The 57,671-nt window shown below is 55.4% G+C and carries 54 protein-coding genes (1 of these 54 running past the window's edge); 26 read left to right on the forward strand and 28 right to left on the reverse strand.

Features of this window, described 5'->3' with window-relative positions:
* The 4 genes in view from rhaB to rhaM are tightly spaced (at most 10 nt apart) and all read left to right on the forward strand, a layout consistent with a single transcriptional unit that may run on beyond the window.
* Positions 1–1,357: the 3' portion of a rhamnulokinase gene (rhaB, locus tag WFL93_RS13325; RefSeq protein WP_336778326.1), read on the forward strand. The gene continues 116 nt to the left of window position 1, outside the view; 1,357 of the gene's 1,473 nt are visible here — the last part of the coding sequence; the start codon falls outside the window, past its left edge; its stop codon occupies positions 1,355–1,357.
* On the forward strand, positions 1,350–2,606 hold the full coding sequence (locus WFL93_RS13330; RefSeq protein WP_007887917.1) for an L-rhamnose isomerase: 1,257 nt from the start codon (positions 1,350–1,352) through the stop codon (positions 2,604–2,606). The genes rhaB and WFL93_RS13330 overlap by 8 nt, the downstream gene beginning before the upstream one ends.
* A 10-nt stretch (positions 2,607–2,616) precedes the next feature.
* Positions 2,617–3,459, forward strand: coding sequence for a rhamnulose-1-phosphate aldolase (rhaD, locus tag WFL93_RS13335; RefSeq protein WP_007887913.1), 843 nt, complete (start codon positions 2,617–2,619; stop codon positions 3,457–3,459).
* A complete protein-coding gene (rhaM, locus tag WFL93_RS13340; protein ID WP_007887911.1) occupies positions 3,449–3,763 on the forward strand; it encodes an L-rhamnose mutarotase in 315 nt (104 codons plus the stop codon). The genes rhaD and rhaM overlap by 11 nt, the downstream gene beginning before the upstream one ends.
* A gap of 75 nt (positions 3,764–3,838) precedes the next feature.
* On the opposite strand, the gene WFL93_RS13345 is transcribed toward rhaM, so the two are convergent.
* Positions 3,839–4,489 carry a TetR/AcrR family transcriptional regulator gene (locus tag WFL93_RS13345; RefSeq protein WP_336778327.1) on the reverse strand — a complete coding sequence of 217 codons (651 nt, stop codon included), beginning with the start codon at positions 4,487–4,489 and terminating at the stop codon, positions 3,839–3,841.
* A 294-nt stretch (positions 4,490–4,783) separates the two neighbouring features.
* On the opposite strand from WFL93_RS13345, the gene bhsA reads away from it, so the two are divergent.
* A complete protein-coding gene (bhsA, locus tag WFL93_RS13350) occupies positions 4,784–5,041 on the forward strand; it encodes a multiple stress resistance protein BhsA (RefSeq protein WP_007887905.1) in 258 nt (85 codons plus the stop codon).
* An 85-nt stretch (positions 5,042–5,126) separates the two neighbouring features.
* Here bhsA and WFL93_RS13355 read toward each other — a convergent pair whose 3' ends face one another.
* From WFL93_RS13355 to WFL93_RS13365, 3 genes are all read right to left on the reverse strand, one after another.
* The gene (locus tag WFL93_RS13355) at positions 5,127–6,311 is read right to left on the reverse strand and encodes a sugar transporter (protein WP_049852243.1); all 1,185 of its coding nucleotides are present in this window, start codon (positions 6,309–6,311) and stop codon (positions 5,127–5,129) included.
* A gap of 356 nt (positions 6,312–6,667) precedes the next feature.
* Positions 6,668–6,925 carry a hypothetical protein gene (locus WFL93_RS13360; RefSeq protein WP_007887902.1) on the reverse strand — a complete coding sequence of 86 codons (258 nt, stop codon included), beginning with the start codon at positions 6,923–6,925 and terminating at the stop codon, positions 6,668–6,670.
* 169 nt (positions 6,926–7,094) lie between these two features.
* A complete protein-coding gene (locus tag WFL93_RS13365) occupies positions 7,095–8,351 on the reverse strand; it encodes an MFS transporter (protein WP_336778328.1) in 1,257 nt (418 codons plus the stop codon).
* Between the two features lie 94 nt (positions 8,352–8,445).
* Here WFL93_RS13365 and WFL93_RS13370 point away from each other — a divergent pair, with 94 nt between their 5' ends.
* The 4 genes from WFL93_RS13370 (at position 8,446) to WFL93_RS13385 (ending at position 13,055) form a co-directional block, all read left to right on the forward strand.
* Complete coding sequence (locus WFL93_RS13370) at positions 8,446–9,342, forward strand: LysR family transcriptional regulator (RefSeq protein WP_336778329.1); 897 nt, start codon at positions 8,446–8,448, stop codon at positions 9,340–9,342.
* Between the two features lie 134 nt (positions 9,343–9,476).
* On the forward strand, positions 9,477–10,694 hold the full coding sequence (mlc, locus tag WFL93_RS13375) for a sugar metabolism global transcriptional regulator Mlc (protein ID WP_336778330.1): 1,218 nt from the start codon (positions 9,477–9,479) through the stop codon (positions 10,692–10,694).
* A gap of 105 nt (positions 10,695–10,799) precedes the next feature.
* Entirely contained in the window at positions 10,800–11,501 is a 702-nt protein-coding gene (gene bioD / locus WFL93_RS13380; RefSeq protein ID WP_336778331.1) for a dethiobiotin synthase, read from the forward strand.
* A gap of 180 nt (positions 11,502–11,681) precedes the next feature.
* Positions 11,682–13,055, forward strand: coding sequence for a nucleobase:cation symporter-2 family protein (locus WFL93_RS13385; RefSeq protein ID WP_007887889.1), 1,374 nt, complete (start codon positions 11,682–11,684; stop codon positions 13,053–13,055).
* 144 nt (positions 13,056–13,199) lie between these two features.
* Here WFL93_RS13385 and osmV read toward each other — a convergent pair whose 3' ends face one another.
* From osmV to WFL93_RS13405, 4 genes are read right to left on the reverse strand one after another with little or no spacing between them, the layout of a single operon-like run.
* Positions 13,200–14,336, reverse strand: a complete 1,137-nt coding sequence (gene osmV / locus WFL93_RS13390) for an osmoprotectant ABC transporter ATP-binding protein OsmV (protein WP_007887886.1) — start codon at positions 14,334–14,336, stop codon at positions 13,200–13,202.
* A complete protein-coding gene (gene osmW, locus WFL93_RS13395; RefSeq protein ID WP_442955892.1) occupies positions 14,336–14,962 on the reverse strand; it encodes an osmoprotectant ABC transporter permease OsmW in 627 nt (208 codons plus the stop codon). The genes osmV and osmW overlap by 1 nt, the downstream gene beginning before the upstream one ends.
* Before the next feature lie 30 nt (positions 14,963–14,992).
* Entirely contained in the window at positions 14,993–15,919 is a 927-nt protein-coding gene (locus tag WFL93_RS13400; RefSeq protein WP_007887884.1) for a glycine betaine ABC transporter substrate-binding protein, read from the reverse strand.
* 16 nt (positions 15,920–15,935) lie between these two features.
* Complete coding sequence (locus WFL93_RS13405; protein ID WP_007887883.1) at positions 15,936–16,652, reverse strand: ABC transporter permease; 717 nt, start codon at positions 16,650–16,652, stop codon at positions 15,936–15,938.
* A gap of 384 nt (positions 16,653–17,036) precedes the next feature.
* On the opposite strand from WFL93_RS13405, the gene WFL93_RS13410 reads away from it, so the two are divergent.
* Positions 17,037–18,497: an MDR family MFS transporter gene (locus tag WFL93_RS13410; RefSeq protein ID WP_336778333.1), complete on the forward strand. Its 1,461-nt coding sequence runs from the start codon at positions 17,037–17,039 to the stop codon at positions 18,495–18,497.
* A 30-nt stretch (positions 18,498–18,527) separates the two neighbouring features.
* On the opposite strand, the gene WFL93_RS13415 is transcribed toward WFL93_RS13410, so the two are convergent.
* Both WFL93_RS13415 and WFL93_RS13420 read right to left on the reverse strand, forming a co-directional pair.
* Complete coding sequence (locus WFL93_RS13415; protein ID WP_007887881.1) at positions 18,528–18,824, reverse strand: DUF1161 domain-containing protein; 297 nt, start codon at positions 18,822–18,824, stop codon at positions 18,528–18,530.
* Between the two features lie 52 nt (positions 18,825–18,876).
* Positions 18,877–19,212: a DUF1283 family protein gene (locus WFL93_RS13420; protein ID WP_007887880.1), complete on the reverse strand. Its 336-nt coding sequence runs from the start codon at positions 19,210–19,212 to the stop codon at positions 18,877–18,879.
* A gap of 130 nt (positions 19,213–19,342) precedes the next feature.
* On the opposite strand from WFL93_RS13420, the gene WFL93_RS13425 reads away from it, so the two are divergent.
* Positions 19,343–19,672 (forward strand): YnfA family protein, encoded by a 330-nt coding sequence (locus WFL93_RS13425; RefSeq protein ID WP_007887879.1) that lies wholly within the window; start codon positions 19,343–19,345, stop codon positions 19,670–19,672.
* 126 nt (positions 19,673–19,798) lie between these two features.
* On the opposite strand, the gene ydfG is transcribed toward WFL93_RS13425, so the two are convergent.
* The gene (ydfG, locus tag WFL93_RS13430; protein ID WP_049852249.1) at positions 19,799–20,545 is read right to left on the reverse strand and encodes a bifunctional NADP-dependent 3-hydroxy acid dehydrogenase/3-hydroxypropionate dehydrogenase YdfG; all 747 of its coding nucleotides are present in this window, start codon (positions 20,543–20,545) and stop codon (positions 19,799–19,801) included.
* A 380-nt stretch (positions 20,546–20,925) separates the two neighbouring features.
* Here ydfG and guaD point away from each other — a divergent pair, with 380 nt between their 5' ends.
* The 5 genes from guaD to dcp all read left to right on the forward strand — a co-directional run bounded on the left by guaD (position 20,926) and on the right by dcp (position 28,942).
* Positions 20,926–22,254 (forward strand): guanine deaminase, encoded by a 1,329-nt coding sequence (gene guaD, locus WFL93_RS13435; protein WP_336778334.1) that lies wholly within the window; start codon positions 20,926–20,928, stop codon positions 22,252–22,254.
* Positions 22,251–23,693, forward strand: coding sequence for a xanthine dehydrogenase small subunit (gene xdhA / locus WFL93_RS13440; protein WP_336778335.1), 1,443 nt, complete (start codon positions 22,251–22,253; stop codon positions 23,691–23,693). Before guaD ends, xdhA begins: the two co-directional genes overlap by 4 nt.
* The gene (gene xdhB / locus WFL93_RS13445) at positions 23,683–26,049 is read left to right on the forward strand and encodes a xanthine dehydrogenase molybdopterin binding subunit (protein ID WP_336778336.1); all 2,367 of its coding nucleotides are present in this window, start codon (positions 23,683–23,685) and stop codon (positions 26,047–26,049) included. The genes xdhA and xdhB overlap by 11 nt, the downstream gene beginning before the upstream one ends.
* Positions 26,036–26,818, forward strand: coding sequence for a xanthine dehydrogenase accessory protein XdhC (xdhC, locus tag WFL93_RS13450; protein WP_336778337.1), 783 nt, complete (start codon positions 26,036–26,038; stop codon positions 26,816–26,818). The genes xdhB and xdhC overlap by 14 nt, the downstream gene beginning before the upstream one ends.
* Positions 26,819–26,890: 72 nt before the next feature.
* A complete protein-coding gene (gene dcp, locus WFL93_RS13455; protein WP_180823633.1) occupies positions 26,891–28,942 on the forward strand; it encodes a peptidyl-dipeptidase Dcp in 2,052 nt (683 codons plus the stop codon).
* Between the two features lie 37 nt (positions 28,943–28,979).
* Here dcp and hpxO read toward each other — a convergent pair whose 3' ends face one another.
* A complete protein-coding gene (gene hpxO, locus WFL93_RS13460) occupies positions 28,980–30,137 on the reverse strand; it encodes an FAD-dependent urate hydroxylase HpxO (protein WP_049852255.1) in 1,158 nt (385 codons plus the stop codon).
* A 250-nt stretch (positions 30,138–30,387) separates the two neighbouring features.
* On the opposite strand from hpxO, the gene WFL93_RS13465 reads away from it, so the two are divergent.
* Positions 30,388–30,627: a hypothetical protein gene (locus WFL93_RS13465; RefSeq protein WP_049852256.1), complete on the forward strand. Its 240-nt coding sequence runs from the start codon at positions 30,388–30,390 to the stop codon at positions 30,625–30,627.
* A 440-nt stretch (positions 30,628–31,067) separates the two neighbouring features.
* Here WFL93_RS13465 and WFL93_RS13470 read toward each other — a convergent pair whose 3' ends face one another.
* From WFL93_RS13470 to WFL93_RS13515, 10 genes are all read right to left on the reverse strand, one after another.
* On the reverse strand, positions 31,068–31,568 hold the full coding sequence (locus WFL93_RS13470; protein ID WP_336778338.1) for an RES family NAD+ phosphorylase: 501 nt from the start codon (positions 31,566–31,568) through the stop codon (positions 31,068–31,070).
* Entirely contained in the window at positions 31,568–32,050 is a 483-nt protein-coding gene (locus tag WFL93_RS13475; protein WP_336778339.1) for an antitoxin Xre/MbcA/ParS toxin-binding domain-containing protein, read from the reverse strand. Before WFL93_RS13475 ends, WFL93_RS13470 begins: the two co-directional genes overlap by 1 nt.
* A gap of 103 nt (positions 32,051–32,153) precedes the next feature.
* Entirely contained in the window at positions 32,154–32,483 is a 330-nt protein-coding gene (locus tag WFL93_RS13480; protein WP_049852258.1) for a DHCW motif cupin fold protein, read from the reverse strand.
* A gap of 65 nt (positions 32,484–32,548) precedes the next feature.
* Positions 32,549–34,033 (reverse strand): FGGY-family carbohydrate kinase, encoded by a 1,485-nt coding sequence (locus WFL93_RS13485; RefSeq protein WP_336778340.1) that lies wholly within the window; start codon positions 34,031–34,033, stop codon positions 32,549–32,551.
* Positions 34,034–34,093: 60 nt separating this feature from the next.
* The gene (locus WFL93_RS13490; RefSeq protein WP_336778341.1) at positions 34,094–34,933 is read right to left on the reverse strand and encodes a class I fructose-bisphosphate aldolase; all 840 of its coding nucleotides are present in this window, start codon (positions 34,931–34,933) and stop codon (positions 34,094–34,096) included.
* Positions 34,917–36,671, reverse strand: coding sequence for a glycerol-3-phosphate dehydrogenase/oxidase (locus WFL93_RS13495; protein WP_336778342.1), 1,755 nt, complete (start codon positions 36,669–36,671; stop codon positions 34,917–34,919). The genes WFL93_RS13490 and WFL93_RS13495 overlap by 17 nt, the downstream gene beginning before the upstream one ends.
* Positions 36,664–37,653, reverse strand: a complete 990-nt coding sequence (locus WFL93_RS13500) for a sugar-binding transcriptional regulator (RefSeq protein WP_007888411.1) — start codon at positions 37,651–37,653, stop codon at positions 36,664–36,666. Before WFL93_RS13500 ends, WFL93_RS13495 begins: the two co-directional genes overlap by 8 nt.
* Positions 37,654–37,666: 13 nt before the next feature.
* Positions 37,667–38,662 (reverse strand): ABC transporter permease, encoded by a 996-nt coding sequence (locus WFL93_RS13505; protein WP_007888410.1) that lies wholly within the window; start codon positions 38,660–38,662, stop codon positions 37,667–37,669.
* Complete coding sequence (locus tag WFL93_RS13510; protein ID WP_336778343.1) at positions 38,659–40,167, reverse strand: sugar ABC transporter ATP-binding protein; 1,509 nt, start codon at positions 40,165–40,167, stop codon at positions 38,659–38,661. Before WFL93_RS13510 ends, WFL93_RS13505 begins: the two co-directional genes overlap by 4 nt.
* 11 nt (positions 40,168–40,178) lie before the next feature.
* On the reverse strand, positions 40,179–41,207 hold the full coding sequence (locus WFL93_RS13515; protein WP_049852262.1) for a substrate-binding domain-containing protein: 1,029 nt from the start codon (positions 41,205–41,207) through the stop codon (positions 40,179–40,181).
* Positions 41,208–41,574: 367 nt separating this feature from the next.
* Here WFL93_RS13515 and WFL93_RS13520 point away from each other — a divergent pair, with 367 nt between their 5' ends.
* Together WFL93_RS13520 and WFL93_RS13525 are read left to right on the forward strand one after the other, a co-directional pair.
* Positions 41,575–42,837, forward strand: a complete 1,263-nt coding sequence (locus tag WFL93_RS13520; protein ID WP_336778344.1) for a DUF1479 domain-containing protein — start codon at positions 41,575–41,577, stop codon at positions 42,835–42,837.
* A 42-nt stretch (positions 42,838–42,879) separates the two neighbouring features.
* Positions 42,880–43,620, forward strand: coding sequence for a DeoR family transcriptional regulator (locus WFL93_RS13525; RefSeq protein ID WP_336778345.1), 741 nt, complete (start codon positions 42,880–42,882; stop codon positions 43,618–43,620).
* 23 nt (positions 43,621–43,643) lie between these two features.
* Here the strand turns inward: WFL93_RS13525 and WFL93_RS13530 are convergent, their stop codons facing one another.
* The 6 genes from WFL93_RS13530 to WFL93_RS13555 all read right to left on the reverse strand — a co-directional run bounded on the left by WFL93_RS13530 (position 43,644) and on the right by WFL93_RS13555 (position 50,560).
* Positions 43,644–44,891: a type II toxin-antitoxin system HipA family toxin gene (locus WFL93_RS13530; RefSeq protein WP_336778346.1), complete on the reverse strand. Its 1,248-nt coding sequence runs from the start codon at positions 44,889–44,891 to the stop codon at positions 43,644–43,646.
* A complete protein-coding gene (locus tag WFL93_RS13535; protein ID WP_180823622.1) occupies positions 44,881–45,228 on the reverse strand; it encodes a helix-turn-helix domain-containing protein in 348 nt (115 codons plus the stop codon). Before WFL93_RS13535 ends, WFL93_RS13530 begins: the two co-directional genes overlap by 11 nt.
* A 170-nt stretch (positions 45,229–45,398) precedes the next feature.
* The gene (locus tag WFL93_RS13540; protein WP_336778387.1) at positions 45,399–46,352 is read right to left on the reverse strand and encodes a sugar-binding transcriptional regulator; all 954 of its coding nucleotides are present in this window, start codon (positions 46,350–46,352) and stop codon (positions 45,399–45,401) included.
* A gap of 174 nt (positions 46,353–46,526) precedes the next feature.
* Positions 46,527–47,465, reverse strand: coding sequence for a sugar phosphate isomerase/epimerase family protein (locus WFL93_RS13545; RefSeq protein ID WP_336778347.1), 939 nt, complete (start codon positions 47,463–47,465; stop codon positions 46,527–46,529).
* 10 nt (positions 47,466–47,475) lie between these two features.
* Positions 47,476–49,002, reverse strand: a complete 1,527-nt coding sequence (locus tag WFL93_RS13550; RefSeq protein ID WP_336778348.1) for a glycerol-3-phosphate dehydrogenase — start codon at positions 49,000–49,002, stop codon at positions 47,476–47,478.
* 10 nt (positions 49,003–49,012) lie between these two features.
* A complete protein-coding gene (locus WFL93_RS13555; protein ID WP_336778349.1) occupies positions 49,013–50,560 on the reverse strand; it encodes an FGGY-family carbohydrate kinase in 1,548 nt (515 codons plus the stop codon).
* A gap of 424 nt (positions 50,561–50,984) precedes the next feature.
* Here WFL93_RS13555 and WFL93_RS13560 point away from each other — a divergent pair, with 424 nt between their 5' ends.
* From WFL93_RS13560 to WFL93_RS13590, 7 genes are all read left to right on the forward strand, one after another.
* Positions 50,985–51,638 (forward strand): DUF2291 domain-containing protein, encoded by a 654-nt coding sequence (locus tag WFL93_RS13560; RefSeq protein WP_336778350.1) that lies wholly within the window; start codon positions 50,985–50,987, stop codon positions 51,636–51,638.
* A complete protein-coding gene (locus tag WFL93_RS13565; RefSeq protein ID WP_049852269.1) occupies positions 51,635–53,173 on the forward strand; it encodes a sugar ABC transporter ATP-binding protein in 1,539 nt (512 codons plus the stop codon). The genes WFL93_RS13560 and WFL93_RS13565 overlap by 4 nt, the downstream gene beginning before the upstream one ends.
* A 22-nt stretch (positions 53,174–53,195) precedes the next feature.
* Entirely contained in the window at positions 53,196–54,251 is a 1,056-nt protein-coding gene (locus WFL93_RS13570; protein WP_336778351.1) for an ABC transporter permease, read from the forward strand.
* Between the two features lie 72 nt (positions 54,252–54,323).
* Complete coding sequence (locus tag WFL93_RS13575) at positions 54,324–55,271, forward strand: D-ribose ABC transporter substrate-binding protein (protein ID WP_007888383.1); 948 nt, start codon at positions 54,324–54,326, stop codon at positions 55,269–55,271.
* A gap of 159 nt (positions 55,272–55,430) precedes the next feature.
* On the forward strand, positions 55,431–56,291 hold the full coding sequence (locus tag WFL93_RS13580; RefSeq protein WP_007888381.1) for a DeoR/GlpR family DNA-binding transcription regulator: 861 nt from the start codon (positions 55,431–55,433) through the stop codon (positions 56,289–56,291).
* 174 nt (positions 56,292–56,465) lie between these two features.
* Positions 56,466–57,197, forward strand: a complete 732-nt coding sequence (locus tag WFL93_RS13585; RefSeq protein WP_036620629.1) for a YoaK family protein — start codon at positions 56,466–56,468, stop codon at positions 57,195–57,197.
* A gap of 201 nt (positions 57,198–57,398) precedes the next feature.
* Complete coding sequence (locus tag WFL93_RS13590) at positions 57,399–57,608, forward strand: glycine zipper 2TM domain-containing protein (protein ID WP_007888377.1); 210 nt, start codon at positions 57,399–57,401, stop codon at positions 57,606–57,608.
* Positions 57,609–57,671: the final 63 nt, after the last annotated feature.

Below are 57,671 nucleotides of genomic sequence, written 5' to 3' on the forward strand. Positions count from 1 at the left end.
GAATCAGCGGGTGCGCCGTGCCGACTATGATTGTTGGGATTTGGACCGTCTTGAGCAGGAAATTCGTCTCGGGCTGGCTCAGTTAGATGAGGACGGTATTGTGCCGGACAGCATTGGGATCGACACCTGGGGTGTTGATCTGGTTCTGCTGGATGCCAACGGGGAGCGTGTCGGTGAAGCGGTGAGCTATCGCGATAAGCGGACGGAAGGTCATATGGCTCAGGCCATCAAGGACCTGGGTAAAGGCGCAATCTATCAGCGTACCGGTATTCAGTTTTTGCCCTTCAACACCCTTTATCAACTGCGTGCGCTGCATCTGCAGCAGCCGGATTGGCAGGCGCAGGTTAAGCATGCATTGATGATTCCCGATTATCTGCATTATCGCCTTACTGGCCAGATGAATTGGGAATATACCAATGCCACTACTACCCAGTTGCTCAACATTCACAGCGGCGAATGGGATAGCGATTTGCTCGCCTGGGCTGGCGTCCCTGCAACGTGGTTGGGTAAACCGACGGCGCCGGGCAATACCGTGGGTTACTGGACCAGCGCCAGTGGCAATCAGATTCCGGTGGTGGCCGTCGCTACACATGACACGGCCAGTGCCGTGTTGGCTACGCCGTTAATGCAGGATGAAGCCGCCTATCTGAGTTCAGGCACCTGGTCGCTGATGGGTATTGAGAGTTTGCAGCCTTGTGTCAGCGCTGCCGCGCTTGACGCCAACATTACCAATGAAGGAGGCGCAGAGGGTTACCGCGTCCTGAAAAACATCATGGGCTTATGGTTATTACAACGTGTCTGCAGCGAACTGCAAATAACCGATCTTTGCACGCTCATCGCCCAGGCCGAGAAAGAGCCTCTCTGTCGCACACTGGTTAATCCCAATCACAGTCGTTTTATCAACCCAGACAGCATGGTGCAGGAGATTCAAAACGCCTGTGCCGAGCAGCACATGCCGGTTCCGCAAACCCCAGCCGCTCTGGCCCGTACCATTTTCGATAGCCTGGCATTGCTGTATCGCCAGGTGATTGGCGAACTCAGCCAACTGCGTGGTGCGCCGCTGCGTCAGCTGCATGTGGTGGGCGGAGGTAGTCAAAATCCGTTGCTAAATCAACTCTGTGCCGATGCCTGCCAGCTGCCCGTGTTGGCCGGACCCATCGAGGCTTCAACGCTCGGTAACATCGGTTGCCAGCTGATTGCCTTAGGCGAATTGCGTGACGTTAGCGATCTGCGCCGCTGCATTAGCCAAAACTTCCCGTTAGAAAAATTTGAACCGCTGAACAACGGCGCCTTCGCTGCCCATCAGGCACGCTTCGCGGCGCTGAGCCAACCTGCTAAGGAACTCGCATATGACTAAGCTGATTGAACAGGCCTTCGAACTGGCCAAACAACGCTACGCAGCAATTGGCGTAGATGTGGAACAGGTAATGGCACAACTGGATGGCATTCCTGTCTCGATGCACTGCTGGCAGGGTGATGACGTACGCGGTTTCGAAAACCCCAACGGTGAGTTGACCGGCGGTATTCAGGCTACCGGCAACTATCCGGGCCGTGCCCGCAATGCGGATGAACTGCGTGCTGACGTTGAAAAAGCGATGTCATTAATTCCGGGCGCCAAACGCCTCAACCTGCACGCAATTTATCTGGAGAGCGATACACCCGTTGAACGTGATGCGATCGAACCTAAGCATTTCAGCAACTGGGTTGAGTGGGCTAAAACGCATAAATTGGGTCTCGATTTTAATCCAAGCTGCTTCTCCCACCCGTTGAGTGCGGATGGCTTTACGTTATCGCACGCGGATAAAGGTATTCGGCAGTTCTGGATCGACCACTGTAAAGCCAGCCGCCGCATCTCCGCCCACTTTGGTGAGCAGCTTGGTAGCCCTTCCGTGATGAATATCTGGGTGCCGGATGGCATGAAGGATCTTACGGTTGATCGCCTGGCTCCCCGTCAACGTCTGGCCAGCGCACTGGATGACGTGATCAGTGAAAAACTCAATCCCGCGCATCATATTGATGCGGTAGAGAGCAAGCTGTTTGGTATCGGTGCCGAAAGTTACACCGTGGGTTCCAATGAATTCTGCCTCGGTTACGCCAGCAGCCGCCAAACCGCGTTAACGCTCGATGCGGGTCACTTCCATCCAACTGAAGTCATTTCCGACAAGATCTCTACGGCAATGCTGTATGTGCCACGCCTGCTGCTGCACGTGAGCCGTCCGGTGCGCTGGGATAGCGATCACGTGGTAATTCTCGACGATGAAACACAAGCCATTGCCACCGAGATTGCCCGCCACAAGCTGTTTGACAAAGTGCATATCGGCCTCGACTTTTTTGACGCCTCGATTAACCGCATCGCGGCCTGGGTTATCGGCACGCGCAATGCCAAAAAAGCACTGCTACGTGCACTGCTGGAGCCCACCGATCAGTTACGCAAGCTCGAGAGCGAAGGGGATTACACCGGGCGTCTGGCGATGCTGGAAGAGCAAAAATCCCTGCCGTGGCAGGCCGTTTGGGAAGCCTGGTGTCTGCGCCACGATGTCCCGGCTGATGCCAGCTGGCTGAGCGAAGTCCGTCATTACGAACAACAAACACTGCGTCAACGTTAAGGGACAAACTATGCAAAAAATTCTCTCTTCCGCTTTTGTTCAGGGAATGGTTAAAGCGACTAGCGACATGTGGTTAAAGGGCTGGGATGAGCGTAACGGCGGTAACGTCAGCCTGCGTTTATTACCGGAAGAAGTTCAGGATTTCACCACTGATTTCTACGCAGAACCGCGTTGTATCGAATTGACCAAACCTGCACCGGCGCTGGCCAATGATTGGTTCCTGGTAACCGGTTCGGGCAAATTTTTCCGCAACGTTCAGATCGATCCTGCTGATTGCCTCGCGCTGCTGCAGGTAGATGACAAAGGGTTGTCGTACAAAATCCATTGGGGATTAAGTAATGGCGGCTTGCCCACTTCTGAGTTGGCGGCGCACTTCCAGTCACATAGCGTGCGTAAGCAGATCTCAAACGGCGTTGATCGCGTCATTATGCACTGCCATGCCACCAACTTTATGGCGCTGAGCTATGTGGTGGATCTGGATTCCGCGCGTTTCACGCGTTTGCTTTGGGAAGGCAGCACCGAATGCCTGGTGGTGTTCCCGGATGGGGTAGGGATCCTGCCGTGGATGGTGCCGGGTACCGATGGTATTGGTCAGGCTACCGCCGATGCCATGGCAAATCACAGTATTGTGATGTGGCCGTTCCACGGCATATTTGGTGCGGGTCCAAATCTTGATGAGACGTTTGGACTGATCGATACCGCTGAGAAGTCATCCGAAGTGGTGGTTAAAGCGCTTTCGATGGGCGGCATTCGTCAAAGCATCACGACTGAACAGTTGATTGCGTTGGGCGAGCGTTTCAACGTTAAACCGTGGCAGGCTGCGCTGCAGGCGGAGCGCAGCGATGTTGCGTAAAGCCTTTGTGATGCAGGTACATGCTCACTGCCATGATGAGTATCTGCGTCGTCACTCACCGATTTGGCCGGAGCTGGCAGAAACGCTGAAAGCACATGGCGCGCACAACTACGCCATCTGGCTGGATGAGGAGCGTAATCTGCTGTTCGCTAGCGTGGAAATTGAATCTGAAGCGCGCTGGGATGCGGTGGCGAAAACGGAAGTGTGCCAGCGCTGGTGGGCATCGATGAAAGATTTGATGCCTTCGAATGCGGATAACAGTCCGCTGAGTGCGGCATTGAAACCGATGTTTTTCCTGCCGTAACTCTGATTTGCCTCTGCATGCAGTAAGCGAGCAGAGGCAATATTCAGGCCGGCAATGACGTCGGCCTGAATAATATTAAGCACTTAATTCACAATATCCTGCCAGAGCGGGCCATATCGCCATCTGCGTATCGACAATCTGATCAAGATCTGCACGATCGGCGCCTTCCCGAGCGCGAACCGACATTCCTTGTAATAAGCAGGCCAGATAGCGCGCTAACGTGGTGCTGTTGGCACATTGCGGCAATTCTCCGCGCTGCTGCCTTGTAACAAGAAAAGCCTTCAAGGCTGATTCCTGCGCATGGTGCTGTTGAGCAAGCATTTGCGCCACTTCTTCTGAGCCTGAAGATAACGCGCTGGACGTACAAATAAAGAAGCAGCCAGCGGGTTTGTCACATTCAGTGAAACAAGCGGCAGTCGCGCGGAAATAGGCTTCAATCGCCGTTTTCACATCCAGAGCATCATCATTCAGCACGGCATTACGCTGCGCGCTAAATGTCTCGATGTAACGCTGCATTGCCGCGCGGAATAAACCTTCTTTATTTTCAAACTCTGCGTAAAGCGTAGGGGCTTTCGCGCCGGTTGCATTGACCAAATCGGACAGCGACGTGCCTTCGTAACCATGCGCCCAGAACAGCATCAATGCCTTATCAAGAGCATCGTTGCGATCAAACACTTTCGGGCGGCCACGCGTTTTACGGTTCACCGCATCGATAATTTCTGTCATTGGGCACCTCAAACTTTAAAAACACTCAATTAAATTACCGATCACTAACTAAATATGCAAGCGCAGCCGGAAATGTGCGGGGAGCACTTTGCCCGTTTGTGCTTTTAACCTGGCAAAGCACCCGAATGGATAAGTCAAAAAGGGCGCGGAAGCCCATAATCACGCCACTTCCCATTAAAATAATGACCGTTAATAAAATGATTGACGCGGCCACCCTTTCGGCAGTAGCATTTAATTAATGGTTGTTAACTTAATCGCGACCGACCCCAATTCATCTGTGAAAGAGAGAAAATTATGAAAAGCATTAAACTGACCCTAGCCGCTGTAGCCCTGTCTTCAATCGCCTTTGGTAGCATGGCTGCCGATCTGGTGAACGAGGCTCCACTGAATCAACAACAAGTTGGCGTGATTAGCGCATCAGGCAGTACTAACCTGACATCGCTGGAGAATCAGCTAGCGGAAAAGGCCAATGCTGCCGGAGCAAAGTCTTTCCGCATCACTTCGACCTCTGGCAACAACAAGTTAAATGGCACAGCGGTAATTTATAACTAGTTGATTATTGTGCGAAGCGCGGAAACGCGCGGCGGGCGAGGCAAGTAAAAGGCTTCAGAAGATTATCCTTCTGAAGCCTTTTTTATTATCCGTTAGAACGTAACTGCGGATAGCGGCGGAAGATAGCAATGCACCAGAACAACGCGGCAAGACCAATAATGCCACCCACGTTACCAACATCTGACATATTCATATGCAGGCTAACCTGGTTGCCCAGCAAGGCACCGGCGCCAATACCGATGTTGTAAATACCCGAGAATAGCGACATGGCGACGTCGGTAGCGTCTGGCGCCAGCGCCAGTACGCGCACCTGCATTGCCAGGCCAATCATCATCATCGCCATGCCCCAGATGATGCACAACACGGTGATAGCTGCGGGACGCACCGCAGCAAACACCAGCAGCCCCATGCTGAGTGTGATCATCGCAATTGCGGCGATCAGCATTGCCGAAGGGAATTTGTTGCCCAGGGTACTGAACAATATGCTGCCGATAATCCCAGCCGATCCAAACAGCAGCAGAAGTAGGGTGGTGAAATTAGCATCAGCATTCGCGACCACTTGCATAAAAGGTTCGATGTAGCTGTAAGCGGTGTAATGCGCGGTTACCACGACTGTGACCAGGATGTACATGGCCACCAGTGCGGGTCTGCGGAACAGCATCGGCACGCTGCTCAGCGAACCGGTATGTTCGCTTGGCAGACGCGGCAAGACGCGCATTAGCAAAATCATCAGGACTAATGCCGAAAGACCAATCATGCCAAAAGTCGTGCGCCAGCCAAGATACTGACCAACGATACGACCAATCGGTACGCCCAGCACCATCGCCAGCGCCGTACCGGTTGCCAGCATACTTAATGCCTGGGTTTTCTTACCGGCAGGCGCTACGCGAATGGCCAGCGAAGCGGTAATCGACCAAAACACCGCATGTGCCAAGGCAATACCAATGCGCGAGATTACCAATGAGGTGAAATCCCACGCCACGGAGGAGAGCACATGGCTGGCGACGAAGACGATAAACAGGATTGACAGCAGCAAACGCCGCTCAATGTTGCGGGTCAGCAACATTAACGGTAGCGATAAGAGTGCCACGACCCACGCATAGATAGTCAGCATGATGCCGACATCGGCAGTCTTCATGGCATAACTGGCGGCAATATCCGACAGCAAACCGACCGGAACAAATTCGGTGGTATTGAAAACAAAAGCGGCAATAGCCAGCAGCACGACGCGCAGCCAGGCTGTTTTACGGGAGACGGTAGTAGATTGCATGGAGTTCAAATCTGTCAGACAGCGAGTGAAAGGGCCGGCGTTGCACCCAATTTAAGTGACCGGTGTCACAAATTGCCGCTATTGTGGAGCATTAATGAGCTGAGGGAAACCTTTTGTCGGGCTTTTATTACTGAATATTTTTTATCGCCGAAAGCGTGGTTAATAGCCTGAGGTTATTATTGTTTCTTGCTGCAACGTATCGACCTTAGCGCTGAGAATGGACGGCTGGATCTTACCGCTTAAAAGCTGCAGGAAGATCCAGTGAATATTAAGCTGAATTTTATCGTTATTATGAAACGCCTCAGTACTGCTTAACAAAATGTCTTCGCTGTCCGGCCATTCTCAGACCACCATTATCAGAGTCTCACCATATGTTTTAGTGCCACGCTATTCTGGGTTGTCATGTTTTTTTTTAGCCCAATCGGGCAGCAGTGCTCACATCCTAACGCGCTGGCATAAAATTTACGCGCCTGCTGAATAGCCGCGTTGGGCGTGTAGAAGGTACCCAGAAAACGCCGTGCATTATCGGAAGGTAAGAACGGGCATCCCGTTGCATGTACTACATGGTTGTCGTTATAGCCGGCATGCTTATCGACGTAATAATAGAGTTCCATCTTACGGCCTCATTGCTGTGAAATAATAAAAAGTCTAACTATTGTTGGAATGGAATGAATTATAGCGATGAATGGCCGTTTTGTTTTATCTGGGACTGGCAGAATGCCGGATGACGTGGGCCGCAGAAGAGAACGGGGCGCTAACGCCCCGCTTAAAAGATGAAAGGTATTACAGTTTTCGGCACTGCAAACGCCAGCCAACCAGCAAAGCCATTAACAATAGCAGGCTAATGAACGCGGTGACGCCGCTCCACCCATAGCTGTGCCAGAAAACCCCGCCCAGCGTACCCGCCACGCTAGAGCCAACGTAATAACTGAACAGATAGAGTGACGATGCCTGGCCTTTAGCGCGGCGCGCGCGCGGGCCAATCCAGCCGCTGGCCACCGAGTGTGCCGCAAAGAAGCCGGCGGTGAACAGCATCATGCCAGGTAAGATTAGCCACAGCGAGTTGAACGCCGTGAGCAGCAGACCAACCAGCATGATCGCGGTGGCAGCAATCATGACCGGGCCGCGCCCGAAGCGGCTGGTCATGGCACCGGCCTTCGGCGAACTCCATGACCCCGTCAAATACACCACCGAGAGTAAACCCACCACCGCCTGGCTCAAAGACCACGGCGCGCTGAGCAGACGATATCCGATGTAGTTGAATAGCGTGACGAACGCGCCCATTAGCAGGAAGCCTTCGGCAAACAGCAGCGGCAGACCTTTATCACGCCAGTGCAGGCGGAAATTGATCAATAAACTGCGCGGACGAAGCGAGGCGGGCCTAAAGTGGCGTGATGCCGGCAGAATTTTCCAGAACATCAGCGCACCCGCCAGCGCGAAGCAGCCAATCAATCCAACCGCGACACGCCAGGAGAAGAAGTCAGTGAGTACGCCGGTGAGCAGACGTCCACTCATGCCGCCAATCGAGTTACCGCTGATATACAGCCCCATTGAAAAGGCGATAACCCGCGGATGAATCTCTTCACTCAAATAGGTCATGCCAACCGCCGCGACGCCACTCAGCGATAAACCGATTAATGCGCGCATCAGCAAAATGCCTTGCCAACTGCTCATGGTCGCCGAGATTAGGGTACAAATAGCGGCCAGTAACAGAGCGGTGACCATTACCGATTTACGGCCAATCGCATCAGATAATGGACCGGTAAACAGCAATCCCAACGCCATCAAGCCGGTCGAGAGCGAGAGCGAGATGCTGCTTTGCGCCGGGGAAACGCCAAACTGCTGTGACAGCACCGGCAAAATGGGCTGCACGCAATAAAGCAGAGCGAAAGTGGCAAGGCCGGCGGAGAACAGGGCAAGCGTCACGCGCATAAACTGCGGCGATCCGCGTTCAATCCATTCTGAAGGGGTTGCAGTTGAAGCAGGCTTTACCGATATCTCGTCTTCATCGAGTATCACCGCCTGGGAAGAGCGACTCACGGAACATCCTCGGTTTGGGAAGCATAGCGTTACTGTAGGAAAGGGCGAATAGGTTGTACAATATATTAATAATCTCAAATGAGACGTTTAACATATGAATATAGAGTTACGTCATTTGCGCTATTTCATCGCGGTCGCGGAAGAGTTGCATTTTGGCCGTGCCGCGCAGCGTCTGAATATTTCACAGCCGCCGCTCAGCCAGCAGATTCAACAGCTGGAGCAGGAGATTGGCGCGCAACTGTTCACGCGCACCAATCGCAGCGTGCAAATTACGCCGGCCGGCGAACTGTTTTTGCAGGATGCGCGCACGATATTACTGCAGGTTGATCAAGCCGCTCGCCGCGCCGCGCGTGTACATAGTGGTCAGGAGGGCGAGTTGCGGATTGGTTTTACCTCTTCGGCTCCTTTTACCGGATTAGTCTCGGATGCGCTCTATCAATTTCGTCAGCGCTGGCCGGACGTGCACATTCAGATGCAGGAGAACAATACGCGTCAGCAGCTGGCGCCTCTGCATGATAACCGGCTGGATCTGGGGGTAATGCGCAATACGCCGTTACCGGCTGATCTGCAGCATCGCGTGTTGCTGCGTGAGCCGCTTTGCGCGGTGGTGCACTGGGCGCATCCCCTGGCCGATGCAGAATCGATCTCCATTCAGGCGCTGGCCAACGAACCCTTTGTGTTTTTCGATCCGCAGGGTGGAACTGCGCTGTATGGTGAAATTCTGGCACTGCTGCATCGCTATCAAATCAAACCCTTTATTACCCAGGAAGTGGGCGAAGCGATGACTATTCTTGGACTGGTGGCGACCGGTCTTGGCGTTTCGATTTTACCCGCTTCATTCCGGCGCGCGCGCCTGGCAGATGTGGTGTGGATTCCGTTACAGGAGAATGGCGCGATTTCTGAAGTTTGGCTGGTGTGGTCAGCAATGCGCGAACCCAGTGCGCAGATGACTCATATGATGTCGTTGATGCTACAAAACGCAGAGATTTGAACCACCTTGCGGGCAGCGGCATAAACTTTATGTGCGATAAATCACATTTCTAATCAAATATTTGACGCTGCCGGTCAATCTGCATCACCATAGCTGCTGTTTATTTAGAAGCGCGAAAATAATGGGAGCAGGGCGTGAATCTGTACAGTCAACCTGGCCATATTGACCAGATAAAACAGACCAACGCAGGTGTGGTTTACCGACTGATTGACCTTTACGGCCCGATTTCGCGTATTGAGCTTTCTAAACGTGCCCAGTTAGCACCCGCCAGTATTACCAAAATCGTGCGTGAAATGCTTGATGCCCATCTGGTACAGGAAACCGAATTTCAGGAGCCGGGCAGCCGTGGTCGTCCAGCGATTGGTCTCATTCTCGATACGTTAGCCTGGCACTATCTCGCCGTTCGCATTCAACCGGGACAGATTACGCTGACGCTGCGCGATCTCAGCACGCGCGCGTTGCAGGAAGATCGTTTGCCGTTACACGTCACCGCTGAAAAACCGCTGCTGCAAACGCTGCATGATGTAGTGAATGACTTCTTTATTCGCCACCAAAGCAAGCTGGAGCGTTTAACGGCCATCGCCATTACCTTACCGGGATTAATCAACGCCGCATCCGGTGTGGTGCATCGTATGCCAGGTTATGACGTGCAGGATATGCCCTTAGGCGAAACGCTGGCAGAGCGCACCGGTTTACCGGTTTTTGTGCAGCATGATATTTCTGCCTGGACGTTAGCCGAAGCGCTGTTTGGAGCATCAAGCGGTGCACAGAATGTGATTCAGATTGTGATCAATGAAACCGTTGGCGCCGGTGTGATTAGCGGAGGACAGCTGCTGCATAAAAGTGGCCGCACCCTGGTTGAAATCGGGCATACGCAAATCGATCCTTATGGCCAGCAGTGTTATTGCGGCAATAATGGCTGTCTCGAAACCGTGGCCAGCACCGGAAGTCTGTTGAATCTGACGGCGCAGCGTTTGCCATCGCAGCCAGATAGCCTATTGCATCAGGCGCCACTCACCATTGAAACGCTTTGTGCCGCTGCGCAGCAGGGCGATCGTTTGGCGCGCGACGTCATCGCCGGTGTCGGGCATCATGTTGGCCGCATGCTGGCAATGATGGTCAACATCTTTAATCCTCAACAAATACTTATCGGTTCGCCGCTCAATCTGGCGGCTGATGTCCTGTTTCCTGCGGTGAGCAGTACCATCCGTCAGCAGGCATTGCCGGCTTACAGTAGCGAGATCCAGCTGACACCAACGGCTTTCAGCGATCCTGGCACCTTCGGCGGCGCTGCACTGATAAAAGACGCGCTTTATAGCGGCCATTTATTGGTAAAACTGTTGCAGGGATAAAGACAGCCCGCCTTAAGTTTGCGCTAACGCAATCTGCCATCAAAAACATTTCCTTAAACTGCCTCCTTCGCACGTTACACATCGCTTTAATGAAGGAGGAGAAAGGTGAAAACGCTTTTTGTCACCGGTACCGACACCGCGGTGGGTAAAACCGTGGTTTCACGCGCGTTGTTGCAGTGCTTTGCCCAAGCGAATGTCTGCGCCGCAGGTTTCAAGCCTGTTGCCAGAAACGCGCAGCTCACGTCGGAAGGATTACGTAATAAAGATGCAGTGTTACTACAGCACTCTTCCGGTCTCACTCTGCCTTATCACGCCGTTAACCCTATCATTCTGGAAGAGGATGCGATTAGCACCGGCTCGTCACAGCACGTTGATTATGCAAAGCTAAGTCAGGGGTTGAAGGAGTTACAGGAGTGCGCGGCCCGCGTGGTGGTGGAAGGCACCGGCGGCTGGCGCAGTTTAATGAACAATCGGCAGCCTTTATCGCAATGGGTGCAACAAGAGCATCTGCCGGTGGTGCTGGTGGTGGGAATTAAAGAGGGTTGCATCAGCCATGCTTTACTGACCGCCGATGCCATTGCGCTTGATGGATTGCAATTAGTGGGTTGGGTCGCGAATCGTATTAATCCCGGCTTAGCGCATTACGCTGAAATCATTGCGGTTTTACGCGAAAAATTGGCTGCGCCACTGCTCGGCGAGTTGCCTTATCTTCCACGCGCCGAACAGCGCGAACTGAGCGGCTACCTGGATATTTCTTTACTGAATACGGTGTTGTCGCACGACGATAGTGCAAAGCCCGCCGCCTGATGAAACAAAATGCAGCAAATGATCAATGGCTGAACCCATGGTTTCATGGCTCGGCCATTCCTCCTCTTCAGTTAAATCCTCATGATTTCAATTTCTTATTATAAAAAGCGCACTGTTTCTTTCGCGATGGCGTGATTCATGCATCAGCTCCCCTGATGAATATCTTGCCGGAGCCGCGTTATGTCGCAATCAGATGAAAAAGGTTTGTTATATGGGCTGAATGACCGCATCGGTCCATTGCCTGCATTTTGTGCCGCACTGCAGCATGTACTGGCCAGCGTCGTTGGCATTATTACGCCACCGCTGATTATCGGTTCCGTGCTGGGACTTCAGGCGTGGATTCCTTACCTGATTAGCATGTCGCTGGTGGTTTCTGGTCTGGGGACATTTCTGCAGGCGCGTCGCTTTATGGGGATTGGCGCCGGGATGATCTGCCTGCAGGGCACCAGTTTTGCTTTTCTCGGGGTGATTCTATCGGGAGGGTTAATGGTCAAGGCGCGCGGTGGATCGCCCGAAGAGATCATGGCGATGATCTTTGGTTGCAACCTGGTCGCGGCCATGATTCCGATGCTGATCAGCCGCTGTATTGCGCCGTTGCGTAAAGTGCTGACGCCGGTGGTGACCGGCACCGTGATTACCTTAATTGGTATCAGCCTGATTAAGGTCAGCATCACCGATTGGGCCGGCGGACATAACGCCACCAATTTCGGTGCACCCGGCAACCTGGCGCTGGGGGCGCTGACGCTACTGGTGATTATTGTGTTAAACCGTTCGCAAAATCGCTGGACGCGCCTTGTCGCGGTGGTTGCGGGTATTGCCGTGGGTTGTATCGCGGCAGCCTTAACCGGACATCTCAGCCTGAAGCCGATGGCGGAGACACCCTGGCTGGTGATGCCTGAACTGTTTCGTTTTGGTTTTGCTTTCGACTGGACCATCTTCGTGCCCATTGCGCTGGTCTCAGTGATTGCGGTGATTGAAGCGGTTGGCGATCTCACGGCCAACTGCATGCTGTCGCAACAGCCGATTGAGGGCGAGGAGTTTGAGCGCCGTATGCAGGGCGGCATTTTTGCCGATGGGATTAGTTGCTTACTCGCTGCGGTTTTTTCTGCCTTTCCAAATACCACTTTCGCGCAAAATAACGGCGTCATCCAGATGACCGGCGTGGCCAGTCGCTATGTTGGCATGGTGATTGGTGTGATGTTGCTGCTGCTCGGGATGTTCCCAACCATTGGTTATTTGCTGCAGCAGATTCCGCCGCCGGTGCTTGGCGGAGCAACTATTGTGATGTTTGGTAGCGTAGTTGCGGCAGGTATTCGCGTGATGACGCAAACGCCGCTCGGACGTCGCGAGATGTTGATTGTCGCGGTTTCGTTCGGTATCGGCTTAGGCGTAGAAGCGGTACCTGAAGTGCTGAAACAGTTTCCCTCACTGGTAAGCAACCTGTTTGGTCATGCGGTAACTACGGGTGGGATGCTGGCGATTGTGCTTAATGTGATTCTGCCAGCTGAACGTGGTGAAGTGGTTGCAGTTAAAACGGTGGAGGAATCGTCCTAACTAAACGCACCGAGTCAAAGAGCCGAGGGGCATATGGCAGAGGAGTAAAGCATCCCGCGCCAGGGAAGGCGCGGGCTGAGCCTCAGGGACGATTTATGGCGACTTTACGATCTGCCATATGCCCCTCGGCGACTGCACAAAATTTTACGGATTCAACCGACGACGCGTGCGTCCAGAGCTCAGATAATCAGCAATATAATCCTGCGATATCTCGCCGCTGTAACGCCCATCCTCATCAACAATCGGCATCCACACTGTGTTGTGCTCATAGAGTTTCGATAACACTACGCGCAGGTTTTCTTCCGCTTTGCCCGTCACTTTAAAGGTATGCAGCATCTCTTCGCAGCGGCCCGTTGCGGCACGCGCTTCGCGACGCTTCACAAAACCCAGTGGCTTGCCATCTTCATCCACCACCGTCACCGAACGCATATCGTTATCATCCATGGTGGCGAAAGCTTCCTGCAATGGCGTATTACGCTGCACGGTGATGGTCGGTTGTTGATCGGTAACATCGCCCGCTTGCACCAGCAACAAACGTTTCAGCGTACGGTCCTGACCGACAAAAGAGCCGACAAAATCGTTGGCGGGTTTTGCCAGCAGCTCATCCGGGCTGGCGCACTGCACAATTTTACCCTGACCAAACACCGCAATGCGGTCGCCGAGCTTCAGCGCTTCATCGATATCGTGGCTTACCAGCATCACGGTTTTCTTCAGCTGACGCTGCATCTCAAGGAATTCGTTCTGAATCACTTCACGGTTAATTGGATCGACCGCACCGAAAGGTTCATCCATCAGCAATACCGGTGGATCAGCGGCCAGCGCGCGAATCACGCCGATACGCTGCTGTTGCCCACCGGACATTTCACGCGGATAACGATGCAGGAACTTGGTCGGATCGAGCGCCACCATGCTCATCAGCTCCGTGGCGCGTTCGCGGCAGCGCTTTTTATCCCAACCGAGCATGCGCGGCACCACGGTGATGTTCTCTTCGATAGTCATGTTCGGAAACAGACCAATCTGCTGGATGACATAGCCAATGTTACGGCGCAGGGTCACGGTATCCTGTCCGCTGGTGTCTTCACCGTTGATTAAAATTCTGCCGCTTGAGGAAGGGATTAAACGGTTAATCATCTTCAGCGTCGTGGTTTTGCCACAGCCCGATGGGCCGAGCAGCACACACATTTCCCCGGCAGGGACTTCCAGGCTGACGTTATCTACGGCATTTAATGACGTGCCGTTCTTTTGCGTAAAGGTTTTCGTCAGGTTTTCCAGTTTTATCATTATCGAATCCCCTTAGGAGTCAGCGCCGACTGCAAACGGTGCAGCAGCCAATCAAGCACAATCGCGAGCAAACAAATCATAAAAGCACCAGCAATCAACATGCGCACATCGCTGCCGCTGATACCGTCGAGTAGCTGCAGGCCCAGGCCGCCGGCACCAATCACCGCAGCAATCGCCATTACACCTACGTTCATCACTACCGCAGTACGAATACCGCCGAAAATCACCGGCAGCGCCATCGGAATTTCTACCCAGCGCAGGCGTTGCCAGAAGGTCATGCCAATCCCGCGACCGGCTTCACGCAGACCCGGCGACAAATTCTCCAGTGCGGTATGGGTATTGCGCACAATCGGCAGTAACGAATAGAGGAAAACCGCAGTAATCGCGGGAAGGGCGCCGATACCCTGGCCGATCATTGAAAACAGCGGAATCATCAAGCCGAACAATGCAATGGTCGGAATGGTTAACACAATGGTGGCAATACCCAATACCGGCGTCGCCAGCCATTTGAAGCGCACAATCAAAATGCCCAGCGGCACGCCAACAATGATCGCGAAACCGACCGCCACCAAAACCAGCCACGTATGTTGCCAGGTGAGCGTCATCAAGGTGTGCCAGTTATTCATGATGTAATTCAAGGTATCCACAGCGCCTCCTTACAGCATGTTTTTAGATTGAAGGAAATCACGCGCCACCTGTTGCGGTGACTGATGATCGATATCGACGCGCTTGTTCATCTCGGTGATGGCTTCGTCATTAATCAATGCCGACAGCTGATTGAGCGCGCTATCTAACCCTGGATGGCTCTCAAGCACATCCTGACGCACCACAGGCGTGACGTTGTAACTTGGGAAGAAGTGCTTATCATCTTCTAATACCTTGAGTTCGAAGCCTTTCACCCGGCCATCGGTGGTATAGATCAGGCCGGCATCAACAAACCCATCGCGAATCGCGTTGTACACCAGGCCGGGATCCATCTGGCGAATCTGCGGTCTGTCGAGCGGCATGTTGTAGGCTTTTTGCAGCGGCTTCAGTCCATCGGAGCGTCCTGAGAATTCGAGATCCAAACCGAGTTTCCAGTTATGGTCCGGATCGTTCTTGCGCACCTCTTCCAGCTTCGCCACCAACTGCGACATGGTGTTGATGCCTTCTTTGTCCGCGCGGTCACGCTGCATAGCAAACGCATAGGTGTTGTTCATCGGGGCCGGATTGAGCCACACCAATCCCAGTTTGGCGTCCAGCTGTTTCACCGTCTTATAGGCGTCTTCGGTCGACATCGGCTTATTGATGTGATTAAAGATGATCAGTGAAGTCCCGGTGTACTCCCAGGTCATATCAATCTGTTTATTGATCATCGCGTTACGACCAATGGTGGTGGCGATATTGGTCTTCGGAATCACCTGAAAACCTTTCTTCTGCAGCCACAGCACCGTCATCGCAGACAGGATGTGTTGCTCAGTAAAACTTTTGGTCGCCATGGTAATGGGGGTTGCAGCGGCGGCGCTTTGGCTGATTAGCAGCGTCGCGCTCAGTGCCAGCGCAGTACGTTTTACCCAGCGCGCCAGCTTATTGGCAGTGGCCATCACAAAACTCCTTGTGTTAAGCCGCAGAGTGCGGGCTGAGATAACGTCCCAATGCCGCAAGCAGCATGTCGAGAATCAGGGCAACTAGCGCCGTTGCGACTGCGCCCAGAATCAGCGTTGGGAAATCGTTAAGGTAGATACCAGGGAAGATCAGCTCACCAAAGCTGCTGGCGCCAATCAGGAAGGCTAAGGGCGCAGTACCCACGTTAATCGCGGTGGCGATGCGTACACCGGCTAAAATCACCGGTAACGCGTTGGGAATCTCTACCTGACGCAAACGCTGAAACTTAGTCATACCTATACCGTTGGCGGCTTCAATCAGCGACGGCGGAACCGCACTTAAACCGGCAAAAGTATTACGCACAATCGGCAGCAGCGAGGCGAGGAACAGGGCAATCAGCGCAGGTCGATCGCCAATACCCACGATCACCATGGCCAGCGCCAATACCGCCAGCGGTGGCAGCGTGTTACCTACATTGAAGATTTGCATCACGTATTCTGCCCAGCGACGGGCGAAAGGACGGCTGAGTAAAATGCCGCTGGGAATACCGACCAGTAGCGCGAAGAACATCGACCAAAACACTAAAAACAGATGCTGCTGCGCGAGATAAATTAAATCCTCTCGGCGATCGCGCAGCGTATTCAGGCCCAGCCCCCACACCAGCAGGGCTATCACCGCAATGATTGCGAGCAATGCCAGTCCAGCACGGCGGGCGAGCGATGCATTTTGCATAGCAAGTATCTCCCTGATTTAAAAAATCGTTCGATCGGGTTATGTCATTCTCAGGATGACGGCGCAGTGCAGAAACACACACCTACGAAAATCCTTCATCCTTTTAAATTGCAGTTAAAATGACTGTTAGTAGATGCTTTTGCAGCGAATAACTGGAAAGCACCGTAAAAAGCTATAGCAATGCTTGCCGATAAGCGCCAGTTTTTGCGGCAAAATCAGACAGATAGAAACGATAAAAAATTGTGCTTAACCCGCGTGGAATAAGGCATTATCCGACAATAAAAAATTTTCATCGAAATAGGTGACGGCGTCACAAAGTGGCGCACACAGAGGAAACTGCTGCGGTGAATTTTGAGCTAGCCTTGTTAGAAATTAGGGAGACGTATGACTGAAACTGCAGAATTGAACACGGAACATCGTCACTGGATTCTCATCGGCTGCATGCTAGCGATGTTTATGGCGGCGATTGAAGTCACCATCGTGGCCACCGCGATGCCGACCATCATTGCCGATCTTGGCGGCTTTGCGCAGTTCGGTTGGGTATTTTCCATCTATTTGCTGACGCAGGCGGTTAGTGTGCCGCTGTATGGCCGCTTAGCCGATATGTGGGGGCGCAAACGGCTGCTGTTTATCGGCGTGTCGCTGTTTTTGGCAGGCTCCATTCTATGCGGATTTGCCCACAGCATGACATGGCTGATCCTGTTCCGTGCCTTTCAGGGATTGGGCGCAGGTGCGATTATGCCGCTTACCTCAACCATCGTGGCGGACGTCTACTCGCCGCGCGAACGCGCGAACGTACAGGGCTGGCTCTCCAGCGTCTGGGGCGTCGCGGCGATCATTGGCCCGCTCAGCGGCGCCTGGCTGGTGCAGCACTTTAGCTGGTCGGTGATTTTCTGGGTCAACGTGCCGATTGGCCTCATCGCCATGCTGCTGCTGGCGCGTTTTCTGCCGACACGTGAGCAGAACCAGCAAACCACGCTTAACCTTACCGGCAGTTGCTGGCTGATGATCTGCGTCACGGCGCTGTTGGTGGCGCTGTTGCAAGCCGAGGTGCTGGGTTATTGGCTGCTGCCGTTCCTGCTGTTAGCGCTGGTTGCTGCCTGGCGCCTGAAACATCATGAACAGCGCGCCGATGCGCCGCTCTTCCCGCTAGAGATTTGGCGCAGTCGGCTGATTGTCGCCGGCAACGTCGGCAATCTGATTATCGGCGCCAGCATGATGGGCATCAGCGCTTTTTTGCCGACGTGGATTCAGGGGATTACCGGCGGCACGCCGCTGCAGGCGGGTAGCGCATTGGCGATGATGTCGATTGGCTGGCCGCTGGCGAGCACCCTGAGCGGACGATTGATGCTGGTGACATCGTACCGCTTCACTGCGCAAATGGGGGCGTTACTGCTGATCGCTGGTAGCGCATTGCTGCTGCTACTGCGCAGCGACAGCTCGATCATGCAGGCCGGTTTAACTGCCTTTGTGATTGGCACCGGCATGGGCATGACCAGCACCACCTTTTTGGTGTCGGTACAGAACCATGCCCATTACGATATTCGTGGTATTTGCACCGCCTCAATCATGTTCAGTCGCATGATCGGCTCGGCAATTGGAACGGCATTATTAGGCGCGGTGCTCAATCTCAACCTCTCGCTGCGTCTGCCGCAAGCCGACGATCCGATGCAAAAAATCATGTCGCACCAGAGCCGCCAGTCGCTGCCGGAGGCGACGCTGCATGACTGGATCGGGCAAATTGCCAGCTCTTTACATTGGGTGTTTGTGGTTTCACTGCTGATTGCGCTGTTAACGCTGTGGGTAGCGTGGATGATGCCGCGTCAAAGGCCGGAAGTGGAGTAAAGCAGGGCGGCCTGAGAGCCGCCCGAAGGTTTACTGCGCTGGTGTATCCTGCGAGCTGCCAGCGCTATCTGGTACGCTGCTGTCGCCGTCACGGCCATTTTTCTTGTAGACGATTTTCTGTGTGTCGTTCTCACAATGGCCCACAACCTGACCGCCGACCTGATCGGCTTGATCATTGGCCACGATATCCAGCGTGAAGTCCGATTCGGCAACGCCGTTATTAATAATTTTTTTGCTGATGTCCGCTTTAACACTTTCACAAGATGCCTGCGCCAGAACCGGCAGCGCCAGCATCGCCATCAACAGAACTGCATTACGTTTTTTCATCATTCACTCCGTTGGTCAGAATTCCTATCAAAACTATAGCAGTGATGACCGATTATGGCGCCAGCGGACGTCCGGTACGACGATCGAGGCAGCGCAGCGTATTGGGTTCCCAGTATGCGTTGACGTTGTAGCTCTTCTCGCAGGAGTCGCGGGTATCAAAGGCTTTATCGGCTTTGTCGAACTCTTTCTCAACGCGCGTATTTACTTTGTTACGCAGGTTTTTGGTATCGTTCCATTGCTCTTTACTTTGGCGAGCGGCTTCATTGCTGGATGCGCTGCTACCATCTTCAATAATCAGGCGATCGGTTTTGGCGGAAGCCATTGGCGCAGCCAGCAACACGCTGGAAGTCAGCACGGTAGCCAGCAGGGCAGAAAACAGTTTTTTCATTGTCATTTCCTTCAGTTAACACCAGCACAGCCGGGATCGCGGCTGTAACAACCTTAGGCGCTAGTATATCATCGCTGCTTCTTTGCTCACCAGCGGTGAGCACTCTGTTTAGCTTAGTGAGAGATTTACCATGCTGGTGAAAACCACCTTGCTGTTTTTTATCACTGCGATCGCGGAAATTGTGGGTTGTTTCCTGCCGTGGCTGTGGCTGAAGAGGGGCATGACGGCCTGGCTGCTGGTGCCGGCGGCGGCGAGCCTGGCGCTGTTCGTCTGGTTATTGACGCTGCATCCAGCGGCAAGCGGACGCGTCTATGCGGCGTATGGCGGCGTGTATGTGTTGACCGCGCTAATCTGGCTGCGTGTGGTGGATGGTGTCAAGCTGAGTACGTGGGATTGGGTCGGCGCGCTGGTTGCTTTTAGCGGTATGCTGATCATTGTTGCAGGCTGGAGCCGTGTTTAATCACCGACAACATGAAAGTACGATATTAGGGGAAACATCCCGATGAGGTCGTAGCGGCGAAAGCCGCCGGAGCGCCTCACGGGATGGTCGCCCCGGGTATCTCGATGGCGCAGCGTGCAACTGCTGTTAGCCTTTATGCACCTTCAAACCTGCGGTGGTTTGCGTTACGGGCATAATCTCGAGCGTATTGATGTTGACGTGTTTTGGCAGTGTGGTCACCCAATATACCGCTTCGGTAACATCTTCGGCCGTCAGTGCGGTGGTGCCTTCATATACCTGTTCCGCTTTGCCATCATCGCCTTTAAAGCGCACGTTAGAAAATTCGGTGCCGCCAACTAAACCTGGCTCAATATCGGTTACGCGCAGCGCGGTGCCGTGCAGGTCGGTACGCAGATTCAGGCTGAACTGACGCACGAACGCTTTGGTCGCGCCATAAACGTTACCGCCTAAATATGGCCAGCTGCCGGCTATCGAACCGATATTCACAATATGCCCCACGTTGCGCTCAACCATCGCAGGCAGCACTGCGCGCGTCATATACACCAAGCCTTTATTGTTGGTGTCGATCATATTTTCCCAATCTTCAATATTAGCTTTATGCGCCGGTTCAACGCCCAGCGCCAGGCCGGCATTGTTCACCAGCACATCAATATCGCGCCATTCGGCGGGCAGGGCGGCAATCACTTCGTCGATGGCGGCGCGATTGCGCACGTCCAGCTGCACGGTATACAGATTGTCGCCCAGCTCTTCTTTCAACTCTTTTAAGCGCTCAGCGCGACGACCGCTGGCGATCACTTTGTGACCTGTAGCAATGAAGCGGCGGGTGATACTTTGACCAAAACCAGCAGTTGCGCCAGTAACAAAAATAATCATCTCACTGTTCCTTAAACGATTTCAGGTTATCAGCCACACCTTAGCATTAACCTTGAACCCATGCTCATGAAAACCAAATGCAAGCTGTTGCAGGATTTTGCCTGCACGTTGAGAGTGCAATCGCGCACCACAAAGACGCACGTTCTTGGGTTAAAAACAGGCGCTATGGGACAAAAATCACCGCAATGTTAAATAGCAACCGTTTGCCACTATAAGCAACCGGTTGCGCATACGATTGCTATGCCAGCTTGACACAAAAACCAGTCAAATCAACCTATTATATTGAATTTAAACAGTATTTTTTGTTCTTTGCGTTGGCATGCGCTTTGCAAACTATCTTTAAGCAATTACCTGCACATAAAAAGCACCAAGGAACCGTTATGCCTTACGCATCCGAAACGCTGCTGCGCGCCAGCTTCTTTGATATCACCGCTCTGGCCGCGCAGCCGGACGACATCGCCGCTAACGCGCGCTATCTCGAAGATGGCTTATTAACGCTGCGCGACGGCAAAGTGGTCAGCCTCGAAAGCTGGCAGATCGCGGAAGGGCGCGTCAATCCGGCAGAGGTTACCGATCTGCGCGGCAAACTGATTGTGCCGGGCTTTATCGATACCCATATTCATTACCCGCAAACTGAGATGATTGGTGCCTTCGGCGAGCAGTTACTCGAATGGCTGAATCACTACACCTTCCCGGTGGAAAGCCAATATCACTGTCCCGATCACTCAGCAAAAATGTCGGCGTTCTTCCTGCAGCAACTGTTATCAAACGGCACCACCACCGCGCTGGTGTTTGGTACTGTGCACAAGCAGTCGGTGGATGCATTATTTAGCGCGGCGCATCAGTTGGATATGCGCCTGATTGCCGGCAAAGTGATGATGGATCGCAACGCGCCGGAATACCTAACCGAAACGCCGGAACAGAGCTACCAGTACACGCGTGAACTGATTGAACGCTGGCATCAACGTGGTCGCCTGAGCTATGCGCTCACGCCGCGCTTTGCGCCCACCTCCTCGCCGGCGCTGCTGGAAAAAGTGCGTCAGCTGCGCGAAGAGTTTCCGGATGTCTGGATGCACACGCACTTGAGTGAAAACCAGCAGGAGATCGCCTGGGTAAAAGCCCTGTTCCCGGAGCGTGACGGTTATCTCGACGTCTATCATCATCACCAACTCACCGGCAAACGCAGCGTATTCGCCCACTGTTTGCATCTGGAAGATAAAGAGTGGCAATGCCTGCACGACACCGATTCGTCGATTGCTTTCTGCCCGACCTCAAACCTGTTTCTCGGCAGCGGCTTGTTCAATATCAAACGCTGCTGGCAGCAGGGCGTGCGCATGGGCATCGGCACCGACGTTGGCGCGGGAACCACTTTTAATTTGCTGCAAACGCTCGGCGAAGCCTACAAAGTCGGTCAGTTACAGCAGTACAAACTCAGTGCCTGCGAAGCGTTCTATCACGCCACCCTGGGCGGCGCGCACGCGCTCGATGTGGATGACGTCATCGGCAACTTTAATCCCGGTAAAGAGGCCGATTTCGTGGTGCTCGACCCGGCAGTCTCGCCGCTGCAGCAGCTGCGCCATGCCAACAGCAAAGATATCTGGGAGCGCCTGTTCGTGCTGATGACGCTGGGCGATGACCGCAACATCGCGCAGACCTGGGTGAGCGGCAAGCCGGTATGGCAGCGCGAAAGTGAGGAGCAAATCGCATGATTCAGTTTTTACTCAACAATCGTTTAGTCACCGAACACGCGCTGGATCCGAATCTCACCGTGCTCAACTACCTGCGAGGTGCGCAGCAGCGACGCGGCACCAAAGAGGGTTGCGCCTCAGGGGATTGCGGTGCCTGCACCGTTACGCTCGGTAAGGTCGTCGATGGCCAGATGCACTATCAGGCGGTCAACAGCTGCCTGACGCTGGTCAGCAGCCTGCAGGGTAAGCAACTGATCACCGTGGAAGATCTTAAACAGGGCAGCGAACTGCACAGCGTGCAGCAAGCGATGGTGGATTGCCACGGATCGCAGTGCGGTTACTGCACTCCGGGCTTTGTGATGTCGCTGTTCACCCTGCAAAAAAACAGTGATGGCTGGAATCGTCATCAGGCAGAACAGGCATTAGCGGGCAATCTCTGCCGTTGCACCGGTTATCGTCCGATCATGGATGCAGCGCAGCAGGCCTGTGAACACGCACGTACAGATGCGTTCACCGCCAACGCCATCTCGCTGGTGCAGCGTTTACAGGCGCTCAGCAACAATGAAGTGCAGATCATCGAAGCCGATGGTAGTCGCTGTTATCTGCCGAAAACCGTGGCGCAGCTCGCCGATCTTTATCAGCAGCATCCCGAGGCGCGTTTAGTGGCGGGCGGCACCGATCTGACACTGCAGATCACCCAGCAGTATCAACGCTTGCCGCTGTTGATTGCGCTGGAGCAGGTTAACGAACTGAAGATTTGCCACCAGGATCAAGACCATATTTATCTCGGTGCCGCCGCCTCCTTGCACCAGTGCTACCAGTTTTTGGCGCAGCAGATCCCGGCATTTAGCCGCATGCTGGAGCGTTTTGCTTCGCTGCAAATCCGCAATCAGGGCACGTTAGGCGGCAACATTGGCAATGCATCCCCGATTGGCGATTGTGCGCCAATGCTGCTGGCGTTGAACGCGCAACTGATATTGCAGCAGGGTGAACAGCAGAGAAAAGTTCCGCTCGATCAATTCTTTACCGCATATCGTCAAACGGTAATGCAGCCGGGTGAGTTCATTCACAGTATCACTATTCCTAAAGTGACGGCGTCACCCAACTTTACCGCATGGAAAGTAGCGAAACGCCTGGATGACGATATTTCCGCCGTGTTCGCCGCCATCAATCTGCACATCAACGATGAGGTGATTGTGGAAGCGCGTATCGCCTTTGGCGGCATGGCAGCAACACCGAAACGCGCGCTGGCAGCGGAAACAGCATTGCTTGGCCAACCGCTGAATCTCACCAGCATTGAAAAAGCCTGTGCCGCGCTGAGCGAGGATTTCCAGCCGCTGAGCGACTTCCGCGCCAGCGCCGATTATCGCCTGCAGGTGGCACGCAATCTGCTGCGCCGCTACTACGCGCAAGCGTCTGGCGAGCTGACCATTACCGAGGTGTCGCGCTATGTCTCATAACCGCCCGGAACTGAATGAAACCCTGCTGAAAACGCAGTTCGCCACCGGCATGCAAACTGGCGTGGGGCGCAGCAACAAACATGAAAGTGCCGACAAGCACGTCTCCGGTGAAGCGCTATATATTGACGATAAGCCCGATCTTCCGGGATTACTGCATCTCTGTCCGCGCCTCAGCGAGCATGCGCACGCGCGCATCACCAAACTCGATGTGCAACCCTGCTACGCGGTGCCGGGGGTGGTCAGCGTACTGACCTGGCGCGATGTGCCAGGCCTCAACGATGTTGGCCCGCTGGAGCCTGGCGATCCGCTGCTGGCGCAGGACACCATCGAATACTTCGGCCAAATTGTGATTGCCGTCGCGGCTGACTCTCCGGAAGCGGCGCGTGCCGGCGCCGCAGCAGCGATGATTGAGTATGAAGCACTTCCGGCGGTACTCGACGTGCGTGAAGCACTGGAACAGCGCTTCTTTGTGCAGCAGCCACATGTTCATCAACGCGGTGATGCTGAAGCCGCGCTGGCGCGAGCGCCTCGGCGAATTCAGGGCGAGTTTCATATCGGCGGCCAGGAACACTTTTATCTGGAAACCCAGACGGCGCTGGTGATTCCTGGCGAAGATGACAGCCTGCAGGTGTTCTCCTCCACGCAAAACCCCACCGAAGTGCAAAAACTGGTGGCGGAAGTGATGGGCATCACCATGAATAAAGTCACCATCGATATGCGTCGCATGGGCGGTGGCTTTGGTGGCAAAGAGACGCAGGCGGCGGGTGTGGCCTGTTTGTGTGCTATCGCTGCACGCCAGCTGCGTAAACCGGTGAAGATGCGTCTGGCGCGGCGCGACGATATGCAGATTACCGGCAAACGCCATCCGTTTTTTGTGCGTTACGACGTCGGCGTTGAGGCAGATGGCCGCTTCTGTGGCGTGAAAATTGATTTGGCCGGCAACTGCGGCTATTCGCTCGATCTCAGCGGATCGATTGTCGATCGCGCGATGTTCCACGCCGATAACGCCTATTATCTGGGCGATGCGCTGATCGCTGGCTATCGCTGCCGCACCCACACCGCGTCTAACACCGCTTATCGCGGCTTCGGCGGCCCGCAGGGCATGGTGGCGATTGAGCAGATCATGGATCACATCGCGCGTGAAATGGGACTGGACCCGCTTGAGCTGCGCAAACGCAACTATTACGGCAAAACCGATCGCAACATCACCCATTACCACCAGCAGGTGGAGGACAATCTGCTGGATGAGATGACCGCCCAGCTCGAAACCAGCAGCGAATATGCGGCACGTCGCCGTGAAATTAGCGCGTTTAACGCCAGCAACCGTTTTATGAAACGTGGGCTGGCGCTGACGCCGGTGAAATTTGGCATCTCCTTTACCTCCAGCTTCCTTAATCAGGCGGGCGCGCTGATTTTGATCTACACCGATGGCACGGTGCAGCTCAATCATGGCGGCACCGAAATGGGGCAGGGTTTAAACACCAAAGTGGCGCAGATTGTGGCGGAAGTGCTGCAAATCGATATCAGCCAGATTCAGGTCACCGCCACCGATACCGGCAAAGTGCCGAACACCTCGCCAACGGCCGCCTCTAGCGGCGCCGATCTTAACGGCAAAGCGGCGCAGAATGCCGCGCAAATCCTGCGCGAGCGCATGACCGAGATGCTGTGTCAGCAGCATCAATGTGCTGCTGGCGCGGTGAGCTTTAGCAACGGCATTGTGCGCGTCGGTGAGAAGCACTTCACTTTTGCTCAGGTGGCGCAGCTTGCCTGGCTTAACCAGGTGCCGCTCTCTGCCACCGGCTTCTATAAAGTGCCGGGCATCCATTACGATCGTGCTGCCGGACGCGGCAAACCGTTCTATTACTTCTCTTACGGCGCCGCCTGCTGTGAAGTGTTGGTCGATACTTTGACCGGCGAATACCGCCTGCTACGCGCCGATATTCTGCATGATGTGGGCGCCTCGCTGAATCCCGCTATCGATATCGGGCAAGTGGAGGGCGGTTTCGTGCAGGGCATGGGCTGGCTCACCTGCGAAGAGCTGGTATGGAATGATAAGGGCAAACTGCTCACCGACGGCCCAGCCAGCTATAAAATCCCGGCGATCAGCGATGTGCCGAGCGATTTGCGCGTCACGCTGGTGGAGAATCGCAAAAATCCGCAGGACACGGTGTTCCATTCGAAAGCCGTTGGCGAGCCGCCCTTTATGTTAGGCATTGCCGTATGGTGTGCGTTACAGGATGCCGTCGCCAGCGTCGACAACTATCGCCGCCATCCGCAACTGGATGCACCCGCCACGCCAGAGCGGGTGTTCTGGGGGATTCAGCGCTTATCAGGAGCAGAGCATGATTTATCATGACTGGATCAGCGTGCTGCACAGCCTGCGCGAAAAGCGCGAAAGCTGCGTGCTTATCACCGTGCTCAGCGAGCGTGGCTCGGTACCGCGCGATCGCGGCAGCAAGATGGTGGTGAGCGCTAGCGATACGTTTCTGACGATTGGCGGTGGTCATCTTGAATATCAGTGCATTGCGCAAGCGCGTGCCATGCTGCAGCAGCGGTGCACGCAACCGCGCAGTGAAGAGTTCGCGCTGGCCGCACGTCTCGGCCAGTGCTGCGGCGGTCACGCCACGTTGCTGTTTGAACCGCTGATGCAGCATCAGCCAGAAATTCACCTGTTTGGCGCCGGTCATGTTGGCCAGGCGTTGGTAAATTTACTGGCAACCTTACCGTGCCATATCACCTGGATTGATAGCCGCGCCGCGCAGTTTCGCGCGGTACCGGCTGGCGTCACGGTGCGCCAGGTCGACGATCCTATCGACTGTGTGCGGGAAGCCGCCCCCGACAGTTACTTTGTGGTGATGACCCACGATCATCCGCTGGATCTGGCGCTCAGCGAGGCGATTCTGCGCCGCGGCGATTTCCGCTATGCCGGAGTGATTGGCTCGGCGACGAAAGCCCAGCGCTTTCGTTATCGGCTAGAGGGCAAAGGCATTGCCAGCGAATCCGTTGCGCGCCTGCGCTGCCCGATTGGTTTAGCGGATGTGAAGGGCAAGTTGCCGGCGGAAATTGCCGTGGCGGTGGCGGGCGAAATCATCAGCGTTTATCAGCAGCAGGCGATAAGTTGTTGAGTGAGGTGGAAACTGCCAGGATAGAAACATCCCGCCGCCGCCGTGCGGCGTTGCTGATTATCAGGAGCGATAATGACTTCACGAGCCAATCCGTTTTTCACCACCAGCAGTTTGCCGTATCAAACGCCACCCTTTGATCAGATTCAGGAAGACGATTTTCTGCCTGCGCTGGAAGCAGGTATTGCAGAGAAACGCCGCGAAGTGGCGGCGATTGCCAGCAATCCGGATGCGCCAAGCTTTGCCAACACCTATGAGGCGCTGGAGCGCAGTGGTCAGCTATTAAAACGCGTCAATCTGGTGTTTGGTGCGATGACATCCGCCAATACCAGCGATCGCTTACAGGAAATCGACGAGCAGATTACGCCACAGCTCACCGCGCTGAATGATGAAATTTGCCTCAACAGCCAGCTGTTTGCCCGCCTCGATAGCGTTTATCAACAGCGCGGTTCGCAGTGTCCGGATGCCGAAGCGATGCGTCTGGTGGAAGTCACCTGGCAACATTTCCAGCTGGCGGGTGCCAGCCTGAGCGAAGCCGATAAAACCCAGCTGCGCGCCTGTAATCAGGAGCTGGCGAGCCTCAGCACCCGTTTCGGCAACAAGCTGCTGGCCGCCACCAAAGCCGGTGCCTATATAGTGAGTGATGTGGCAGCGTTAGCCGGCCTAAGCGATGAAGAGCTGGCGCATGCCAAAGCCGCAGCAGAAGCCCGCGGTTTCGCGGGAGAATGGTTGATCGCGCTGCAAAACACCACCCAGCAACCGGCGTTGCAATCGCTGCACGTGCGCGCCACGCGTGAAGCGCTGTTCCAGCGGGCGTTGACGCGCAGTGAGCAGGGCGATGAAAACGACACGCGCGACATCGTGTTACGCATGGCGCAACTGCGTGCCCAGCAGGCGAGTCTGCTCGGTTTCAAAACCTATGCCGCGTGGAGCATGCAGGACCAGATGGCGAAAACGCCGGATGCCGCGTTTGCCTTTATGCGTAACATTGTGCCTGCCGCGCGAGCACGCGCCGAACGCGAAGCCGCTGATATCCAGCGCGCCATTGAGCAAGCGCATCACAGTTTCCCGCTGCGCGTCTGGGACTGGAATTTCTATGCCGAGCAGGTACGCAAAGATAAATACGCGCTGGATGAGAGCCAAATCCGCCCTTATTTTGAGCTGAACAACGTGCTGGAGAAGGGCGTGTTTTGGTCCGCCAGCCAGTTGTTTGGCATCCGTTTCAGCCAGCGCCACGATCTGCCGGTGTATCATCCGGACGTCAACGTTTACGAGATCTTCGATGCCGACGACACGCCGCTAGCGCTGTTCTACACCGATTTCTTCAAGCGTGATAACAAAAGCGGCGGCGCGTGGATGAGTAATTTTGTCGATCAGAGCACGCTGCTCGGCACCAAGCCGGTGATCTACAACGTCTGCAACTACACCAAGCCGCAGGCTGGCCAGCCTGCGCTGCTGAGCTGGGATGAGGTGATCACGCTGTTCCATGAATTTGGTCATGCGCTGCACGGTTTATTTGCCACGCAGCGTTATCCGAGCTTGTCCGGCACCGCCACGCCGCGCGATTTTGTTGAGTTCCCGTCGCAGATTAATGAACATTGGGCCAGCAACGAAGCGGTGTTTGCTAACTATGCGCGTCACTACCAAAGCGGCGAGGCGATGCCTGGCGAATTGCGTGACAAGATGGTGCGTGCCGCGAAGTTCAACAAAGGCTACGACATGACCGAGCTACTGGCCGCAGCGCTGCTTGATTTGCAGTGGCATTCTCTGACCACAGATGATAATCCGCAGGACGTCAGCCACTTTGAGCTGCAGGCGCTGGCCGCCGAAAACATTGCACTGGCCGCAGTGCCGCCGCGTTATCGTTCCAGCTATTTCCGTCACATCTGGGGCGGCGGCTATGCAGCAGGTTATTACGCCTATATCTGGACGCAGATGCTGGCCGACGATGGCTATCAAGCCTTTGTCGAGCGCGGCGGATTAACGCGCGAAAACGGCCAGCAGTTCCGCGAGCATATCCTGTCACGCGGCAACAGCACCGACCTGCAGCATCTGTGGCTGGCATGGCGCGGCAAAGCGCCGGAGATCGGTCCGATGCTGAAAAACCGTGGGTTAGAGGAAGCGTAACGATTCTTTGTAGGGTCGCCATTCATGGCGACCCGGTTCACCCAAACGGCCCGCCTTCAATGGTATCAATCATCCCGGCCAGCACGCGCTCGCCGGTTTCGTTTTTCAAATCCGCGTACCACGCCGCAGTCACCTCTGCATCTTTCGCATGCGTCACATCGCAGCGCTTGCGCGCCTTAAGGACCAGATCTTTGGTGCGATCCACGCGCCGTGCTTCGTAGCGCAGCAACGCATCCTCAATCCCCAGCGAATGCGACGCCAGCGTCTGCGCCAGCACCACCGCATCTTCCATTGCCGCACAGCCACCTTGCCCAATATCCGGCGTGGTGCTGTGCGCCGCATCGCCCAGCAAGGCCACACGCCCTTTGACGAAACGGCTGAAGGGTTCGATATCGTGAATTTCTACCCGATTAGTGGTTTGCGGATTGAGGCTTTCAATTAAGCGCTGCACCGGTTCGGCCCAGCCGCTGAAGTAGCCTTTAAGATCGTTTTTCAGCGTCGCGCGATCTTCCGGCAGGCCTTTGGCTAGCGGGACATCGAAGAAGAAGTAGAAGCGATTATCGCTGACCGGCATCAGCGACACGCGCTTGCCTTCGCCGACAAAGGTGGTCCACTGATCGGCAGGCGCGATGGTTTCATCAATGGTTACCAGGCCGTTCCAGTTCACGTAGCCGGCATAACGCCGCTCCACGCGCTCGCCGAGCACATAGTGACGAATCACCGAATGCGCACCATCGGCGGCAATCAGGAAATCGCCCTCGGCCTGGCTGCCATCATCAAACCAGGCGGTGACACCTTGTTCGGTTTGCTCTACCTGCGTTACGCGCTTGCCGAAGCTGATGCGCGAACGTCCGTAGGTATCGATTAGCATTGCCTGTAACTCAGCGCGCGCCACCGGATAGGGATATTCACCCACCTGCTGCACCAATGGCTTCATGCTGAAACGGGTGAGCGTATGACCGCTGTGCGCATCGTTATAGGCCATAAACGCCATGTTGCCCCCCAGCGCGCGCAGCGGCTCTTTCATACCTAACGCGTTGAGGCATTTGACGCCGTTTGGCCAGATAGAGATGGCTGCGCCCACTGGCTTCATCTCTTTCACCGCTTCAAACACCGCCGTGGTAAATCCCGCCTTTTCTAGCGCAATCGCAGCACTCATACCGCCAATGCCTGCGCCAATCACAATCGCTTTCATAACCGTCTCCTTTGCTATACAGAAGAGATTGCAACTTTTGTACCAAATTGGCGGATTGACCGAACTGCGGCTATCTACTTGATTTTATTTTGAAGCAGCAGCATTCAACCTGGCTATGCTGCACTACGATGGCACGCAACGATGCACTGGATAAGGGCAATTTATGCGTGATGATGAATCAAATGTTTCAGCATGGTAATTGGCCGCGCAACAGCCATACTCTTTACACCCTTTCTGCGAGGAATCACTCATGAAGTGGATCATGGTTTTCGCGTTGCTGTTCAGCACCAGCGTGCTGGCACAACCGCAATGGCAGCCGGAGCGCAAAGCACCGGTGGTGCAACTCACGCCGATCGCCGCCAAGTGCGATGTTTCAGCGTGTCAGCAAAACTGCTATGTGCAGCAATCACAGTGTAAAAACGATAACAACGGCGGCTGCGGCTCGCTGGCACAAATTTGTGTACAAAACTGTTCCAGCCAGTGTCGCTAAGTGAAATAAATCTGTCATAACCGATGACTGGTCGCCATGAATGGTGACCCTACAGGCGTGACAGCAATGATGATTCAGGAATAGGCATTGATGCTGCAGCGCGGGTGTTGAGGCGACATCCCAGCCCGCTGAGTGAGTGAGGGATTCCAGGGCGAGCCGCAGGGATGCGGCGAGAGGCGGCGCTGAGCAGGAGCGAATCGCCGCCGGTCCGTCAGGAATCGCGATTGAGTGAAGGCACCGCGTAGCGGCGGGATGGGCTGGCGCAGGGCCCGGGAGTGCAGAGGGCGCGGCCAGGCGTCCTCTGCTCGGTCGCCGCACGGCATAGCTGAAACTGCCCCAGCCGAGGGCGAACGAAAGTCGCTCAGCGCTTAACTGATCGGCATTACGCCATCAATGGCGACCCTACGAAAGCCGTACCAGCAGGTAGGGTGCGCATGTAGTTAGGCTTTAATTCGCCGGTCAAGCGTGAAGGGCACTGAAGTGGCTTGGGCGATAAGGGCTGCAGCGGCGGGATGATCGGGATGCAAAATGGCATTGTCTTCACCGGTCAAAATGCTCGGCACCGTCAGCAGCAGAGGCAATTTACTCTCCAGATTGAGAAATGCCGCGCCAATCGCCTGTGTCTCTTCCTGCTGCTGATATTTGTGCCAGTCGCTGGGCAGTTTGCTGCTGTCCAGCGCCATAATTTCGCTCTCCGGAATCGGCACGGTAAAGATCACAAAGCGACTCTTCTCCAGCATGGCTTTGCCCGTATGCACCACCAGTTCGAGCGTGGCGAGCGCCTTTGAGCTGCTGAGGTAAACCGTTTTAATGCCGGGCGGATTCCAGCGGCCGCCCCATTTTTCTGCGCCAGCGCCGCTAAACGCCTCGCTGGAGTACTCTTCTTTCACTAAACGATAAAACAGTCGGTAGGGAGCATCCGGTTCCTTCCGTTGCGTCATTACACAATCACTCCGTGTTCCAGACGGCCAATCAGCGTTAACACCGCATCACACCCTGCGGGCGTGCTGAGCATATCCATGGGCAAGGCATCATCCAGTGCCAGTGCAGGTTGATACATCCAGTGCATTGCGGCGTCAACGTCGCCCGCAAACAATTGCAGTACAGCATCCAGAATTTCGAACACCTGATAAACCCGCGCGCCTTGCTCGACGGAGAGCTGCGAACCGGCTTTCTCGCGACGACGATAGGTATTGCGATCGATTGAAACCATTTGGGCAACGTCGAGCGGCGTCGCTTTGAGCACCGTGGCAGCGCGTTCAACAATAGCGACATCCAGGCCCTCGGTTATCAGCTGGTGTGCTTTCAGCGGATTGCGTGGCAAGCCCATCTGATCCATAAAGGATTGATGGACGTGCTGGATCAGCGTCGGGTCAAAGACGCGCGCGGCATTGCCGTGATTGAAAGGGGATGCAGTTGTCATAACAACCTCCTGTGCAATGTTCATTTGAACATTTTGATAGTTCAAGTGTACAGCACTGCACAGAGGTTGTCATTTTTTGTCCACGCGTAAAAATAAACGGCGATTAATCCACAATAAATAACGTTGCGCCCTGAGTCGTTGAGGAGCGATGTGCTTCCGCATTGTCCGCAACCTGATAACTAACGCCAGCGGTTAAGGTGAAGGTGCGTCCATCATCCAGCTCGGTCACCATTTCACCCTGCAGGCACAGCAAAATATGTCCTTTACTGCACCAGTGATCCGCCAGATACCCCGCTGAATACTCGACCATGCGCACGCGAATATCGCCGAAGCGCTGGGTACGCCACAGCGCAAAGCCCTGTTCGCCGGGATGCGTTTCCGGTGCGATGTCGTCCCAGGTGGTGATGCCAAAAGGAAGCTGATTGATTTGCATGCGGATACCCTAATGATGTTAAGGCATACATGATTAGCAGCCAGCGGCCATATTAGCCAGTAAAATCAACTGGCTTCCTGCCACATCTCGCGCATTGCCAGCTCCAGCTTTTTAAACACCCGATAGCGCGAGTCATGGAACGCAAAACGTTCCGCACGCGGCGGCAGTTCGCCAGGATTGATCTGCACCGCCTGCTGCGCGGCTGCGGCGAGATTACGCCATGCGCCGACGCCCACCCCGGCACACAAGGCGGCGCCCAGCGCACCGGTCTCTTTGCACTCTGCCACGCGGATAGGAATGCCCAACACATCGGCAAACATCTGCGGCCAGATACAGCTGCGCGCCGCGCCGCCGGACAAAATCGCATGGGTAAACGGAATGCCGGCCGCACGCAAGCGATCGATATGCGCCCGATGCGCAAAGGTCACGCCTTCAAATAGCGCGAACAGCATATCGGCACGCGTATGCCAGCCGCCAAGACCGTAAAATCCGGCTTTTGCCGGTTCCGATTTGCGCCCGGAATAGAGGTAAGGATGATAGAGCGGCAGCTGCGCATTCGGTTGTACGTGGGCCACGATATCGCTGCTGCGCGCGGCGCCCTGACCGCTGCGACCGTCGTCGAATTCACGCAGGAACCAGTCCAGATTGGCCGCGGACGTGGCGCTGGCTTCAATCGCCATATAGCGATCCGTTTCAATAATCGAGTTCATAAACACCGGACGCAGATAATCAGGTTTATCCACCACCACCTGATTGATGCTCCAGGTGCCTGCCACAATCGATGCTTCGCCGCTGTTAACCACGCCCGAACCCACCGCGCTGGCCACCACATCGAAAATACCGGCCACCACCGGAATGCCGCCAGGTAAACCGGTGAGCTGAGCTGCCCGTGCGGTGACATGGCCGACCACCTCACAAGATTCACGCAGTGCGGGTAACAGAGCGAGGGCATCTTCGATGCCGTACAGCGCCAGCAGTTCACGGCTGTAACCCCGTTGGCGATAATCAATCAAACCGGCGCCGGCGGCATCCGAAAAATCTGCGCTAATGGCACCACTGAGGAAATGGGCGATAACGTCTTTGGCGCAGAGTAAATGGCCGATCTGCGCCCAGCGTTCGGGCTGATGCTGCTTGATCCAGCTAATCAAAACCGGCGTGGCCGCGGGCCAGGGTTTTTGCAGTGAAATCTGGTAAATGCGCTGGTCTGCGCCGCTGCTTTCCAGCGCCTGCACCGTTTCACTGGCGCGATGATCGATAGACTGAATACCAAACAGCGGCTGCTGCTGTTTATCCAGCGCGTACAAGCCGTTGCCGTGGCCGGCAGCGCCCACCGCGATCACATCACTCGCTGGCGTTCCTGCCTGTTGCAAACAGCGGCTCACGGCAGCGCTAACGCCATGCCAGATATCCGCGACCGGCCGTTCGGCGTAACCTTCCTGCGGCCGATGCGTTTCGCCAGCGCACTCGGCAACGGACAAAACGCGCCCGCTGAGATCAAACAGCACCGCTTTGATCATGGTGTTTCCGGCATCAATACCGACTATCTTCATATCCGACTCCGTTCCATTCGCGAAGACGGCGCACCGCTTAAGCGCCGGTGCAGGTAAGGCTTAACCCTGCTGATAGATTTCCAGTGCGTCCGGGCCGCTGGCGCCCTGATGAATAATCGCCATCAGCGCTTTCACCACGCGTGACGGATTATTGTGCTGATAAACGTTGCGGCCATACACCATGCCGCTGGCACCTTGCGCCATCAGCGCGGCGCTTTTTGCCAGCACGCCCGCCAGCTCGCCTTTGCCGCCGCCGCGTACCAGCGTGGGGCAGCGCGCCGCTTCGACCACGCGATGAAAATCTTCCACGTGTTCGGTGGGATCGGCTTTGATGATATCCGCACCCAGCTCACGCGCCAGGCGCACCAGCGGCACAATCTTCTCCACATCGCCAAGGGATCCATACGCCGCGCCTTGCCCGGCGGGCGCCATTACCAGCGGTTCAATCATCAGCGGCATGCCATAGCGATCGCACGCCTGGCGCAGGCGGCCAATATTCTCGACGCACATGCGGAAAATACCCGGCTCATCGGGGATCAGATAGAGATTCACCACCACCGCAGCGGCGTCCATCTGCAGCGCGGCGAGAATCGGCTCATCGGGATTGTGCAGCACCGCCCACATTTCACGATGGCGCGCGGCGTTGTAGGCGTTGCCGACATCGGTGCGCATCACCAGCGCCGGTTTGCGCCCGGCGACGCGCTGCAGCAAATCGGCCTGGCCGTAATTCACCTGAATCGCATCCGGCTGTGCGGCGATCAGGTTATCCATCACTGCCTCTATATTCTCCAGCCCGATAAGAAAATCCGGCTCGTTGGCGATGCCATGATCGATCGCCACATCCAGACATTTGCCGTGTTGCAACAGGCGATGCATGCGCACTTTATTGGTGACTGACATGGGGTATTTCCTCCTGAAAAACGGTGGGGTAAAGACCGGTGAGGCCGTGTAAACGCGCCAGATTGTCGCAGCCGCGTTGCAGCTGCTGCGCGCGTTCGGTGTCGCTCCAGCCCAGCGTGGTCGCCATTAACTGGGCAATTTCCTGCACCAGCGGGGCGTTGAGTTCACCGCAAATCGCCAGCGAGGTGCGGCGCACCAGCAGATCTTCCAACTGGCACACCTGCTCGTGCTCAATCAGATAGCGCAGTTCGAGGTCGCTGTACGCCGCATGATGCTGCAGCGGTTGCTCGCCGTGCTGCTGAATCAGCGCCAGCAGCGGCAGGGCGCGGCTACCGTAGCGTTTAGCCAACTGCCTGACGCGCGGCAGCGGCACGGCAAAACGCTGCGCCAGCTGAGCCAGCCACGGCGTTTGCTCTGAAGGTTGCGGGAAGTCACGGCCACCGCCAATCGGCACCTCGCCGCTGGAGAGCTGGCGCTTTTCCCCCAGCAGACGTAACACCCGATCCGCCGCTTCTTCACCGAACTGGCGGAAAGTGGTCCATTTGCCGCCCACCAGACACAGCGTGCTCCAGGCGCGATTGACGTCGGGCGGCAGCATCACTAATGAGTGATTACGCGAGATTTGGCCGTTGAGTTTGGCATCGCTGGCAGGTAGCGGACGCACGCCGCAGAAGGTGTAAACAATGGCTGAATCAGGCACTTCAACCTGCGGAAAGACGAAGCGCAGCGAGTCGAGGATATAGGCCTTTTCATCCTCTTCGCACACCACCGCATCAGGATCATCAACGCGGATATCGGTTGAACCCACCAGCACCTTGCCGAACCACGGGAACATGATGCAGACCCGGCCTTCCTGATTTTCGAAGTAGACCATTTCGCCATCCAGCATATGCAGCAGCTCAGGGTGATCGAGGATCAGATGCGATCCTTTGGTGCCGCCAATCAGCTTCGGCAGGTCGTCGCGAGCAGAGAGTCGTTGATTGAGCTGATCGATCCACGCGCCACCGGCATTCACCAGCACGTGCGGTTGCAGGCGAAAGCGCTCGCCGCTTAGCGCATCCTGCAACACCACGGTTTCACCCTCGGCGCTGACCAGCTGCAGATAGTTGAGCGCCAACGCATCCGGACACGCCTTTTCAGCATCATCAATGAGCTCAAATCCCAGACGTTCCGGCGCGCTGATCCACGCATCGTAGTAACTGGCGCTGTATTTCACCCAGGGCGCGAATCCCGGCCAGCGATCGCGCGTGGCGGCTTCATTACGCACCTGATGCTTCGGCATCGAACCATACTGGCGGGTGTAGATATCGTACAGGCTGAGCCCGGTTTTAATCAGCAAGGCACCGCGCCGCGTGGGTTTATCACTGAGTCGCAGAAAGCGGCGCGTGGCGTTGATTAACCCCCCCGCGAGATTGTCGATCGGCACCGTGGTGCGCAGCGGAAAGACATAGTGCGAGGCATTTTTTAACAGGCGATCGCGCTCGGTAACCGACTCTTTCACCAGCGTAAACTCACCGGTTTCCAGATAACGCAATCCACCGTGGATCATGCGCGACAGCGCACCGCTGGCCGCCTGGCACCAGTCGCTTTTCTCCACCAGAATCGCCGGAATACCTTGCAGCGCCAGTTCACGGAAGGTACTGATGCCGTTAATGCCGCCGCCGACAATCAACACCGGCGTGGAAGACCGCTGGCGCAGGGCGCTCAGACGCTGTTCACGCGTTTGCCTATTACTCATGGTTCGCTCCTCGGCTGATGGCCAGTTCCAGTACGCCAGCCGCAGTGGATTCATCTGTGACTATCCCTTGCAGCCACTGACCGTGCAGGGCGCAGTGAATCGGGTCGACTTTGTCACGCCCGGCCACCACGGCCATGGAAAAGGGAATGCGCTGCAGTTCGGGCAAGGTCAGTCCGACTAAACGACGGTTAGCGTCAAACGGGGCGGGCTGGCCGTTGGCATCCAGCAGCCAGGCTAGCAGTTCACTGCGCGCACCGCTGGTTTCGATGCTGGCCGAAGCGTGGCGTGCCGCCAGGTTGAGATCGTAATAGCTGGAACTGTCGCTATGAATCGATCCTAATCCCACCACCGCCAGCGTGGCATTGCGCGCTTTATCCAGCACCTGTTCGACGGCGCTGATGCCCATCAGCATGTCGCGTTCGTCGGCAGAATCGGTAAACAGCGGGGCGTGGATCTGCCAGGCGTGCCCGCCAAGCCGCGCGGCCATTTCCGATGCCACATGATTAACATCGGTGTAGTGTTTGCCTTGCACGCAGCCCAGGGCAGGCACCACCTGCACGTCGTACTTTCGCGTCGGCTGCAGGGCGTCAACTAACGCGCTGACGCCTTTGCCACCGGTGATGGCAATCACATCACCATCCTTTAGGCGTGAAAGCAGATACTCTGCCGCCGCCGCGCCAACCATCTGCAGGCTATGATCCTCGCTGCGCGCCACGTTGGGCGCGACCACCACCTGTTGCAGCTGGCCGAGCGCGGCCAGATCGCTCTCCAGCTGGTGCGCAGACAGCCACGGTGATTTGATGGTGATCTCCACCATACCGCTCTCTTTACCCTGACGAATCAGCCGATTGACGCTGGCCACCGACAGGCCGGTCTCCACCGCGATATCTGACTGCTTCTTACCGTCGAGGTAATACATCACCAGTACCTGGTAAATCTGACGCGCACTATGAAACGCGGGATGTTCACTAGCAAATTCCATGGGCGATAAGTCCTTATGCAGCACGGTATTTATTCAGTAAGTGATCGATGGACACCGCCGCTAGCAGGATGAGACCTTTGATCAGCTCCTGCCAGTAAACGGAAACGTTAATTAAAATCAGCGAGCTGGTAACAATCGACAGCAGCGCCACACCCAGTACCGCGCCGAGAATCGATCCGGTGCCGCCTTTCAGGCTGGCGCCGCCAATCACCGCCGCCGCAATAACATTCAGCTCCATGCCGACACCAAAGGTGGGCGTGGCCGAGCCGAGCCGCGCCATATAGATGATGCCAGCTACACCGGCGAGCGTTGAGGTCAGTACCGTGACCCACAGTTTGATGCGATTGATATTAATGCCGGAGTAAGCGGCGGCACGTTCGTTGCTGCCGGTATAAAAGACTTTGCGAAAAAGGGTGGCTTTGCGCAGCAGGACGTCAAACAACGCAACCAGGACAAAAAACAGCACGATGACAAACGGAATGCCCCAGATCGCGCCCTGGCCGATGAATTTGAAACTCACGGGCAGAGTAAAGAGTGAGAGCGGCGTGCCCTGAGTCACAATCATGCACAGGCCACGCACAATCACCATCGCCGCCAGCGACGCGATAAAGTGGCTGAGGCCGATTTTGGTCACGGTTAATCCCATCAGCAAACCGACCAGCGCCGCCGCGCCAATGCCGCCCAGGCTTGCCAGCCAGGGATCGATGCCGCTCAGGAACAACTGTCCGGCGACCACCATTGATAGACAAACCACCGCACCAACGGAGAGATCGATACCGCCGACAATCAGCAGAATGGTCATGCCGATAACGACGATGCCTTCAATGGAAAACGACAGCAGCATCGCCTTCATGTTGGCCCAGGTGAGAAAGTAGGGCGAGGTAAAGCTCATCACCACGAAGATCAGCGCAATGATGACAATCAATCCCACTTCGCGCTGCTTATGTATGCCGCCGAACAGCGACCAGCGGGATTTTTGCAGGGTGGGCAGGGTGGTATTCATGGTCATACGGCCTCCGCTTCGGGAATGATGCCAGCGGCGAGCCGCATCAGGTTCTGTTCTGTCATGGCTGCACCGGCCACTTCGCCGCTGATGCGCCCTTCATGAATCACGATGATGCGATCGCACAGGCCAATTAACTCAGGTAGCTCCGACGAAATCACCACCAGACCCACACCGTTCGCCGCCAGTTTGGCGAGAATGCTATAGATTTCCGCCTTGGCGCTGACATCCACACCGCGCGTTGGCTCGTCGAGAAACACAATTTCCGGTTGCACCGAGAGCACGCGCGCCAGCGCCACTTTTTGCTGATTACCGCCCGACAGCGAAGAGACCGGATCGCTCAACTTGCCGTGCTTCAGTTTCACCTGCTGTGCCAGCGCTTCAGCCTGCTGCCGCTCGCGACGCGGACTGAGTAGCAGCCGATGATGACTCACCGCATTAATATCCAGCGCCGAGATATTCCATTCGATTGGCATCGCCAAAAACAGCCCGGCATCTTTGCGATCTTCCGATAAATAGACCATGCGCTGTGCGATGCTGGCGGCGTAATTGCGCAGCGTTACCGCTTCGCCTTTAATCCGGATTACGCCGCGTTTGGTTGGCAACAAACCACAAACTCCCTGGGCGATCTCACTGCGTCCGGCGCCCATCAATCCGCCAATACCGAGGATTTCACCGGGACGCAGATCAAACTGGATATCGTGGAAGTGTTTGCCATCGCCCAGTTCGCGCACTTCCAGCAACGGCGACGCCGCACTAACCGGACGTTTATCTGGATAGAGCTGCGACAGTTCACGTCCGACCAACCGGGTAATCACCTCATCGGGCGTCATACTCTGCAGCGTCGCACTGTGAACGGTGCGGCCATCGCGCAGGATGGTGATGTGCTGGCACAGCGCAAAAATTTCCGCCATGCGATGGCTGATATACACCACCGCGATCCCTTGCGCCTGCAGTTGGCGCACAATGGTAAACAGCGTCTGGGCTTCCGGTTCGGTCAGTGCGGCAGTGGGTTCATCCAGAATCAGCAGGCGGCAATCGAGCGTCAACGCTTTGGCAATCTCCACCAGTTGCTGCTGCGACAGGGAGAGCTCGCCGACCTTGCGGGTTACCGCTATCGGCGCCAGGCGGTTCATCACCTGTTGGGCCTTTTCACGCAGCACTTTATGCGGCATCAGCACGCCACGCTGGCTGGCGGCGTGCGCCATCCAGATGTTTTCGTACACGCTGATATCCGGGCATAAGGCAATTTCCTGATGCACCAAACCAATACCCAGCTGTTGCGCTTCGCGCGGCGAACGGATGGTCACCGCCTTACCCTCCAGCAATATTTCACCGCCGTCCGGACGCAAAATGCCATCAATGATATTCATCAGCGTCGATTTACCCGCGCCGTTCTCGCCGGCCAGCGCATGAATTTCACCGGCGCGCAGGGTGAGATCCACGCCCTGTAAAGCCCGCACCGCGCCAAAGCTTTTACTGATGCCGCGCAATTCCAGTAGTGCCGTCATGATCGTCACCTTTACTCGTTGATGCCTTTGGTACCACGGCGTTTCAGATAGGCATCCCAGCGGAAATCGTCGGCATTGTCTTTTGTCACCACCGCGTAGCCGTTATCGAGGATCGGGAAGGCGAAGGGATTGGTGCCGGTGCGTTTGGCATCATTCATGGGATCGATCAGCTCAGGATGGGCGGCGAGGAAAAGCGTCATAAAGCCCATGTAACCCTGAATGCCCTGATTCGGGTTGATGGCGCCAAACACCTCGCCGCTTTTGATCATATCCAGCACCTTGGCGTTAACATCGACGGTCATCACTTTCACTTTGCCGCCATTTTCCGCGACCGCCTGAGCGGCACCAATCGCCGAACTGGCTTCCGGCATAAAGATACCCTTCAGGTTGGGATTGGCCTGCAGCATCGAGAGTACGGCGTTGTAGGCCTTAGAAGGATCCTGGTTGGTGGCGGCGCGCGCGACCAGTTTGCTATCCGGGAAGGCGGTTTTCATTTCATTGATAAAGGCGCTAACGCGGCGATCGTGATTATCCTGACCCGGGTTTTCCAGCACCGCAAACTCGGCGCCTTTGCCCATCGCCTTGCCGAGTTCATCAGCGGCAGCTTTCCCTTCGCGGAAGTTGTCTGAGGTGATATAAGCCACGCGTTTGCTGTTAGGCGAATCGGCGGCGAAGGTAACGACCGGAATACCCATTTCGGCGGCACGATTAATCGGCTCAATAAAGGGATCGGGATTCATGGGATGCAGGAAAATGCCAGCGGGTTTTTGCGCCAGGATCTGCTCAAAGCTGGAGAGCTGTTGGTTAACGTCATAAGCCGGCGTTCCACCGTAAACGGTTTTACAACCGAGCTGATGCGCTGCCTGTTTAAACATTTCATACACCGGGAACCAGTATTCAACCCCGGTTACCATCACGTTCATGTAGTAGGTTTCGCCGGGCTTACAGCGAAATTGAGGCGCGTCATCAGCGGCGCTTACGGTGCTGGTGAAACTGCTCGCTAAGCATAAACTGGCGAGAAGTGCGGTGATTTTTTTCATGTTTTTTCCCCGGAACTGACGCTGAATGTGTATGGCTCAGCCGTGACAACAAAACGCGGAAAAACGAGCCGGGGCGAAATTGAAAATTATTTCTAATGCGTGAAATAATTTTCACAAGGTATAAAAGCTGGCGCGGGAAAGATCAATTTATGGTTAATGAATTGTTTCGTAGTTGTGATTGTGTTCACTAATTGCCCATTGATCCCGGCTCAAACCAAAATTTTCATATGAAATCGATCCAATCTTTTTAATGTGACCTTCATCGATATTTTGAGGTTGCGTGATTGTTAAGTGCTGCCCATTTGTTATGAATGAAGCTTACTTAAGTTTCGAATGAAGCAATCAAGCCAACAAATCGGAGCAGCAAATGAATACAACGTTCACCTCATTGCAACAACCTGATGATTTCAAACAAAACGTTCGCCTGATGAAAAAAGTGCTCAGAGAGCAGATCGGCGATGTAGAAGGGCTGTTTGAACAAGTCAGAGCGAAAATCGTCAGCGAAATAGCGGCAGCGCGTGCAGAAGAAGCGCAATACGGTTCAGCCTGGCCGCAGGTTAGCCAGGAAGATATCGCTGCCGGGCGTATCAGCGAACAGGTGAAGGATCATATTCGTCGGCGCGGTTGTGTGGTGGTCAAACAGACCTTCAGCCGCGATCAGGCATTGGCGTGGGATGAATCGATGCTCAAGTACCTCGATGACAACGATTTCGACAACGTCTATACAGGCCCAGGTGATAACTTCTTCGGTAATCTTGAGGCTTCACGCCCGGAAATCTATCCGATTTACTGGAGCGAGGCGCAAATGTCAGCGCGCCAAAGTGACGCCATGGCGCAGACACAATCCTTTCTCAATCGCCTGTGGAAGTTTGAGTCGCGCGGTACACGCTGGTTCGAGCCAGACGTCAGCATTATCTATCCCGATCGCATTCGCCGCCGTTTGCCTGGCACCACCTCGAAAGGGCTCGGCGCGCATACCGATTCCGGTGCGCTGGAGCGCTGGCTGCTGCCGGCTTATCAGCAGGTGTTCAGCAAAATCTTCACCCATCAGTTTGATCAATACGATCCATGGGATGCCGCACACCGCACCGAAGTGAATGAATATCAATCTGGCACCACCACCAAATGCTCGGCATTCCGCACCTTCCAGGGCTGGACCGCGCTGTCAGATATGCAGATTGGGCAGGGCCTGTTGCATGTGGTGCCGGTGCCAGAAGCGATGGCCTATTTGCTGCTGCGTCCGCTGCTGAAGGATGTGCCGGAGGATGAGCTGTGCGGCGTTGCGCCGGGTAAAGTGCTGCCGGTTTCCGCGCAGTGGCATCCTGAGTTGATTGAGGGGTTATGCTCGATTCCTGCGCTGCAAGCCGGCGATTCGGTGTGGTGGCACTGTGATGTGATCCATTCGGTTGCGCCGGTTGACGATCAGCAAGGCTGGGGCAATGTGATGTACATTCCCGCTGCGCCGCTGTGTGAGAAAAACGCCGCCTACGCCAGCAAAGTGGCACAGGCGCTGGCCAGCGGGGCTTCGCCGGGTGATTTTCCACAGGAGGATTATGAAACCCAGTGGCGCGATCGTTTCACGCTCGATGCACTGAATGCCAATGGGCGCCGCAGTCTGGGATTGCGCTAAATTTCTGGTAAGCTTGGCAAAAATCTTTCAGTAGCGGGTGTTATGAACGCACGTCATCAGCAAATTATCCAGTTGGTTAGTGAACGCGGCAGCGTCAGCGTCAATGAGCTGGCGCAAAACACCGGCGTTTCGGAAGTGACCGTGCGTCAGGACCTCAATCTATTGGAGAAAGGCGGCTTTCTGCGCCGCGTGCACGGTTCTGCCGTGGCGGCAGAAAGCGATGATGTGGGCGCGCGCATGCAGACCCGCTTTGCGGTGAAGAAGCGTCTGGCAGAGCACGCTGCGTCGTTGGTGAACAGCGGTGAAACGGTGTTCATTGAAGGCGGCAGCACCAATGCGTTGCTGGCACGCGAACTGAGCGATCGCAGCGATATCACCATCATCACCGTGAGCCACTACATCGCCGGATTGCTGCGTGAAAAGGGCGGCGATGTGATTATCCTCGGCGGTCTTTTTCAAAAAAGCAGCGAATCGGTGGTGGGGCCGCTGACGCGTTTATGTATTCAACATCTGAATTTCCATAAGGCGTTTATCGGCATTGATGGCTGGGATAGCGTCACCGGCTTTACCGGTCGCGACATGCTGCGCTGTGACGTGGTGAATGCCATCATGGAAAAGCCGACGCACACCATCGCGCTGACTGATTCATCGAAATTTGGTCAGATCCACCCGTTTGCGCTGGCCCCGACGCAGCCGTTTAACACGCTTATCACCGATGCCGAACTGGATGCCGCCTATCAAAAGGCGCTGCGCGCGCAGGGTGTGGCGCTGAATTTGATTTAACTATGAACCCATCATTTCGTGTGTCATTCAAGTGAAAACGGATTGATAAATTGCCTGCCCCATAGACTTGCGCGGTCAACCTGGTTCAGTTCCGCTTCGTCACATACGGTGCGCCAGTGGCTTTCGATCGACGTTTTCATCATCATGAATTGCTCATGCGCATCAGTGCGACTCAACGCAAAATGATGGGCCGCGCTCAGACAACTGGTCATGCGGCTTAAATTATTATTGCCGCTGATGAGCATCGCCTGCGAAGCTTCATTACCTGCTCGGCCCTGCGGGCAAATATCATAAGCTGGCGTCAGACTAAAGGAGTTACCATCCCAAAACGCAGCGTGATTTCGCGCATGATCATCGGTGTTGCCGCAGAGAATATTGAAGCAGAGCCGCTTATACATTTCTAACAATGTCTCATTGGGTGATGCGAAGCGCTGACGAATTATTTCAGCTAACGTCTCATAACTGGCATAACGCGCGAGCATATCGTCGAGTTCAAACAAAGTCAGAGCGGAGAGCATAACTTTGCGTGTCCATCCATCGGACAGGTACTCACGGTCAAAGCGCTCAATCATGATCACATCGCGCCCGCTAGCCTTAACAAGTTTCACCGGCGCGACATTTAAGCCTGCGAAATATGCAAGCCGCATTGCAAGAAATTCGCCTTTTACCACATTCCATATATCGGCACTGGCTGAAAATTTAGCGATATATTTTTTTCCATCAGCTTCGATTAACGCTTTAGGGCGTGCGCCGCCAATCGACGTGCCATGAAACAACGCTTGATCCAGTTCTGGTGTCAACGGCACACCTTTTTCAACCCGATCAGCTGACTCAAGTAATTCAGGAAGGCTCACATTTTCAGCGGCTCTTGGAATATAGTCCGTTGCGGAATGCTGGAAATCCAAAGCACCGATGCGATCTGAACCGGACTCCATCAGGTAGGTCAGCTCATCAAGCATTCCGGTATCAACATTGGCACCTTTTCGTCCCATGCGACGGTTGATGATGACACGACGGCCCCAAGCGTCAGGTGCGCTATCTCGAATACAACCCGCAATTTTCAGACCATTCAAAGGAGGAATAATCCCCGTACGCAAAGGAAGTTCGTTCGGATTAAGCGGAATACGATTTTCTCGTTGCAGGTAACTGCGACCATAGTTGAAAAGTAGAGTATCTCCCTCAGTTTCTAGTCTTCCCGCTACCACCGGATGAGTCTCACCCGGCAACCATATCCATACGTAAGCTTCTCTAAAATGCTGTTCAGAAGTCATCTTTCACCTTCCTGGTGCTCTTTGTTTTACTGGTGTGTTTTGGTAATAGCTTTAGCTTCTCCTCCACACGATTACGATGACTGACCAATGATGGCAAACTCACCTCTGTATCAAAGAGAGGAATACCCAAAATGGCCGCAATCTCAAAATAGGTGCCTATCTGGCATTTAACATCGCCTTGCTCAACGCGATATAACGTTCCCCGAGAAATTCCGGCTCTTTCTGCCAATTCTGCGGCAGGGATCTGTTTTTCAATACGTTCAGCACGAATCAGAGAAGCCAATAACGCAATGGCTTCCTGAGCATATCGAGAGGGGGGGGATCCGACAAAAGTCATGATTTGCTCCATACATAATACAAATAGCCATTATATGTACTACATATAGAACATTATAATCGGATGAGAGATTCTAATCCATCTTGAGAAACATCATATTAATAGGTGTTGTTCTCTGTATAGTACGCATAGGCCTTATATGTACTATACAGAGAACATTGAGGTTAAAATTACGGAACCAGCGCCTGCGCCGTCATTTCATCAGTAATCAAACCGGTAACCAATCCGCTGGCCAGCACCGCGCGAATCGCTGCGACTTTGCTGGCACCGCCGGCTAGCGCTACAATCTCAGCGCGATGTGCCAGATCCAGCTCCACCGATAGGGTGCGCGCCGTCAGGCTGGTGTGGATCATCTGTCCTTTAGCATCAAAGAAATGCCCCAGTAATTCACCCACCGCGCCGGAAGAGGAGATGTCATTGATCTCGGCTTCATCAATCATGCCGGCTTCCACCAGCTGAGCGGCAGGTTCCACCGTCCCGATGCCCACCAGTTTGACTTCACTCTGCGCCGCCATGGCAAACACTTCACTTACGCCGCGCTGCGCCAGCAAAACGTCACGATCTTCCTGCGTGTTGGCGAAAAAAGGGACCGGCATCATGTAGGCCTGCGCACCGGTTTTCTCGGCGATGCGATGCATCACATCATGCGGATTCAGTGCGTAGTTGCGGGTTAAACAACCGAGCAGCGAGACAAAACGCATATGCGGTGCGTCGATGCGCGGCAGCTGATGGATGGCAGCGGAAAGGGTGCGGCCATGTCCGAGACCCAGGGTGGTGGAGGGGGATGACGTAAGCAGGTTACGCAGGTAATCCGCGCCCGCCATGCCTAATGCGCGCACCGGCAAGCCCTCCTCGCCGAGGTCGGGCGCGACGTGGCAGAAGTTCAAGCCGAACTGCGCGCGCAGTCGATCTTCCAGTGCCACGCAGGCGACGATATCGCCATCAATCGATACTTTTACCGCGCCTTCTGCCACCATGCGCGCAATCATGCGATGGGTTTTCACCGACGGCAGGCCGAGCCGTTTCGCCACCTCAGCCTGCGTCAAACCGCCGACGTAGTGCAGCCAGGCGGCACGCAGGGCCAGAGATTCGTCGCGTTCAGTCGAGGTTGAAGCCGTTTTCATCATGTGTGCCTGTGGTTGGTTATGGTTGGGTGATGTGCGTTTTCCCCTCACCCTAACCCTCTCCCGCCGCGGGAGAGGGAACTGTCTGCTGCGGCCTGCTCGATTGGCTCCTTCTCCCGCTGGCGGGAGAAGGTTGGGATGAGGGACAGCGCGCACATCAGTGCGCACATCCCATCACTCCGCTAAATGCAGATCATGCACCCCGGTATCAATATGCCCCGCCCAGAAGGCGACGCTCTCGGCAATCTCTGCCACCACCTTGCTGTCCGTCGGTTCGCGCTCTTTGAAGCTCAATTCAAGACAGATTTCATTATCCTGCGCGCCGCCGCGCGCCAGCGCGTCCAGCAGCGGCTGCGGTTGAATGCGGCCGCCGGCATTGTACTGCAATGTAAAAGGTCTGTGTCCGCCTTTATCCAGCATGCTCTGCTTAATGTGAATGATCGGCGAGTAACGCGGCACCGCTTCCGCCCATGCGTAGGGATCGAAGTCGCGCGGGTCGGCGGAGGTCACATCGCCGTGATCGATGTCCGCCATCATCCACATTGGCAGCGCGAAAGCGTGCGCGCTCAGGCGCTGTTGCAGCGCTAAACAGGCCGGAATGGTTTCACCAAACTCGCGTCCAATACTCATTGGCTCCCAGAACAGGTATTTCAAACCGGCGGCTTTGGCATGCTCAGCCACCTCAGCCCAGCACTCAATGGCGATATCAATCAGCGCTTCGCGGCGTGCAACATGGTTGAAATCTTGCTGGGTAAAGATGGCAAACTGCGACCCCACCGCGTCACCGCCCAGTTCGGCGGTGATATCGGCGAAGGTTTTGAACCAGTTGACGTAATAGCGGCGCACTTCAACATCAGGGTGGCCAAAATGGTTAAGGCGGCCATACGGCCCGGTCATTCCCGAGGTCACGCACACGCCAGTAGCGCGCAGCGCCTGCTGCATACGCCGTGTCATGCGGGTGATGGTGGCGGCAGGCCAGCCGGGATTGATGAACTCATGCGTGAGCTGCAGATCACGGATGCGAATCTGCTGCGCCACGGTAGCGATCAAATCCTGCGGATCGGCAAAACGGTTCACCAGCGGGTTGGTATTCAGTGATAGCGTTAACGGCATGGTTCACCTCTTATCCAGCGTGTGCCCGCAGCGGCGCGGCGGCAGTGAAGGTCACGTTGAACCACTGCGTGAAGGCTTGCTGCTGTGCGTCATCCAGGTGCAACTGATGTTTGGTGCGGCGCCACAACACATCTTCCGGCTGTTGCGCCCACTCGTTTTCCACCAGATAGCGCACCTCGGCCTCAAACAGTTGCCCACCAAAGTGACGCCCCAGATCGCTCAGCGCATTGGCATGACCGATCAACTTATCGATGCGCGTGCCGTACAACCGCGCATAGTGCTTACGCAGCGGCTGTGGCAGCCACGGCCAGCGCGTCTTTATCTGCTCTAAGAAGCTGTCGAAATCGGCATTGGGCATATCGCCGCCCGGCAAGGTGGCGGCGCGCGTCCAGTCGGCGCCCATGTTAGGGAAGAAGGGTGCCAGCTTCTGTATCGCGTGCTCGGCCAGCTTACGGAAGGTGGTGATCTTGCCGCCAAACACATGCAGCAGCGGGGCGTTTTGCTGATCGTCGAGGTCGAATACATAATCACGCGTGACGGCCGACGGGTTGCCTTTGCCATCATCAAACAGCGGACGTACGCCGGAGAAGCGCGTGATCACATCGCTGGCGCGCAGTTTTACCTTGAAGTAGCGATTGACGACATCGATGAGATATTGCTGCTCGCTATCGTCAGCGGTAACCGCTTCCGCTTTGCCTTGCCACGGAATATCGGTGGTGCCGATCAGCGCTTTGTCGCCTTCATACGGGTTAATGAATATCACCCGTTTATCCGTGTTCTGCACCAGGTAAGCCTGCTGACCTTCCCAGAATTTCGGCACGATAATGTGCGAGCCTTTCACCAGGCGCACATTGCGGTTGCTTTTGGTGTGGGTGACCTGATTGACGATATCCAGCACCCACGGCCCAGCGGCATTCACCAGCACTTTGGCAAACACGGTGTGTGACGCGCCGCTGGCATCCTGTAGCGTGATCTCCCACTTGCCGTGATGCCGCGTGGCTGCGACACAGCGCGTGCGCGGCAGAATGGTGGCACCGCGCTCGGCGGCATCCAGCGCATTGAGCGTCACCAGACGTGCGTCGTCCACCCAGCAATCGGAGTATTCGAAACCTTTTTGATAGCTATCCAGCAGCGGCGCACCTTCCGGATCGCGGCGTAAATCCAGCGAACGCGTGCCCGGTAATTTCTGGCGCCCGCCAAGGTGGTCATAGAGAAACAGCCCAAGGCGCACCAGCCACGCCGGGCGATCGCTGGGGCTGTGCGGCAAAACAAAGCGCATCGGCCAGATAATGTGCGGTGCCGCGTTAAGCAAAACTTCCCGCTCGATCAGCGCCTCGCGCACCAGCCGAAACTCGTAATACTCGAGATAACGCAGCCCGCCGTGCACCAGCTTGCCAGAGCGCGATGAGGTGCCCTGCGCGAGGTCATCTTTCTCGCACATCATCACCGATAAACCGCGTCCAGCGGCATCGCGCGCAATACCTGCCCCGTTGATACCGCCACCAATCACAAATAGATCCAGCATGTGTTCACTCATGATTTACTCCTTAAAACTGTTTTAGCGCGTGCCATGCGGCAGGAAGATCGTTACGCATCTGCTGATAGGTGGGGAAAAGCTGGTTATAACGCTGCTGCAAATCGGCCGAGGGCGCTTCGGGCGCATCGAGTAACGGCATCACCCAGGTTTTGACGCAGCTCTCCATCGATGGGTAAGCCCCAATCGCCACCGCCGCCATCATGGCGGCACCCGCCGCGCCAGCTTCTTCGCGCTGGCTGATACGCACCGGTGCGCCAATACAGGCCGAAAGGATCTGCCGTAGCGGTTGTGAACGCACCGCACCGCCGGTTAAGCGAATTTCGCCCGGCAGGCTGCCCATTGCCTGATAGCAATCGCGGGCCGCCATGCCGATACCTTCGATCACCGCACGCACCAGATCGCCAAAGTTGTGGGTGTAACTCAGTCCGGTAAAACTGGCGCGCGCCTCGGCATTCACAAAGGGTCCACGCTCACCGGCAATCGAAATATAGGGGTGATAGAGCAGGCTGCCGGGCTTCGCGGCGTTGAGCCAGCGATCGATATGTCCGACTAAACGCGCGTGATCGATTTCGCAGCCAAAACTGTTCAGCAGCTCGCTGGCGAGGTTTAACAGCCAATCGAGATTAAGCGTGGACGCCATGTTGGTTTGCACCTGAGTGACATAACCCGGCCACGGCAGCGGAATCACATAGCCGGTTTGCGCCGGATTAAGCCACACCTCATCGATGGTGACGCTGCGCAGATGCACGCCGGTGGAACCGACAATCGAGCAGGCGGTATTGGCTTCACCGGTATGCACGCCCGCGCCGAGTGCTGTCATCGCCATATCGACATAGCCAAGGCAGATCGGTGTGCCGGCGCGTAAACCGGTGGCCTGCGCGGCTGCGGCGGTGAGTGGATGCGTGGTTTGCGTACCCTCGATAATCTCTGGCAGCAGCGTGCGACGATGCTCAAGTCCCAGTGCGGCTATCACCTGATCGTCATAGCGCTGGTGGCGGAAGTTGCCAAAGGTAAAGCTGGCCTCTGAAGGATCGGTGGCGCGAATGCCGGTGAGATTGAGATACAGCCAATCTTTGCAGTGCAGCGCCACTTCGCTGTTTGCCAGTTGCTCGGGGTAGAAGCGATCCATGTGCGCCAGCTGCGATCCCTGCTGGCAGGTATTGAGCCCGGTGCCGGTGGCGCTAAAGCGTGCGGCAGCTAACGGCTGCTGATTGAGTCTCTCTACCGTCGGTGCCGCGCGTGCATCCAGCCAAATCCATGCATCGCCAACCGGCTGATTATTCGCGCCCACCAGCCAGCTGCCGTCGCCCTGGGCGGTCACCGCGACAGCGACCACGCGCGCCGCCAGATTTTCCACCCGATCGCCCAACTTGCGTATCGCCGTCACCGCATCCTGCCAGGTTTGCGTCATCGACTGCTGCGCTGCGCCGCCTTCACTGCGGTAATAGCTGTTTCGTACCGATGCGCATGCCAGCTGCGTGCCTTCCAGATCAAACGCCACCGCTTTCACTACCGAGGTGCCGGAATCCAGACCCAGAATGATATCGCCACTATCCACGTACACCTCCGAGAGAAGAAGAGTTCATTTCATCGCCGTTAATCACCCCGCAAGGTGTTAACAGTCTGTGATGATTTTGCTAAATAATGTCTTACACCACTTCCCACTGAGATAACATATCGATTGTATTATTTTTCTAAAAAACGAATAAATTTCACATAAGAAAGCGAAGTCGATCACGAAATAAGCGATATAGGCGAGTAAATGAAAATGAAATATCAGGTGGAAAAGCCATGCAAGGCGCAGAAATAGCGGTTTGTGATGCGACCGACATCAATTAAGCGATCCAGATCGCTCTCCTGAAAAAATTGCGCGTCAGCTGTTGACAATTTAGTCACATCAGCACAATTCTCATCACACAAGTTATCACATTTATAACATTATCGGCGCGATTATCGCAGCTGATAGCTTGAGAGGTCACGTTATGTCCGATGTCTCGATACTGGCTCAACAGATTGCCCGTAAGCGGGTTAAGCGCTACGCGGCGATAGGCATTGTGGTGATCGCCGTTATCAGTGCGATGGCGCTCGACACCAAAGTGGTGAAAATTGGCTCCGCTGATGACGCGCAAGAGCAGGGCTTTTCGCCCGACAGCTACGGCCAGAAAACCTTCCCAACCATTCAGCAGGATGTGCAGTCACGTGCCGTAGACGCGAAAACCCTGGCCGATGCGCTACAGGCTAATCAGCAGGACGCAGTGCAGAAATATGGCGTAGGCGCGCCGCTGCCGGTGTTCGCGGTAAAACTGCAAGGCGTAGTGCTGGCGGGTCAGATGGGCATTTTTCCGCTGAAAATCGACGGATTAGCGGGGGATATGCAGGTGCGACTGCAAACCGGTCCGGCGATTACCGGCACCGATCTGCGTGACGCGAGCGGCAAGATTCAGTTCGGCGATTTCACTAACCAAATCGAGTATCAAAATGCCGGTTCAGCCATTAATCGCGCAATGAAAACCGCCGTGCTCGACCCGCTGGATCGCGACGCGCTGCCGGGGAAAACCGTGCAGGTAGTCGGCGTGTTCCGTCTGCTCAACGCGAAAAACTGGATGGTGACGCCGGTAAGCATGGAGGTGAAATGAAACCGTTCAATGTTAATCCTGCCTTGCTAAAAGGCGAGGTGATCCTGCAGGCGCGCAACATCAGCAAAATTTACGGCTCCACGCACGCGCTGAAGGGCGTCAATTTCGAGATTCGTCGTGGCGAAGTGACCACGTTGTTTGGTGAAAACGGCGCGGGTAAATCGACGCTGATGAAAATTTTGTCTGGTGTGATTACGCCAACAACCGGGGAAATTCTACTACACGGCGAAGAGAAGACGTTTCGATCCGCCACTGAAGCGCGTGACTGCGGCATCTCGATTATCCATCAAGAGCTCAACCTCGCGCCCAATATGAACGTGCGCGACAACATCTTTATGGGGCGCGAAATCATGAAGCCAGGCGGCGTCGATTACGCTGAAGAGGCGCGTGTGACGGCGCACCTGATGGCGGCGCTGGAAGAGGAGATCGATCCGCTTACGCCGGTAGAAAACCTGCGTCTCGGTCAGCAGCAGATTGTCGAAATTGCCCGCGCGCTATCGGTGAACTCACAGATTTTAATCATGGATGAACCGACGTCGGCGCTGAGCGCGGCGGAAGTAGCGGTACTGTTCCAGGTGATTCGCGATTTAACCAGCCAGGGCGTGGCGATTGTCTATATCTCGCACCATCTGGAAGAAGCGCTGGAGATTACCGACCGCGCGGTGGTGCTGCGTGACGGCGCGATGACGGCGTATGCCAAACGCGATGAGATCGACCTCGAATGGATCGTGCGCAATATGGTGGGCGACCATTTTGATCTTGGCTCGCCGCCGCAGGGTTATGAGTTCGGCCAACCGGCGTTGACGGTAAAAGATCTCACGCTGAAGAGTAAAACCGGCATCCGGCTGGTGGACAACCTGTCACTGGCGGTACGGGCCGGCGAGATCGTCTGCATTTATGGCCTGATGGGCGCCGGACGCACCGAGCTGCTGGAGTGCATCGCCGGACGTCTGCCGCAAAACAGCGGGCAGATTCTGCTGCAGGATACCGATATTTCTGCACTGACCATTTCACAACGCATTCAAATCGGGCTGGCGCTGGTGCCGGAAGATCGGCAACGCGACGGCCTGGTGCAAACCATGTCGGTGGGCGAGAACCTGTCGCTCGCCAGCATCGGCGACTTTGTGCGCGGCCTGGTGCTGTCGAGAAGTCGTGAAAAGCAGCTGGTTAACGACAGTATTCGCAATGTCACGGTGAAAACCGCCGGCGGCGAAGCGGCGATTGGGTCGCTCTCCGGTGGTAATCAGCAAAAAGTGGTGATCGGCAAGATGCTCGCCACCCGTCCTAAGGTGATTTTGCTGGATGAACCGAGTCGCGGCATCGATATCGGCGCTAAAGCGGAAGTGTTTCGCCTGCTGGCGGAGAACGCCAAAAAAGGGCTGGCGGTGGTGTATACCACGTCGGAAGTGGGCGAGTGCCTGAGTATTGCGCATCGCATTGTGGTGATGAGCAAAGGGCGCATCTCCGCCATCTTCGATGCGTCAGTCAGCAAAGAACGCATTATGGCCGCTTCAGGCGAGTCTCTGGTGGCATGACATGAAAAACGGAGCAAAACAGATGAGTGACAGAACACAAACGCTGGCTTCGCCGCCGGTGGCCGCAGCAAAAAAGCGCGATAAACAGCTCAACGTGGCGCGCCTGCTACTGGAAGGGCGTGCCTTTATCGCGCTGCTGGTGATTATCGCGACTTTCTCCTTCCTGTCGCCTAACTACTTTACCGGCGCCAACTTTCTTACCATGGCGTCACACGTGGCAATCTTCGGCTTGCCGGCGATTGGCATGCTGTTGGTGATCCTGAACGGCGGCATCGATCTCTCGGTGGGATCAACGCTCGGTCTGGCGGGCGTGATGGCCGGATTTATGATGCAGGGCATCAATCTGGAGGCGCTCGGCGTGGTGCTCTATCTGCCAGTGTGGGCGGTAGCGATTTTGACGCTGGTGGTGGGCGCGCTGGTGAGCTTAGTCAACGGCGTACTGATTGCCTGGTTCCGCGTCCCGGCGTTCGTCGCTACGCTCGGCACCATGTACGTGGCGCGCGGTATTGCGCTGCTGATCACCAACGGCCTGACTTACAACAAACTCTCTGGCAGCGAAGCGTTGGGCAATACCGGTTTCGACTGGCTTGGCTTCAACCGAATCTTCAATATCCCGGTCGGCGTGCTGGTACTCGGCGCGGTGGCGCTGGCCTGTGGCTTCCTGCTCAGCCGCTCGGCGTTTGGTCGCTGGCTCTACGCTTCAGGCGGCAATGAACGTGCTGCCGATCTGTCGGGCGTGCCGGTGAAGCGCATCAAGATCAGCGTATACGTGTTGTCCGGCGTTTGCGCCGCATTAGCTGGGCTGGTGCTCTCTTCCCAGCTCACCTCGGCAGGGCCAACGGCGGGTACCACCTACGAGCTAACGGCAATTGCCGCCGTGGTGATTGGTGGCGCGGCCTTAACCGGTGGACGCGGTAACGTGCGCGGCACGCTGCTTGGCGCGTTCGTGATTGGTTTTCTCTCTGATGGCCTGGTGATTATCGGCGTCTCTGCTTACTGGCAGACGGTGTTCACTGGTGCCGTGATCGTGCTAGCGGTATTGCTCAATACCTTGCAATACGGGCGGCGCGCTCGCTAATTCACGCACGCTGCTTCAGCAGCATGCGGATATCCGTAAAACCTGTACCCCAATAATAACGGAGCACCTACTATGTTCACAAAACGTCTCTTCATCGCTGCTGCGGCGATGGCCATTACCACCTTTGCGGCACCCACCTGGGCCGACAACGGCTTAATGACCATCATCGTTAACGATCCCTCTAACCCTTACTGGCTGACAGAAGGTCAGGTGGCGCAAAAGGCCGCTGAAAAGCTCGGCTACAGCGCCAAAGTAAGCGCGCACAAAGGAGACACCAACACCGAAAGCCAATTGATTGATACGGCGATCACCAACAAATCCAAAGCGATTATTCTCGACCCGGCTAACGCCGATGGATCGGTGGGATCGGTGAAAAAGGCCATCGCCGCCAATATTCCCGTGTTTATCATTAACGCCGAGCTTAATCAGAGCGGCCTCGCCAAAGCGCAGCTGGTCTCGAATAACGCCCAGGGCGCCGCGGTCGGCGCGATGGAGTGGGTGAAGCAGGTGGGCGATACCGCGAACTATGTTGAGCTGGTTGGCCCGCCATCGGATAACAATGCCGCCACCCGCGCCAACGGTTTTGATACCGTATTGACGCAATACCCGACCCTGAAAAAAGTCGGCCAGGAAGTGGCCAACTGGGATCGTACCCAAGGCTTCAATAAGATGCAGTCGCTGCTGCAGGCCAATCCCAACATTAAAGGCGTGATCAGCGGCAACGACGAGATGGCGCTGGGCGCCATTGCTGCACTGAAAGAGGCGGGCAAGCTGAATCAGATTAAAGTTGGCGGCTTTGACGGATCGCCTGATGCGGTTGACGCCGTGAAAGCCGGCACGCTGGCCTACACCGTGATGCAGCCGGTGGCACAGTTCGCGCAGAAAGCGGTAGAGCAGGCGGACAGTTTCCTGAAAACCGGTAAAACCGGTGCCGCATCCGAGAAGCAGCTGTTTGACTGCATCCTGATCACCAAAGAGAACGCCGGCAACTTCGCCTCGCCGTTTGTGTTGAAGCAGTAAGTTACAGAGCGCGCAGTCCTGTAGCGGCGCGATTCATCGCGCAATAAATTGCGCCGCTACGGTACGTGCGATCATCATTACCTGTCGTCATTTGCCAAAACCTTATTTAAACGCTGTAATAAGTGCCGAACCCGCTTTTCGCTTCACACCGGATGAAATATGGCGCACAACCCGCAGGACTCTTCCCTTGGCGTTTTTATGGCCGAAACCCTCCCCAGCGATAGCCGTCAGGCCCGCCAGCTGGCGCGTCGCCAATTGATCGCTGAAGCGGTAATGGCTGAAGGGGCGATTCGCATCGAAGATATTACCGATCGCTTCGGCATCAGTTTGATGACCGCACATCGGGATATCGATGAGATGGTGGAGCGTGGGCTGCTGCATAAATCTCGCGGCGTGGTTTCAGCCACGCCAACCAGCCTCGTCGAATCCAGTGATATTTATCGTGCTACGCGCCAGCTGGAAGAGAAGCAGGCCATTGCCGATGTGGCCGCGACCTATCTGGAGCCGGGCCAGGCCATTTTTCTTGATGATTCCACCACCGTATTGCAGATGGCGCGGCTGCTGGCCGCACGTGCGCCGCTGACGGTGATCACCAACTCGCTAACCTTAATGAACGAGCTGCGCAACGGCCGTGATATCACCTTAATGGGGCTGGGCGGACAGTTTTATCACTGGTGCAATGCCTTTATGGGCCGCATGACGCGCGAAGAGATTGCCAGCCTGCGGGCCGACGTGTTTTTCGTCAGCATGTCGGCGATTATCGACGACGCGGTGTTTCATCAGTCCGCTGAGACGGTAGAAACCAAACGTGCGATGTTTGATGCGGCGCAGAAACGCATTTTGATGATGGATGATACAAAGTTTGAACGTCGGGCGCTGCATCGCTTTGCGCATCTCAGTGAATTCGACGTGGTGATTGTCAATCAGGGCACGCCGGTACCGATTCTGCGCCGTATGCAGGATTTGGGCGTCAACGTCGTAGTGGCACCGATGAAAATAGCCAGCCACGTTCCATCGTAAGCAATGCATTATCACGCTGCGTCTCTTTACATTTATTTAAATATATCGAGACTTAATTGCTTTTTTTAGTTTCTTTAACACTCTTGTTAATTATTCAGGGGTTTCCTGGTCATTATATTGCCAATTTGCTCTACGTTTACTATTCGGCCAAATTTCAGAATGATGGGGTATCTGATGCTGATTAAACTTAAACGTACGCGCACGCATGATGAGGATCGCAATCTGGCGATGTGGTTAGCCACCGCCGCTGGAGTGCTCAATGCGATCGCCCTCGGGGCATTTGGTTTTTTCCCCTCACACATGTCAGGCAATACCTCACAATTATCCAGTGAAGTGTCGAACGTTAATTTCCGCGACATCACCTTTTTAGCTACCATTCTGTTTGCTTTTGTTTGTGGTGCGGTCACCGCCAGAATGGTGGTGATTAGCGGATTGGCCAATGGCAACCGGATTATTTTCTGCCAGATTCTCTGGGTGGAAGGGCTGGCATTAATATTATTATCACTGTTTGAAATGTTCTTTTATTCATCGGCCAATAATCGCGAAGTTATTGTCATTCTGGGCTTCCTGATGGGCATACATAATTCAACATCGACGCAATTATCCAATGGCCGCGTACGCTCAACCCATATTACCGGCACCTTAACCGATGCCGGGATTTCTCTGGCTTCGGTCATAGCGGCGCTGTTTCGGCGCGATCCGTCGAAAAACGTATCCGGGCAGAAACGCCAGCTGTGGACGCATCTGACCACCATTTTCTCCTTCCTGATCGGTGGCATTGTCGGTTTGATGATGTTCAAACATCTCGGCTTTAAAGCCATGGCGATGGTTGGTGCCATTCTGTTGATAGTCGCCACGCTGGCGATGGTGAGAACGGTGGTGCGGGTAAAGCGCACGGCGGCATAACCTGGTGATGACGAGCAAAGCGGCTCCGCTTAAGCCGCTTTGCTAGTGCCAGCTTCAAATAGGAATTTTTACCTTCCGCAGCGTCTGAAAACCCCTTAAATTCACGCCGACGAGCAGTGCCAGTCACAACAGATTGGGTATTTTAACAACAATCAAATAAACACTGTTGCATGCCATAAAATAATGGCAGTGAGGCTTTGTATGCTTTTAAAACGCAGCTGTAAAATTGCTATGGTTATGTTGGTGATGTTTTCGGTGACCGCTTGCGGCATGTCTCATCGTGGCAGAAACACCGCGATTGGTGCCGGTGTCGGTGCCGTAGGCGGCGCGGTATTAACCGGCGGCAGCACCTTCGGCACGCTCGGTGGCGCAGCGATTGGTGGTTTGATCGGACATGAAGTGAGCCGTTAATTTTTTACCGATGAGATTCGCTGCCTTATTTAGCGGCAGCGAATCAGAGTTCTGATTATTACC

Source organism: Pantoea sp. USHLN256 (assembly GCF_037149875.1).
Lineage (GTDB): Bacteria > Pseudomonadota > Gammaproteobacteria > Enterobacterales > Enterobacteriaceae > Pantoea > Pantoea nemavictus.

Excerpts from the sequence above, each read along its gene's own strand:
- WFL93_RS13550 (WP_336778348.1), bottom strand. The coding sequence starts at position 49,002 with ATGAGTGAACACATGCTGGATCTATTTGTGATTGGTGGCGGTATCAAC.
- WFL93_RS13560 (WP_336778350.1), top strand. The coding sequence starts at position 50,985 with ATGTCCGATGTCTCGATACTGGCTCAACAGATTGCCCGTAAGCGGGTT.
- WFL93_RS13405 (WP_007887883.1), bottom strand. The coding sequence starts at position 16,652 with ATGCAAAATGCATCGCTCGCCCGCCGTGCTGGACTGGCATTGCTCGCA.
- WFL93_RS13575 (WP_007888383.1), top strand. The coding sequence starts at position 54,324 with ATGTTCACAAAACGTCTCTTCATCGCTGCTGCGGCGATGGCCATTACC.
- rhaD (WP_007887913.1), top strand. The coding sequence starts at position 2,617 with ATGCAAAAAATTCTCTCTTCCGCTTTTGTTCAGGGAATGGTTAAAGCG.
- WFL93_RS13570 (WP_336778351.1), top strand. The coding sequence starts at position 53,196 with ATGAGTGACAGAACACAAACGCTGGCTTCGCCGCCGGTGGCCGCAGCA.
- hpxO (WP_049852255.1), bottom strand. The coding sequence starts at position 30,137 with ATGAAAGCGATTGTGATTGGCGCAGGCATTGGCGGTATGAGTGCTGCG.
- osmW (WP_442955892.1), bottom strand. The coding sequence starts at position 14,962 with ATGAATAACTGGCACACCTTGATGACGCTCACCTGGCAACATACGTGG.
- WFL93_RS13585 (WP_036620629.1), top strand. The coding sequence starts at position 56,466 with ATGCTGATTAAACTTAAACGTACGCGCACGCATGATGAGGATCGCAAT.
- WFL93_RS13360 (WP_007887902.1), bottom strand. The coding sequence starts at position 6,925 with ATGGAACTCTATTATTACGTCGATAAGCATGCCGGCTATAACGACAAC.
- WFL93_RS13355 (WP_049852243.1), bottom strand. The coding sequence starts at position 6,311 with ATGCAATCTACTACCGTCTCCCGTAAAACAGCCTGGCTGCGCGTCGTG.
- WFL93_RS13480 (WP_049852258.1), bottom strand. The coding sequence starts at position 32,483 with ATGCAAATCAATCAGCTTCCTTTTGGCATCACCACCTGGGACGACATC.
- WFL93_RS13420 (WP_007887880.1), bottom strand. The coding sequence starts at position 19,212 with ATGAAAAAACTGTTTTCTGCCCTGCTGGCTACCGTGCTGACTTCCAGC.
- WFL93_RS13490 (WP_336778341.1), bottom strand. The coding sequence starts at position 34,933 with ATGTCAGTCACCAATAAAGTGCGCATGCATCGCCTGTTGCAACACGGC.
- WFL93_RS13540 (WP_336778387.1), bottom strand. The coding sequence starts at position 46,352 with ATGAAAACGGCTTCAACCTCGACTGAACGCGACGAATCTCTGGCCCTG.
- dcp (WP_180823633.1), top strand. The coding sequence starts at position 26,891 with ATGACTTCACGAGCCAATCCGTTTTTCACCACCAGCAGTTTGCCGTAT.
- WFL93_RS13330 (WP_007887917.1), top strand. The coding sequence starts at position 1,350 with ATGACTAAGCTGATTGAACAGGCCTTCGAACTGGCCAAACAACGCTAC.
- WFL93_RS13385 (WP_007887889.1), top strand. The coding sequence starts at position 11,682 with ATGTCGCAATCAGATGAAAAAGGTTTGTTATATGGGCTGAATGACCGC.
- xdhB (WP_336778336.1), top strand. The coding sequence starts at position 23,683 with ATGTCTCATAACCGCCCGGAACTGAATGAAACCCTGCTGAAAACGCAG.
- WFL93_RS13465 (WP_049852256.1), top strand. The coding sequence starts at position 30,388 with ATGAAGTGGATCATGGTTTTCGCGTTGCTGTTCAGCACCAGCGTGCTG.
- osmV (WP_007887886.1), bottom strand. The coding sequence starts at position 14,336 with ATGATAAAACTGGAAAACCTGACGAAAACCTTTACGCAAAAGAACGGC.
- xdhA (WP_336778335.1), top strand. The coding sequence starts at position 22,251 with ATGATTCAGTTTTTACTCAACAATCGTTTAGTCACCGAACACGCGCTG.
- WFL93_RS13475 (WP_336778339.1), bottom strand. The coding sequence starts at position 32,050 with ATGACAACTGCATCCCCTTTCAATCACGGCAATGCCGCGCGCGTCTTT.
- WFL93_RS13580 (WP_007888381.1), top strand. The coding sequence starts at position 55,431 with ATGGCGCACAACCCGCAGGACTCTTCCCTTGGCGTTTTTATGGCCGAA.
- xdhC (WP_336778337.1), top strand. The coding sequence starts at position 26,036 with ATGATTTATCATGACTGGATCAGCGTGCTGCACAGCCTGCGCGAAAAG.
- bhsA (WP_007887905.1), top strand. The coding sequence starts at position 4,784 with ATGAAAAGCATTAAACTGACCCTAGCCGCTGTAGCCCTGTCTTCAATC.
- WFL93_RS13425 (WP_007887879.1), top strand. The coding sequence starts at position 19,343 with ATGCTGGTGAAAACCACCTTGCTGTTTTTTATCACTGCGATCGCGGAA.
- WFL93_RS13565 (WP_049852269.1), top strand. The coding sequence starts at position 51,635 with ATGAAACCGTTCAATGTTAATCCTGCCTTGCTAAAAGGCGAGGTGATC.
- WFL93_RS13410 (WP_336778333.1), top strand. The coding sequence starts at position 17,037 with ATGACTGAAACTGCAGAATTGAACACGGAACATCGTCACTGGATTCTC.
- ydfG (WP_049852249.1), bottom strand. The coding sequence starts at position 20,545 with ATGATTATTTTTGTTACTGGCGCAACTGCTGGTTTTGGTCAAAGTATC.
- guaD (WP_336778334.1), top strand. The coding sequence starts at position 20,926 with ATGCCTTACGCATCCGAAACGCTGCTGCGCGCCAGCTTCTTTGATATC.
- WFL93_RS13530 (WP_336778346.1), bottom strand. The coding sequence starts at position 44,891 with ATGACTTCTGAACAGCATTTTAGAGAAGCTTACGTATGGATATGGTTG.
- WFL93_RS13505 (WP_007888410.1), bottom strand. The coding sequence starts at position 38,662 with ATGACCATGAATACCACCCTGCCCACCCTGCAAAAATCCCGCTGGTCG.
- WFL93_RS13590 (WP_007888377.1), top strand. The coding sequence starts at position 57,399 with ATGCTTTTAAAACGCAGCTGTAAAATTGCTATGGTTATGTTGGTGATG.
- WFL93_RS13525 (WP_336778345.1), top strand. The coding sequence starts at position 42,880 with ATGAACGCACGTCATCAGCAAATTATCCAGTTGGTTAGTGAACGCGGC.
- WFL93_RS13415 (WP_007887881.1), bottom strand. The coding sequence starts at position 18,824 with ATGAAAAAACGTAATGCAGTTCTGTTGATGGCGATGCTGGCGCTGCCG.
- WFL93_RS13545 (WP_336778347.1), bottom strand. The coding sequence starts at position 47,465 with ATGCCGTTAACGCTATCACTGAATACCAACCCGCTGGTGAACCGTTTT.
- WFL93_RS13520 (WP_336778344.1), top strand. The coding sequence starts at position 41,575 with ATGAATACAACGTTCACCTCATTGCAACAACCTGATGATTTCAAACAA.
- WFL93_RS13345 (WP_336778327.1), bottom strand. The coding sequence starts at position 4,489 with ATGACAGAAATTATCGATGCGGTGAACCGTAAAACGCGTGGCCGCCCG.
- WFL93_RS13495 (WP_336778342.1), bottom strand. The coding sequence starts at position 36,671 with ATGAGTAATAGGCAAACGCGTGAACAGCGTCTGAGCGCCCTGCGCCAG.
- WFL93_RS13515 (WP_049852262.1), bottom strand. The coding sequence starts at position 41,207 with ATGAAAAAAATCACCGCACTTCTCGCCAGTTTATGCTTAGCGAGCAGT.
- WFL93_RS13370 (WP_336778329.1), top strand. The coding sequence starts at position 8,446 with ATGAATATAGAGTTACGTCATTTGCGCTATTTCATCGCGGTCGCGGAA.
- WFL93_RS13485 (WP_336778340.1), bottom strand. The coding sequence starts at position 34,033 with ATGAAGATAGTCGGTATTGATGCCGGAAACACCATGATCAAAGCGGTG.
- WFL93_RS13470 (WP_336778338.1), bottom strand. The coding sequence starts at position 31,568 with ATGACGCAACGGAAGGAACCGGATGCTCCCTACCGACTGTTTTATCGT.
- WFL93_RS13500 (WP_007888411.1), bottom strand. The coding sequence starts at position 37,653 with ATGGAATTTGCTAGTGAACATCCCGCGTTTCATAGTGCGCGTCAGATT.
- rhaM (WP_007887911.1), top strand. The coding sequence starts at position 3,449 with ATGTTGCGTAAAGCCTTTGTGATGCAGGTACATGCTCACTGCCATGAT.
- WFL93_RS13400 (WP_007887884.1), bottom strand. The coding sequence starts at position 15,919 with ATGGCCACTGCCAATAAGCTGGCGCGCTGGGTAAAACGTACTGCGCTG.
- WFL93_RS13510 (WP_336778343.1), bottom strand. The coding sequence starts at position 40,167 with ATGACGGCACTACTGGAATTGCGCGGCATCAGTAAAAGCTTTGGCGCG.
- WFL93_RS13535 (WP_180823622.1), bottom strand. The coding sequence starts at position 45,228 with ATGACTTTTGTCGGATCCCCCCCCTCTCGATATGCTCAGGAAGCCATT.